The 44,703-nt window shown below is 43.3% G+C and carries 42 protein-coding genes, 1 pseudogene and 1 riboswitch (1 of these 44 only partly in view); of the genes and pseudogenes, 23 read left to right on the plus strand and 20 right to left on the minus strand.

The features are described from left to right. The 3 genes from F6K64_RS17105 to F6K64_RS17115 all read right to left on the minus strand — a co-directional run. On the minus strand, nt 1–106 hold the 5' end (the start) of the coding sequence (locus F6K64_RS17105; RefSeq protein ID WP_287265891.1) for an alpha-1,2-fucosyltransferase. It extends 809 nt beyond the left edge of the window; only the first 106 of its 915 coding nucleotides appear in the window; it begins with the start codon at nt 104–106; its stop codon lies beyond the left edge, outside the window. Nucleotides 107–345: 239 nt separating this feature from the next. Further along, nucleotides 346–2,217: a heterocyst formation ABC transporter subunit HepA gene (gene hepA, locus F6K64_RS17110; RefSeq protein ID WP_287265892.1), complete on the minus strand. Its 1,872-nt coding sequence runs from the start codon at nt 2,215–2,217 to the stop codon at nt 346–348. Nucleotides 2,218–2,271: 54 nt separating this feature from the next. Next, nucleotides 2,272–2,496 carry a GDP-mannose 4,6-dehydratase gene (locus tag F6K64_RS17115; protein ID WP_502708043.1) on the minus strand — a complete coding sequence of 75 codons (225 nt, stop codon included), beginning with the start codon at nt 2,494–2,496 and terminating at the stop codon, nt 2,272–2,274. A 388-nt stretch (nt 2,497–2,884) separates the two neighbouring features. Here F6K64_RS17115 and F6K64_RS17120 point away from each other — a divergent pair, with 388 nt between their 5' ends. Then, nucleotides 2,885–3,061 carry a hypothetical protein gene (locus F6K64_RS17120; protein WP_154659729.1) on the plus strand — a complete coding sequence of 59 codons (177 nt, stop codon included), beginning with the start codon at nt 2,885–2,887 and terminating at the stop codon, nt 3,059–3,061. Here F6K64_RS17120 and gmd read toward each other — a convergent pair. From gmd to F6K64_RS17160, 8 genes are all read right to left on the minus strand, one after another. Further along, nucleotides 3,042–4,115, minus strand: coding sequence for a GDP-mannose 4,6-dehydratase (gmd, locus tag F6K64_RS17125; protein WP_287265893.1), 1,074 nt, complete (start codon nt 4,113–4,115; stop codon nt 3,042–3,044). The genes F6K64_RS17120 and gmd overlap by 20 nt on opposite strands. 35 nt (nt 4,116–4,150) lie before the next feature. Next, a complete protein-coding gene (locus F6K64_RS17130; protein ID WP_154659730.1) occupies nt 4,151–4,321 on the minus strand; it encodes a hypothetical protein in 171 nt (56 codons plus the stop codon). 20 nt (nt 4,322–4,341) lie between these two features. After that, complete coding sequence (gene hepC, locus F6K64_RS17135; protein WP_008181834.1) at nt 4,342–5,142, minus strand: heterocyst development glycosyltransferase HepC; 801 nt, start codon at nt 5,140–5,142, stop codon at nt 4,342–4,344. 374 nt (nt 5,143–5,516) lie between these two features. Further along, nucleotides 5,517–7,778, minus strand: coding sequence for a GumC family protein (locus F6K64_RS17140; protein ID WP_008181835.1), 2,262 nt, complete (start codon nt 7,776–7,778; stop codon nt 5,517–5,519). Between the two features lie 568 nt (nt 7,779–8,346). After that, nucleotides 8,347–9,492, minus strand: a complete 1,146-nt coding sequence (locus F6K64_RS17145) for a glycosyltransferase (protein WP_008181838.1) — start codon at nt 9,490–9,492, stop codon at nt 8,347–8,349. Nucleotides 9,493–9,588: 96 nt separating this feature from the next. Beyond that, nucleotides 9,589–10,587 carry a sugar transferase gene (locus tag F6K64_RS17150; protein WP_044492547.1) on the minus strand — a complete coding sequence of 333 codons (999 nt, stop codon included), beginning with the start codon at nt 10,585–10,587 and terminating at the stop codon, nt 9,589–9,591. A gap of 918 nt (nt 10,588–11,505) precedes the next feature. Further along, the gene (locus F6K64_RS17155; RefSeq protein ID WP_287265894.1) at nt 11,506–12,573 is read right to left on the minus strand and encodes a T3SS effector HopA1 family protein; all 1,068 of its coding nucleotides are present in this window, start codon (nt 12,571–12,573) and stop codon (nt 11,506–11,508) included. Between the two features lie 79 nt (nt 12,574–12,652). Continuing rightward, nucleotides 12,653–13,828: a phosphotransferase family protein gene (locus F6K64_RS17160; protein WP_353814418.1), complete on the minus strand. Its 1,176-nt coding sequence runs from the start codon at nt 13,826–13,828 to the stop codon at nt 12,653–12,655. A gap of 528 nt (nt 13,829–14,356) precedes the next feature. Here F6K64_RS17160 and F6K64_RS17165 point away from each other — a divergent pair. From F6K64_RS17165 to psbA, 4 genes are all read left to right on the plus strand, one after another. Further along, nucleotides 14,357–14,680 carry a hypothetical protein gene (locus F6K64_RS17165; protein ID WP_287250877.1) on the plus strand — a complete coding sequence of 108 codons (324 nt, stop codon included), beginning with the start codon at nt 14,357–14,359 and terminating at the stop codon, nt 14,678–14,680. A gap of 235 nt (nt 14,681–14,915) precedes the next feature. Continuing rightward, nucleotides 14,916–15,257, plus strand: coding sequence for a histidine triad nucleotide-binding protein (locus tag F6K64_RS17170; protein WP_131827409.1), 342 nt, complete (start codon nt 14,916–14,918; stop codon nt 15,255–15,257). Nucleotides 15,258–15,373: 116 nt separating this feature from the next. Further along, nucleotides 15,374–15,505 (plus strand): hypothetical protein, encoded by a 132-nt coding sequence (locus tag F6K64_RS17175; RefSeq protein WP_287250879.1) that lies wholly within the window; start codon nt 15,374–15,376, stop codon nt 15,503–15,505. Between the two features lie 159 nt (nt 15,506–15,664). After that, nucleotides 15,665–16,744: a photosystem II q(b) protein gene (psbA, locus tag F6K64_RS17180; protein ID WP_271968296.1), complete on the plus strand. Its 1,080-nt coding sequence runs from the start codon at nt 15,665–15,667 to the stop codon at nt 16,742–16,744. A gap of 588 nt (nt 16,745–17,332) precedes the next feature. Here the strand turns inward: psbA and F6K64_RS17185 are convergent. The 4 genes from F6K64_RS17185 to F6K64_RS17200 all read right to left on the minus strand — a co-directional run bounded on the left by F6K64_RS17185 (nt 17,333) and on the right by F6K64_RS17200 (nt 22,972). After that, complete coding sequence (locus F6K64_RS17185) at nt 17,333–18,439, minus strand: TRAP transporter substrate-binding protein (RefSeq protein ID WP_287265895.1); 1,107 nt, start codon at nt 18,437–18,439, stop codon at nt 17,333–17,335. Nucleotides 18,440–18,828: 389 nt separating this feature from the next. Further along, a complete protein-coding gene (gene bchD / locus F6K64_RS17190) occupies nt 18,829–20,838 on the minus strand; it encodes a magnesium chelatase ATPase subunit D (RefSeq protein ID WP_287265897.1) in 2,010 nt (669 codons plus the stop codon). A 556-nt stretch (nt 20,839–21,394) separates the two neighbouring features. Continuing rightward, the gene (locus F6K64_RS17195) at nt 21,395–22,555 is read right to left on the minus strand and encodes an SAM-dependent methyltransferase (protein ID WP_287265898.1); all 1,161 of its coding nucleotides are present in this window, start codon (nt 22,553–22,555) and stop codon (nt 21,395–21,397) included. Nucleotides 22,556–22,789: 234 nt separating this feature from the next. Beyond that, nucleotides 22,790–22,972 (minus strand): hypothetical protein, encoded by a 183-nt coding sequence (locus F6K64_RS17200; protein WP_158026642.1) that lies wholly within the window; start codon nt 22,970–22,972, stop codon nt 22,790–22,792. A 99-nt stretch (nt 22,973–23,071) separates the two neighbouring features. On the opposite strand from F6K64_RS17200, the gene F6K64_RS17205 reads away from it, so the two are divergent. Next, the gene (locus F6K64_RS17205) at nt 23,072–24,022 is read left to right on the plus strand and encodes a YihY/virulence factor BrkB family protein (RefSeq protein ID WP_044493451.1); all 951 of its coding nucleotides are present in this window, start codon (nt 23,072–23,074) and stop codon (nt 24,020–24,022) included. 210 nt (nt 24,023–24,232) lie between these two features. Continuing rightward, nucleotides 24,233–24,376, plus strand: a riboswitch (cobalamin riboswitch). A gap of 189 nt (nt 24,377–24,565) precedes the next feature. On the opposite strand, the gene F6K64_RS17210 is transcribed toward F6K64_RS17205, so the two are convergent. Next, on the minus strand, nt 24,566–24,778 hold the full coding sequence (locus tag F6K64_RS17210) for a hypothetical protein (protein ID WP_154659813.1): 213 nt from the start codon (nt 24,776–24,778) through the stop codon (nt 24,566–24,568). Between the two features lie 150 nt (nt 24,779–24,928). On the opposite strand from F6K64_RS17210, the gene F6K64_RS17215 reads away from it, so the two are divergent. The 6 genes from F6K64_RS17215 to cobW all read left to right on the plus strand — a co-directional run bounded on the left by F6K64_RS17215 (nt 24,929) and on the right by cobW (nt 30,201). Next, the gene (locus F6K64_RS17215; protein ID WP_008185172.1) at nt 24,929–25,615 is read left to right on the plus strand and encodes a HupE/UreJ family protein; all 687 of its coding nucleotides are present in this window, start codon (nt 24,929–24,931) and stop codon (nt 25,613–25,615) included. A 351-nt stretch (nt 25,616–25,966) separates the two neighbouring features. Next, entirely contained in the window at nt 25,967–26,680 is a 714-nt protein-coding gene (locus tag F6K64_RS17220) for a hypothetical protein (protein ID WP_008185175.1), read from the plus strand. Between the two features lie 162 nt (nt 26,681–26,842). Continuing rightward, nucleotides 26,843–27,253, plus strand: coding sequence for a hypothetical protein (locus F6K64_RS17225; protein ID WP_008185177.1), 411 nt, complete (start codon nt 26,843–26,845; stop codon nt 27,251–27,253). Between the two features lie 153 nt (nt 27,254–27,406). Continuing rightward, the gene (locus F6K64_RS17230) at nt 27,407–28,291 is read left to right on the plus strand and encodes an RNA-guided endonuclease InsQ/TnpB family protein (protein WP_008185179.1); all 885 of its coding nucleotides are present in this window, start codon (nt 27,407–27,409) and stop codon (nt 28,289–28,291) included. A 43-nt stretch (nt 28,292–28,334) separates the two neighbouring features. After that, entirely contained in the window at nt 28,335–28,667 is a 333-nt protein-coding gene (locus F6K64_RS17235) for an RNA-guided endonuclease InsQ/TnpB family protein (protein WP_008185181.1), read from the plus strand. 499 nt (nt 28,668–29,166) lie between these two features. Continuing rightward, nucleotides 29,167–30,201, plus strand: a complete 1,035-nt coding sequence (cobW, locus tag F6K64_RS17240) for a cobalamin biosynthesis protein CobW (protein WP_008185182.1) — start codon at nt 29,167–29,169, stop codon at nt 30,199–30,201. Here the strand turns inward: cobW and F6K64_RS17245 are convergent. After that, complete coding sequence (locus F6K64_RS17245; RefSeq protein ID WP_131827161.1) at nt 30,175–30,435, minus strand: hypothetical protein; 261 nt, start codon at nt 30,433–30,435, stop codon at nt 30,175–30,177. The two genes, cobW and F6K64_RS17245, sit on opposite strands and share 27 nt — an antisense overlap. A gap of 101 nt (nt 30,436–30,536) precedes the next feature. Between F6K64_RS17245 and F6K64_RS17250 the strand changes: the two genes are divergently transcribed. From F6K64_RS17250 to lepB, 3 genes are all read left to right on the plus strand, one after another. After that, complete coding sequence (locus F6K64_RS17250; protein WP_044493454.1) at nt 30,537–30,821, plus strand: type II toxin-antitoxin system Phd/YefM family antitoxin; 285 nt, start codon at nt 30,537–30,539, stop codon at nt 30,819–30,821. A gap of 171 nt (nt 30,822–30,992) precedes the next feature. After that, complete coding sequence (locus tag F6K64_RS17255; RefSeq protein ID WP_008185185.1) at nt 30,993–31,391, plus strand: hypothetical protein; 399 nt, start codon at nt 30,993–30,995, stop codon at nt 31,389–31,391. 193 nt (nt 31,392–31,584) lie between these two features. Then, the gene (gene lepB, locus F6K64_RS38930) at nt 31,585–33,969 is read left to right on the plus strand and encodes a signal peptidase I (protein WP_008185187.1); all 2,385 of its coding nucleotides are present in this window, start codon (nt 31,585–31,587) and stop codon (nt 33,967–33,969) included. A 90-nt stretch (nt 33,970–34,059) separates the two neighbouring features. Here lepB and F6K64_RS17265 read toward each other — a convergent pair whose 3' ends face one another. Beyond that, nucleotides 34,060–34,431, minus strand: a complete 372-nt coding sequence (locus F6K64_RS17265) for a WD40 repeat domain-containing protein (protein WP_008185188.1) — start codon at nt 34,429–34,431, stop codon at nt 34,060–34,062. 37 nt (nt 34,432–34,468) lie between these two features. After that, the gene (locus F6K64_RS17270) at nt 34,469–35,848 is read right to left on the minus strand and encodes an RNA-guided endonuclease InsQ/TnpB family protein (RefSeq protein WP_044493431.1); all 1,380 of its coding nucleotides are present in this window, start codon (nt 35,846–35,848) and stop codon (nt 34,469–34,471) included. A gap of 55 nt (nt 35,849–35,903) precedes the next feature. On the opposite strand from F6K64_RS17270, the gene F6K64_RS17275 reads away from it, so the two are divergent. Then, nucleotides 35,904–36,056 (plus strand): plasmid mobilization protein, encoded by a 153-nt coding sequence (locus F6K64_RS17275; protein WP_008185190.1) that lies wholly within the window; start codon nt 35,904–35,906, stop codon nt 36,054–36,056. A gap of 290 nt (nt 36,057–36,346) precedes the next feature. Here F6K64_RS17275 and F6K64_RS17280 read toward each other — a convergent pair whose 3' ends face one another. Then, entirely contained in the window at nt 36,347–38,101 is a 1,755-nt protein-coding gene (locus F6K64_RS17280; protein WP_008185192.1) for an AAA-like domain-containing protein, read from the minus strand. Nucleotides 38,102–38,355: 254 nt separating this feature from the next. On the opposite strand from F6K64_RS17280, the gene F6K64_RS17285 reads away from it, so the two are divergent. From F6K64_RS17285 to F6K64_RS17315, 7 genes and pseudogenes are all read left to right on the plus strand, one after another. Then, nucleotides 38,356–38,706 carry a hypothetical protein gene (locus F6K64_RS17285; RefSeq protein WP_008185193.1) on the plus strand — a complete coding sequence of 117 codons (351 nt, stop codon included), beginning with the start codon at nt 38,356–38,358 and terminating at the stop codon, nt 38,704–38,706. Between the two features lie 80 nt (nt 38,707–38,786). Beyond that, entirely contained in the window at nt 38,787–39,536 is a 750-nt protein-coding gene (locus F6K64_RS17290; protein WP_044493435.1) for a hypothetical protein, read from the plus strand. Between the two features lie 373 nt (nt 39,537–39,909). After that, the gene (locus F6K64_RS17295) at nt 39,910–40,833 is read left to right on the plus strand and encodes a hypothetical protein (RefSeq protein ID WP_008185195.1); all 924 of its coding nucleotides are present in this window, start codon (nt 39,910–39,912) and stop codon (nt 40,831–40,833) included. Nucleotides 40,834–41,223: 390 nt separating this feature from the next. After that, a pseudogene (locus F6K64_RS17300) lies at nt 41,224–42,363 on the plus strand (ISKra4 family transposase). 78 nt (nt 42,364–42,441) lie between these two features. Beyond that, nucleotides 42,442–42,843 (plus strand): hypothetical protein, encoded by a 402-nt coding sequence (locus F6K64_RS17305; protein WP_008185199.1) that lies wholly within the window; start codon nt 42,442–42,444, stop codon nt 42,841–42,843. 419 nt (nt 42,844–43,262) lie between these two features. Beyond that, complete coding sequence (locus tag F6K64_RS17310) at nt 43,263–44,009, plus strand: helix-turn-helix domain-containing protein (protein ID WP_052308447.1); 747 nt, start codon at nt 43,263–43,265, stop codon at nt 44,007–44,009. An 11-nt stretch (nt 44,010–44,020) separates the two neighbouring features. Continuing rightward, nucleotides 44,021–44,581, plus strand: coding sequence for an AAA-like domain-containing protein (locus F6K64_RS17315; protein WP_008185201.1), 561 nt, complete (start codon nt 44,021–44,023; stop codon nt 44,579–44,581). Nucleotides 44,582–44,703: the final 122 nt, after the last annotated feature.

Raw genomic sequence — 44,703 nt, forward strand, 5'->3', positions numbered from 1 at the left:
CAGGATTTATGACTTTGAGGTTGTATTCCATTGCAAAAGCCATAAAGTTGGCAAATAGCATCATTCTATTGCCTAATTGACCTGTTTTTCTAACAATTATGAACATGTTAATCCTCCGAGAATATTGACAAGCAATCAACTATAGTATTTTGATTTGAGATGTAAACCTATGATTGATAGAAAAAGGGAACAGGGAACAGGGAACAGGGAACAGTAGGAAAGAACGATGCAGCGCGGTCTTGGTGGTCTCGTCCATGAGGGACTGCATCAAGAGGATGCGAATATTTTTTGGTGTTATAATAAATCAACATTTGGTTTCATGATCTATTTGGAAATGCTATAGTCTTAATTTGTTTGACCAACTTCATGCTGCATCTTGTGATATTTCCAAAGTTTACCGCGCTTTTCGAGTAACTCTTGATACTTTCCTTGCTCCACAATTCGCCCCTGTTCAAGTACGACTACCTTATCAGCTTTGGAAATGGTCGATAAGCGATGGGCAATGGTAATTACTGTCCGTCCTACAGCAAGTTTTTCTAAGGATTCTTGAATCAGGCGCTCAGACACAGAATCTAAGGCACTAGTTGCCTCATCTAAGATCAGAATCTCTGGTGCTCGCAGTAAAGCACGAGCAATTGCCAGCCGTTGACGTTGACCTCCAGATAATCGAACTCCGCGATCACCCAGTTGCGTGTCAAAACCGTCAGGCAAATCTAGGATGAAGTCTAATGCATTGGCAAGTTTTGCAGCTTCTCGAATTGCCAGCTCATCTGCCTGTTCTGAACCATAAGCAATGTTATTGCGAACAGAGGTGTTGAAAATAAATGTATCCTGACTAACAATAGCTAGTTTACGACGCACAGAGTTGATTTCAAACTCTTGTATGTCAATGCCATCAATGATAATTTTACCTGCGGTTGGGTCATAAAATCGGGGAATTAAGTCAGCAAGGGTTGTTTTACCTGAACCAGAAGCACCGACCAGGGCTGTTGTTTCTCCCTTGTTGATAGTTAAGGTAATATCGTGCAGCACTAGGTTAGAGGGATCGTAACCAAAATCCACCGAAGCAAACTCAATGGCTCGCTGCAATCCTGAAAATTGCACGTTACCATTCTGCAAGTATGGTTTGTTGTCCGTTCTCAGCAGCTCTTTAATGTTATTCATTGGTCCGGTGAATTCCCCAAGACGCCCTCTGGCATTATTAATCAGACGTATAATCGGGATCAGACGAAACAAAACAAACAAGAAGGTCAATAATGAAGCTGCCTGCATCTGTCCATTAGGAACGAAGATGGTAAATGCTACAATAATCATGCCGATCAGAATTGTGGTGGCTACGCTTTCCCCAATCGGTTCTATGGCATACGCAAATGAGGCAGATTTGATAGTGATGTTTGCAACGTTTTCGCTAGCGTTATAGAATCGTCTACGCTCAAAGTCCTGACTAGCAAATGCCTTAACTGTGCGAATGCCATTGATAAACTCTACAGCAACTGAGGTAAAGTTACTGCCTGCCTTTGAAACATCAAAACTTGTCTCTCGCACCCTTTTAACCAAGTTAGAAAGACCAACACTCATCAGGCTAAAGAGCATTAATGATGCAATGGAAAGTTGCCAAGAAAGCAAGAACATTGATGTCACATATACAACTAAAAGAGAAACTCTAGTAAACAGAAAAGCTGTCACATCAAAAGCTTGATTAATTTTTTCTAATTCGGTAGTTAGACTGTAAACTAGCTCTCCAGAACGGCTATGAGAAAAGTAACTTAAACTCAGCCGTTGAAGTTGTTCAAATAGCTTCTTGCGCAGCCTATCTAACAAATTCATCTGAGTAATTTTGCTGTACCTGCGCCCACCAAACATAAAGGCTGAACGCAACCAGGTTGTGAGCATAATTATAGCAGATATCCGGTAAATTCTCTCATTAACCGGTCTATTTACTCCAAGAAACCAGATATCGAACCAGTTAATACCTGTCTGGATTGGGGTAGCATTAGGGTCGGTTATATTTTGTAAAAAGTTGAGGATAAACCCTAATCCAAACCCTTCAAATAGTGAGGCAATTATCGTTAAAGCAATAGCAAAAAAAGCAGCTTGTTTGAGGTATTTAAACTCTCTTAATATGAAGTGTTTGTCTTGCCACAATTTCGTGGATTTAGTAAACCTAATGACAGAATCAATAAGCTTGAATTCAGCAATCTTATATAGAATACTCACTGGCTTTATTTAGACCTATTATGATTGTTATTTAATGCTGATTTTAAACAATATTTAGCTAAAAAAACTAAGATCACTCTCCACCATTTCCGCGACAATATCAGGAAATTTTTTTTTACTCTTCCAATTCAGCTCATCCCGAATTTTCCAGCTATCCCCACAAAGGGGCACTGCTTCTGTCGGACGATAAAACCTCTGATCAACTTCCACAAAATCTTGATAATCAAGACCGACGTGACTAAACGCACAATCTACTAATTCACGAACGGAGTGATTCACTCCGGAAGCAATCACATAATTCTCTGGAGCTTTGATTTATAGCGAGAAACCAGGTTTTAAGGGTCTTGGTGCGTAAGTCCTGGTTCTAAGACAGTGCGTTCGCGTAGCGTATCCGTAGGATAATCGCTTATTTTATTCAACGCTAATCCATCAACAACGTCTTATACGAGTCTGTGTAAGCATTCAGCGGTCAGCGGTCAGTGGTCAGTTTATTTTATTCAAAAGAACCGATTGCGCTACTTGAGGTGCTGCGCGAACAGTAGGCTGGCCACAGGCTCAAAGCTAATAGCTGATAGCTGATAGCTGATAGCTGATAGCTGATAGCTGATAGCTGATAGCTGATAGCTGATAGCTAAATGCTTATGAGTCTGTTAATAGGTAATAGATAATGGGTAATTGCGCTCTCCTCGTGGTGTTTCACAGCAGCAATAGTCTTTTCCTCAATTCCCAATTCCCAATTACCCGTTACCCATTACCCATTACCCAAAGCGCGACTATCTATCTCTCTCATCCATTACTAAAAACGGGATTAGAGCATATCATTACTAGGGATTACCAGCGGTAACAACCTGACGAATAAAGGCAGTATCAGCGGATTGACTACAAGAGGTTACAGGCATCATACCTAGTGCCTGAAGGTCAGCATTAACCATGATTTCAACCAGTTGTTTAAAGCTCACTGAAGGTTGCCAACCTAGTATGGTATTAGCCTTGGTCCCATCACCCAACAACAGGTCTACTTCAGCAGGTCGAAAGTAGCGTGGATCGATTTCAACGTACTGCTCCCAATCCAAATTCACTAAGCCAAAGGCAATATCGAGAAACTCCCGAATTGAGTGAGTTTGACCGGTAGCAACAACATAGTCATCGGGCTCGTCTTGTTGTAGCATTAGCCACATAGCGCGGACATAATCTTTGGCATAACCCCAGTCCCGTCTGGCATCGAGATTGCCCAGGTAAAGCTTCTTCTGCTGACCAGCTACAATGCGCGCCAAAGCACGGGTAATTTTGCGAGTGACAAAGGTTTCGCCGCGCCGGGGACTTTCGTGGTTAAACAAAATACCATTACAGGCGAATAGCCCATAGGATTCGCGATAGTTGATAGTTTGCCAGTGGGCGTAGACTTTTGCACAGGCATAAGGACTACGGGGATAAAACGGTGTAGTTTCAGACTGAGGAACAGCCTGCACTAGCCCAAACATTTCAGAAGAGCCAGCCTGGTAAAAGCGTACCTCAGAGCCAATCCGCTGTTGATAGTGCCGTACCGCTTCCAACAAACGTAAGGTTCCCATACCTGTGGCATCCACTGTGTATTCTGGTGAATCAAAGCTGACCCGCACATGGGACTGAGCTCCGAGGTTGTACACCTCTATCGGCTGCACGTTTTCTAGAATGCGTTGTAGTGTCAAGCCATCAGTCAGGTCTCCGTAATGGAGAAATAACCGTGTCTGTGGATTGTGGGGGTCTTGGTAGATGTGGTCGATGCGATCTGTGTTGAAGGTAGACGTGCGTCGGATAATGCCATGGACTTCGTACCCTTTTTCCAGCAGCAGTTCTGCTAGATAAGACCCATCTTGACCGGTAATGCCAGTGATTAATGCTCGTTTAATGTCTGTCACGATTCCTCACGACTCTGATTAGAGTAATTAGTTTGCTAATGTACGGGATGAAGGCAAAGGCAAATCAAAATTGAAAATTGAAAATTGCAATTAATAACTTCAGAAGTTAGGAAGTTATTAACTTTACCAAAGGGAGTAGGGAGTAGGGAGTAGGGAGTAGGGAGTAGGGAGTAGGGAGTAGGGAATATGGCATCAAAAATTCTCACAATTCCTACAGGGATTGCTATTACAGCACTGGAGTACTTTGAGAACCGAACACATGCGATCGCATATCTTCCTGGTGAAGCTTGATCATTCCTGGCAACAACCTCAGCTGTCGCCGCTCCTCCTGGGTCATCCGAATCACCTCATCCAGTTTCCAAGGACGTGGTCCGACTAAACTCATCTCACCCCTTAGTACATTCACTAACTGCGGTAGTCCATCCAGACAATATTGACGCAGCCACTTTCCAAAATGTGTCATCTTAGACGTGACTTGGCCTTTGTGTATAGCTTCAGTGCGAAATTTAATCACTTGGAACAACTTACCCCTTTCTCCAGCCCGCAATTGCCGAGAAAAGACTGGTCCTGGTGAAACAATCGCTATCAGCAACATCAATCCCAGGAGCACTGGACTCAGAATCAGTAGCAATAGAGCAGCTAAACTCGAATCCATCACCCGCCTCAGTCGAGATCGGAATAGTTTTTCCCTACTAGACAATTCTGAGTTGAACGGTACTCTTAGAACAGCTTTCTTCTTCGCTTGCTCACAGGCATTGGTCCAAACTCTTAACCCTGTTTCACCCACATTGGGGTCGATACAAACCAGCCCTACCGACGAGCGTTGCAAGCAATTACTTAACCAAGACTGACTTTGCAACGGAGGTAGATAATGCTGTTCATTTTTTTGGAGAGGGAGTACCCACAACTGTTTCTGTCGCCACTTGAGCTTGCAGGGAGGCAAAGAACTAACTGCTGACTCTGCCTCATCATCGATATCTAGGATTGAGATTTTGGAGGTTGTTAGTATGATTCTGGAAGTCGTCATAAATAGTTACTCCATTTCACGAAAATCAAAACTTAAACTTTAGATCCTGTCAGGTTTAATACGTATCATTCTCAGGTTTTCGTTAATTGAAACTTTAAACGTAAGCGATCAGCTATCAGCTATTAGCTATCAGTTTATGCGCTACAGATGGTGCTATAAGCGTGTCGCGTATCAGCTAATGCGCTACAGATGGTGCTACTTGAGGTGCTTTTGAATCAAACAGGTAAGCATTGGAATAATGCTGAGTTACGTCAGCTGTTCGCGTAGCGTGAGCTTTTAGCTCACGGCTGACGGCTGACGGCTGACGGCTGACGGCTGATGGCTGAATGCTTACTTAACAATTAACAAGTTTCAATTTTCAATTAACAAAAAAATCAACGAGACTTGACATGATTGCTGAACTGACGCTCTAGTTGTGGAGACTCTTGAAGATCAGATACAGGCTGCTGTGGTTCAATAGCAGCATGGTTGTTTCGCGAACCATAGTAAGCGTAGTTCTGATTAGAACTCTTCACCCCGTTAGCAATGATTCCCATCAGGTTTAAATTCCTGAGTATAGCAGTAGCCTGGCTGAGTTGAGATTGAGTAACTCGCTCTAGGCGTCCCACCATCACCACACCTTGGCACAAAGATGCTGCTTGGAGTGCATCCACCATACCTAACACTGGGGGAGTATCCAGCAACACCAGATCATAGGTCTGCTGAAACTCTGCCATTAAGTTCTTCATCCGTTTAGAACCCAGCAGCTTAACTGGGTCAATTGGGGTTGGTCCAGCAGTCAAAACATCAATGGTTGACCCCAAAGGTGAGATACTAACTGGGCTGGGTGTAGCAGTATCATCTTCCAATAAAGTAGAAAGTCCTTCCTGATGGGAGAGGCCAAGTTGTTGGTGCAACCTCGGACGGCGCATATCTACATCAATTAGCAGTACTCGTCGATGTAAACGAGCAGCACTCAAGGCTAAACCCAACGCCAGAGTTGACTTCCCCTCACCAGACAGCGCTGACGTAACCATCAGGGATTTCAGCTCAGAACCAGAATTGAGCAACTGGATATTCACATAAATCATGTCCAGTGCTTCCTGAAATGGTCGCCATCCCAACAGTTCCATCATCGGAAGTGTTCTCTCGGACTGGCTCAAACCTAGATTCAGAACAGGTTTACTGATTTTACCTTCCGGCAACTGTGGAATCATACCTAGCAAGGGTAGAGCCACTTGATTTTTCAAATCATCAGAGGTATGAATTCCATCATCCATGGCTTCCCGCACAAAGGCAGCCACACCACCGAGAAATAACCCAACCACTGCACCCAATAATAGGTCTTGGGTCATATTAGGACCGGTCTTCGAGCCCGGTAAAGGTGCTTCTACAACTTGCCAGTTAAATCCCCCCCGAGCCAATTCGATGCTTAACTCCTGCCGTGCTTGTAGTAGCTGCTGCAGAGTATTTTGTTGAATTGCTACTTGGGGTTGTAGACGATTGTACTGAGCAATCAGGGCTGGGAATTCCCTGAGTTGGATACGGATTTCCTGCTCTGTTTTGGCCAGGGCTTGATCACGAGTCTGTAGACTGACTAGATTAATTTGCGAGGTGATTAGTTCGTTGACCAGATTGAGATCCACACCACCGAGCTGTCCTTCTGTCAGGAGGTTATTGCCAGTGGTAACCAGTTTAGTCGGAACTTGCCCTAAAACCCGTCTAGTCTCTTCCTGCAAGAGCGCAAACACACTCTGACGCTGTTCAATTAATTTTTGAATTCTAGGATGAGCTTCAGTATAAATCCGACTTTGCTCCACCAAAGCCAGTTCTATTCTTTGGATTTCATTGAGCAAATTTTGATAGCGCCCAGATTGACTCAAGCGGGACGAGGTCAAGGCATTTTGCGGTGAACGAGCCAGTTTTTGCTGAACAGCCTGGTAGCGAGTTTGAGTTTCCATGTACTGAGCGCGGATGGCTCGGCGCTCCTGTTCAATCCCATTCAGAGTTTGACTGACAGCTAGAGCTTGTTGTGAGGGATCAATCAGGTTTTTGCTCTTGCGAAACTGCTCTAGCCGTTGCTCAGCTTGCTCAAGATTATTACGAGCTGTTGGCAACTGCTGATTGATAAAAGCAAGACCTTTATTCAACCGCATTTCCTGCTGCTCTAGGTTGTAATCTTGATAAACCTTTTGAATAGCTTGCAGTACTTTTTGAGTTTTAATCCGGTCATTGCTGGTGTAGACCGCTTGAAATACCTTAGTTTCGGTTTTACCCTGCAGTACTTGAGCTAATCTTAAGGAGCCTCTAATATCACCGACTGTGATATCTGGGTAGTCATCACGAAGCAAATCCACTGCTCGTTGAATCAATTCAGAACTACGCATCAGCTGTAACTGAGTAGCATAGTCGATATCAACAGTGGACTCAGTAAACTGACTCTCTATTCCTCGTGTTTTATCTATATAATTAGGCTCCACCAACAGCTGTAGAGAGCTGATATAATTCGGCTCTTTCTTGAGAGTGATATAGAAGGCAATCGGCAAGCTTGTCAACAGTACACTTATAATCCACAAGCGTCTGCGCCACAAAACTGCCAACAGTTGGCCATACCCTGCATCTGTTTCACCTGCTGCGTTTAAATCAAGTTCCTTCATGGGATTTTAGATTAATGATTGACAAGTTTGGATTGGATTTTAAATTGACATCAATTCCAGTGAATCAAGTCTAAAATATTCCCGGGATGATTAGTAATTGGTTTAGATAAAATCCGGTTAATCACTTTGTTCATATTCGATAGGATTTTTGATTTTTTTTGGAAAGTTAATTTTAAATTAACCATTAACCATTGAAAATTTGCCCTTGAAATATGTTCAATCTCTGGTAAGCAAAATTATCATGGATACCTGCAACAAATTTTCCCTACCTTTTGGGAATAGGGAATTAGGAATTGGAGTATGATTACCCATTACCCATTACCCATTACCAATGAACCGACAATCATAGGTTGCATCCCTTTTAGAGAAAGGGTATAAGAAGAAGTAGTCAACCGGACCTGATATTATCTATTACCCATCACCAGTCACCCGAGCAGGACTATATTGATTAGTCCACCAGATTGGATCTGATGATTTTGGAGTATAGACCCGTATAAATCCCAAGAAATCAACGAAAAAATCCAAAATCCAAAATCTAAAATCTAAAATCAGCCCAGCCACTATCCTGTCACCTAGCTAAAGTGGGAACCTTGGTTGAATGGCGTAACGAATGGCTGAAATTAACAGGCTGTCCCCTGACCGTTTTATCAATAATTTGCCCAACTGTATTAAAGAAAACGTCTTCAGTGAAATGACTCAGGGCATGGTCTCGGATTTTGGCATAATTCCAGGGAATTTCCCTAGCCTCAAGTAGTGCAGCTTGGAGTGCTTCCGGTGTTTGCCGTTTAAAAAACACCCCTGTCGTCCCTGGTATCTGAGTATCCAAAACACCACCTGCACCGTAGGCAATTACTGGAGTCCCACTGGCGTTGGCTTCGATTGGCACTAAACCGTAATCTTCTAAAGCCGCCACGATCACCCCACGAGCTTTTGCCATCAAATGACAACGCTGTTTATCGCTGACGTATCCCAAGAATCGAATATTGTCCAAAGCTTTAGATTCTAGACGCTCTCGCTCTGGACCATCACCAGATATTAATAAGGGCCAGCCTAGCCAATTAAACGCCTCGATAATCAGATCGATACGCTTGTAACCCAGTAAACGAGATGATACTAGGTAAAAGTCTTCCTTTTGGTCGGAAAACACAAATTTATGGCTATTAATTGGATAGTTGACCGTCATGGCTGGCTTACCATAGATATTCTGGATACGCCGAGCGACAGTGGTCGAGTTAGCAATGTAAATGTCCGGCTCCTGGGCATAGTCCAGGTCTACTTTTCTGATCAACTGGAAGACTTTATCAATGACAGGAGAAAACGCTCTATATTCTCCATACTCCTTGAGGTAAGTTTGCGTATCCCACAAAAAACGGGTGACATTGTGGCAAAAGCAAACATGCTTGGCTCCTAATTTTTTCTTGACCGCCTTTGCGAAGCTTGAACAACTACTGATAATCAAATCGTAATTTTCTAAATCCAAGGCTCGAAAAGCTGGATAGTAAAACGGAGCCAAGAGTCTGAAGTATTTCGTTGACCCTGGAATGTTCTGAAGTCCGGTGGTATGCACTAGGCGCTCACCTAGGTCAATGGTGTTCTGGGAATCATACAAGGATGTGAACACATCAGCACTAGGGAAGCGCTTACAAAGCAGTTCAAATACCCGTTCTGCTCCACCTTTTTGCGTTAGATAATCATGAACTAGGGCAACTTTCATGCTTGTTTATTGGAAAACCTATTCCTAGAGAATACTCTAATCTATTTACCATTAGATTTAATTTGTATCCGGAATTTTGCCGAGATATTTTTGAGCCTAAACGGCTCCATTATTTTTCGACAACAAGATAAAAATTGTTTTTATAATGAGCTTAAGGTCATACATTAAGCTCCAGTTTCGTTGGTAGCGTAAATCCAGTTTAATTATATCTGCAAAATCCCGAACTTGCGATCGCCCATGCACCTGCCACTCTCCAGTCATTCCCGGTTTAACATTCAACCGTTGCCACTCTGGAACCTCATAGATTTCCACTTCCTTAGGTACCGGTGGTCTAGTACCTACCAAACTCATTTCACCTTTAATGACATTCCAGAACTGAGGTAGTTCATCCAAACTAGTTTTCCGCAAAAACCGACCGACCCTGGTGATTCTAGGGTCATTTTCGTTTTTGAATATCTTGCCATCCTTAGCTTGATTTTGAACGCTATCTTTCTGGGTTTCCGCATCAGTATACATTGAGCGGAATTTCCAGATCCGAAATTCCTTACCCATCCAACCACAGCGAATTTGACTAAACAAGATGGGGCCAGGACTGTCGAGTTTAATCGCGATCGCAATGGGAATAAATAATATGGCCGTAATTCCTAAACCTACTATTCCCCCCACTATGTCTAAGCATCGCTTAGCCCAAGAGCGTGTAGATGGGTGAGTTGTTGGTAACTGAGCCTTTGACCAATTGACAGCTATTGTTGTCAGGTTATATGAAGCGTCTAGAATTAATTTTTTGTCTAGCCCAGTCATGACTAAGACAGCCATAACTGGAGAAGTTATACCCCTTAGTATTAGTGATCCCCCGTTTTCCTGAGTGATTTTGTGATTCCTTACTAAGGCACCAATGCCGCTACTATCGATAAACTCTGTCTGACTTAAGTCTGCAATAATCAGCTTAGGACAATAAGGTTTTTGGAGAAGCTGATCACAAGTTTCTTTAAATTCTATTGCTTCGAGTCTGCTCAAGCGGATCGGTAACTGCACTACAGCAGCTTCATTTATGAAGCCTGCCTGGCCAGAAGTCTTTAACGTTGACTGCATCATGATGAAATATAAATTATAATGTCGATTAAATCGTGACTTTTTAGAGAGTAGATTTAAACTATGTAGGAATTGTGTAGAAAGTTTAGCAATCCTATTAACACCCTAGGTTTTAACCGTACATATACCTACGGCTCCTCCGCCCTTGATTCAGGCAATGGTAGAATTTATATTACTCTTTCAATTTCGGGTTGAGGGTTAGAGCAAGGTTAATGGTTAATGGTTAATGGTTTTAATTATTGATACCTAATGCCTTTTGTTACCTTACCTAGTAGGGAAAATCCTAGTTTACCTCTCACTTATTTTTCGACTGATTAATAGGTATAATTCATCGGGTAAATTAACCGGTGGTAAAAATAAAAAATGGATACAAATTCCCCATTTTTTATTTTCTATCGTTACCATATAAGTAAGCATTTAGCATTACTCATTTGTCAGCAGTGACGTTGGTCAATAAGTGTTCTGTATAATCCCGGATGAATGACTAATATAACTTTCATGAGTTTTTCATAAAATCCTGACAGAGCTAAAAATTTTTGATGAATTTTTCTTAAAGACGCTAAATATACCTGAGGTCAATTGCCACTTCCGTCTTGAGACTGATGACTTGGATGGTGGCAGCGAGGATCACTCAGTCTAATGGCCTAAGGCTAAAGCTTTCGGCTACACCAACCAAGTCCATCTAGGTGGACTTGGTTGGTGTAGCGCTATAGTTTTTTATGACTTACCCAGGGACTATACCTGTAAGGTCTCCCTCCGGATCCTACTAAGCTGTCACACATTGAAATTGTATTGAAATTGTGAAGAGGCGCGCTTTGGGGAGATGGGGATATCGGCAGATGGGGAGCTCACAAGGGTAGGTTTTTGACATCATGGTCAAACGGGGAGTGTGGGAATTGTCGGGCGGGGGTGCGGAAGATGTCACTCACCATTGAGGTAAGGACGTTCCCATTCAATTCCTAACTGAGAAAATTGTTGGCGGATAGCGTTGAGGCGCTCCTCTGGAGTGTTATTACCGTTTTGCCAAGCCTGCATTAAACCATTGGCTACAATTTGGCAGCGGTTCATGCCAAAACTTTCTTGAGAGGTAAATTTTTGGGTTGGTTCTTCGGCAAAACTCAGTCCCGGTGCCAAAAACTTGGTGAATAAAGGTACTTCTGGGCGAAAATGGCAGCGGTTTGCTAGATATATGGTTTGCATCACCCCAAAGACAACTTCAGAATCACAGCGCTCAAAGTAGAGTACTCCGCAGTCATGGCGTTTGTATTCCGATGGATTGTATAGAACTTTAAATGTGAAAGGAATTGCTGCTGCATTCAAATATTTTGTCATGCTATCCATGACAGCCAGGGCTCCATCTGGTGTCAGATTAAAATAGATTCGCGCTGTTTTAGAATCGATATCACCATTGCCCTGTCGCTCTTGACCAACATTACCCACTGCTACATAAAAGCCGTTTTGCCTCAAATTCTTGGGCATCCGGATGGCAACGATGCTACCGATGGTAGCAGATTTTTCCTCACGTTTGAGATGAATCTCCCGTTCAATATGCATAGTCAAACTCCCTTTGGTGACGGCTATTGAACCATCGGTTTCTTCTGAGATTACCTGCCAATTGGGATCAAAGTAGCCTGTGCCTTGATTGTTGGCGTGGAGTCGTTGGTAAAAATCTAGGTCTATTCCCAGCAGGGTATTGTTCTCTAAGTTTTGATGGGGTGCTATATCCGCGCGACTTGTGTTGAGTGCCAGGGGAGTGCGCAGATAGCCATTGTAATAAATGCCGTAGAGGAAATTTCTCAGCAGTAGGCTGAGATACTTATGCTGTATGTCTTGAGGAAGTTGCTGAAAGCGGGCTACTGTTTGATCAGGTATGGTGAAGGGTTGATAGTTGGGATGGTTGATACAAAAATTGGACTGGATTTCAATGTTGTTAACAATATCTTCCAGAGCTGCTTGCTGTTGATTGGGAAAAGGGTTGTCAAATAGCATCGTAATTTAAAGTAAAATTAGATGAGGTCTATATAGCGGTTTTCAATTGACAATTCACAGGTATCCTCAAAACCCTTTTCTAGGGGATTACCGGATTTGATATCAGTTCTGATTCTGAGATCCCAAAAACTGTTGGCACAGATTGTTTTGGTCGGCAGAGTAGACTTTTGGCAACCTGGAGCATACAGATTCCAGTATTGTCGAAGGATTTCTGATAGTAAATCATTGCCTGAATTTGGTGAATCAGTGCCAAACCGGTAAACTGAACCACTCGTTTAAGCCAGTTGGGACGAGCTGACTCAATCCCGGGAAAAGCGGTAAGATCGGCTTGGGTTAGAGCAGCGATGGACGGTTGAAGCACCTGCAAAGGAGTCACTGCTAGACGCAAGGATTCTTCTAATTTAATCGTGGGGTCTACTACTAAGCTACTTAACCAGATTCCCAGGTAGCTGGCGATTATGGTTCCAAGGTCAAAGGCTGGATCTCCCCAGGCACAACGTTCCCAATCAATCAGTCGCACCATGCTCTGATCGGGTGGTGAAGATGTTGAGAATTGCTCCCACTCTCTATGAACCAAAATGTTGTTCAATTTTAAGTCATTGTGGGTTAGGCAACTCGGATGCCAGTCAGTTTCCAAATCTGCGATCGCATTTCCCAGACTGGGGTAACGTTGATAGAGAACAAAGAACTTTAAGGCATTGTTAGGGATTGAGCCAAACATTTCTGGGCTCAGCCGTCCGATTCCTTTAGCTGGATTGCCAAACCGATAGGGAGATTTCCCGTTTGGTACCTGGTCTAGAAAATTCCGACATTCTGGTTGATTGAAGGTAACACGATGGAGGTTGGCTAAAACTGTTCCGATATCAGTTGCGATCGCTTCAGGGAAAATTTGGTTTTGATAGTAGAAACTAAACAGGTCGAGATAGTTATTTAGATAGTTGTAGACCAGGATGCAATGATCGGGATCAAAATGAAGGATCTGGGAAACTGATGAAGCTAGACAGTCCTGGTCTGGCAACTGCTGCAGCCAGCGATGAAATTGCCACTCATTGAAAAATTCATGATTTATAATACCACCATGATGGGGTCTTTCCTGCTTAACCAGTAGCTGACGATGATCTGAAAAGCTCACCAGTAAATTGAAATTCTTAGCAGGGGGAGCCGATTCTACCTGGATAGATTCTAGGTCTGACGGGGTACACAGTCCTATATCCAATAGATATGAGGAAATCGTTTCAGATGATAGTGGTTCCAAAATATCAGTAGATGATCAGTAGATGCACAACTTAAAGAGAAAATGTTTGTTGTTTACCCTTGAGACATTAACCGATAGTAGGGGAAAGTCTTGTGCCTAACCGTACAACAATCAACACTCAACAGTGAACAATCAATAATGAGACTGTTATAGTTTCAGGAGTTATGTAAGCATTCAGCAGTCAGCACTCAGCGGTCAGCTTATTTTATTCAAAAGCACCGATTAGTAGCGTGGCACAGGCTTCGATGCTGGCACTTTCCCCATAAACACCTCAATTAGTGTGGGCAAACGCGCATTAGCTGATAGCACCTCAAGTAGCACCATCTGTAGCGCATTAGCTGATAGCTGAATGCTTACGGAGTTATCCCATTTCTCTTTATCTATTGATCTATTGATACTCTAGTTTTCCACTAAAAACTCGCCAAAATGGCGAGACGAAACTGAGATTTTTCTCTAAAACAGAATTTGTAGACTTACAGAAATCTTGAAGAAAGTCATCCGTCATACTCCTATGGAGGAAAACTAATAATGGAAATTTCTGAGTTACCCATCGGTTTTGAGTTGTTATCCGATGAGGAAACCTTTCTCAATGATCTAGATCAGCAAGATACTATGGTTCAGGGTGGATGTGGTCCGACTCCCCAAACACCATACATTCTGTGTCAAGCACCTACGGCAGTTCCCATGCCCGAACACCCAGAACCTTTTCCCAAATGTCCACGCCCAATACCCCAACCAACACCTCCTGTTTTTGAAGATCCACGGCCCAGACCTTTTCCTAAAACCGGGCCCATACCTTTTCCTAGAACAGGACCGATTATGATGACTCCACCCATACGAATGGAACATTAGATTGAGGGCATTAGCCCCTCGCTATAAGTGTAGGGGCTGATGGTAAGGATTAAGCTAAAACGTATTTTCAATGTGTTTTAACAAGGCAAAAGGCAATAGGCAAGAGGCATGCTAGCATGCCTCTTGCCTTTCCCAAGCGCGACTATGTTCACAACTCAAATAACAATGCTATAGCTACCTGACATTTTGTGTCACAATTGCATCTGATCTAGTAAACATAGTATTGGCAGCTGCTATGAGCGAAACCATCTTTAGCAAGATTATCCGCCGAGAAATCCCAGCGGATATTGTTTATGAAGACGATTTAGCCCTTGCTTTCAAGGATATTAACCCTCAGGCACCAGTTCATATTCTGGTAATTCCCAAGAAGCCCATTCCTCAACTGGCAGCAGCTGAGTCGGAAGATCAAGCCCTGATGGGACACCTGCTGTTAACTGCTAAGCAAGTTGCTGACCAAGTCGGTTTGACCAATGGCTATCGACTGGTGATTAATAATGGTGCTGATGGTGGTCAAACGGTTGATCACCTTCATTTGCACATCTTGGGTCAACGCCAAATGAAGTGGCCTCCTGGTTGATGTTTTTTAAGTGCTAAGTGTTGAGTGCTGAGTCGTAAGTAGCTTTCTAAGTTACGACTTAGGGCAAGAACCAGGCTCAGGCTCTATATCTCAGGCTCTATATATAGAGGCGTTCAATGGAGCGCCTTTACTTTTATGCGATTGACCTTTGGTCACGCTTCGCGATCGCTATTTTGTATGCGATCGCTATTTTGGTTTACCTATTCTTCCTTTATAACATTAATCTTTATTTGTCAAGCTTTACTTAATATAACTTTTACTTATTTACATTATTTAATAACCTGAGGGGAAATTACTCCGAAAACCCTTTACAAAACTTAGTATATTGCTTAATATAAATACATGAAGGCGCAAACAAGCCGGACGAACCTCGATAACTTCATATTCATACCCGCAATCATAAGAACATGACTACTGTATTACAGCAGAGCAACACCTCTGTGTGGTCTCAGTTCTGCAATTGGGTCACCTCCACCAACAACCGCCTCTATGTAGGTTGGTTTGGTGTATTAATGATCCCAACTTTGCTAGCTGCTACCACCTGCTTCATCATTGCTTTCATCGCTGCTCCTCCTGTGGACATCGATGGTATCCGCGAGCCCGTTGCTGGCTCCCTGATGTACGGAAACAACATCATCTCTGGTGCTGTTGTTCCTTCTTCTAACGCCATTGGCTTACACTTCTACCCAATCTGGGAAGCTGCTTCTCTCGATGAGTGGCTTTACAACGGTGGTCCTTACCAGTTGGTAGTGTTCCACTTCCTAATTGGTGTATTCGCCTACATGGGTCGTGAGTGGGAACTAAGCTACCGCTTAGGTATGCGTCCTTGGATCTGCGTCGCTTACAGCGCACCCGTTGCAGCTGCTAGCGCCGTATTCTTGATCTACCCAATTGGACAAGGTTCTTTCTCCGATGGAATGCCTCTAGGTATCAGCGGAACCTTCAACTTCATGTTCGTGTTCCAAGCTGAGCACAACATCCTAATGCACCCGTTCCACATGCTAGGTGTAGCTGGTGTATTCGGTGGTTCTTTGTTCTCTGCAATGCACGGTTCTTTGGTAACCTCCTCCTTAGTACGTGAGACCACCGAAACTGAGTCTCAGAACTATGGTTACAAGTTCGGTCAAGAGGAAGAAACTTACAACATCGTGGCAGCTCACGGCTACTTCGGTCGTTTAATCTTCCAATACGCTTCCTTCAACAACAGCCGTTCCTTGCACTTCTTCTTAGGTGCATGGCCTGTAATCGGCATCTGGTTTACTGCACTGGGCATCAGCACCATGGCATTTAACCTGAATGGCTTCAACTTCAACCAGAGCATCATTGACTCACAAGGTCACGTGATCAACACCTGGGCTGACGTACTCAACCGTGCCAACCTAGGTTTCGAGGTCATGCACGAGCGTAACGCTCACAACTTCCCTCTAGACCTAGCTGCGGCTGAAGCTACTCCCGTAGCTTTGACTGCTCCAGTTATCAACGGCTAATAAGAGTTTAATCTCATCACCCCTAGGGGAGTACACAAGTACCCCCTATCAGCGCTCTCCAAAAAGGGAGCGCTTTTTTATTTGGTGGCAAAGCACCAATCGCTTTTCCAAAAAAAATAAGAGAGCCGTCAAAAAGACTCTCTAGGTCATCAGGGTGCATCTATCTACTGATCTCAATATAACAGATTTAGTGAGGGGTGTCACCCCTCATTTAAGAATTTTCCAAGCAGCTGACCCTAGGTATAGCGCTACGCGCAAGTCAGCAAGGTTCGAAGTCAGAAGTCAAAAGTAAGCTATGACTAAGTTTTGGAATTTAGGAATGTCCTAATCTAAATGGGTAGTGCTATATGTTCACGTATCAATTTTCCCAAAAAAAAAAATAAGAGAGCCGTCAAAAAGACTCTCTGGATCATCAGGGTGCATCTATCTACTGATCTCAATATAACAAATTTAGCGAGGGGTGTCACCCCTCATAGATAAAATTTGGTAAAAATTCCCTAATCGACAGTATTGTTCAGCTTAACTGGCTGCTTCCCAATCAAAGCTAAGATTGGCAGTTATTCAGTAATTTAAGATTACGATAGTGCTCTAGTTCCGAGAAAAGGCGAAATTAGCAAAACTCAATTCATTTGTGCCATGCCACTTGTAAATTTGCTTGCGAAACCCCTTCCACTGTTCATAAACCTTCTTAAACTTGGGATCTTTGCTAGCATCTTCCTCAAATAAATCGAATGATGCTTTCTCAGCCGCCTGCAAAATGTCTTGAGAGTAAGGAGTCAACTTAGCACCCGCTTTAATCAAGCGTTCCAATGCCGCTCCATTCAAAGCATCATACTTAGCCCCCATGTTGATATTGGCGTACCTGGCGGCATCTTTAAAGATTTCCTGATAGTCCTTAGGCAACTTATCCCAAGCTTTTTTATTAACCTGTACCTCTAGAGTTGGTCCGGGTTCCCACCAGCCGGGATAATAATAGAACTTAGCTGCTTTGTACAAGCCCAGCTTCTCATCATCATAGGGACCAACCCATTCAGCAGCATCAATGGCTCCCCGGTCTAGGGCAAGGAAAATGTCACCCCCAGGTAATACTTGGACATTCACCCCCAAGCGCTCCATCACTTTACCTCCTAATCCAGGGATACGCATTTTTAATCCCTTCAGGTCAGCTACAGAATTAATTTGTTTCTTGAACCAACCTCCCATCTGAGCACTGGTGTTACCCGCTGGAAAATTAATCACGCCAAAGTCAGCATAGAGTTCCTGAAGTAATTCCAAGCCACCACCGTGGTACAACCAGGCATTTTGTTGTGGAGCGGTTAGACCAAAGGGTACACTAGTGCCGAATGCTAAGGCTGGATTTTTGCCAACGTAGTAGTAACTAGCGGTATGACCACACTCAACGGTTCCCTGTTGCACGGCATCGAGAACCGCTAATCCTGGTACAATTTCACCAGCAGCAGAGGGGGTAATCTGGAAACGCCCATTGGTCATTGCACTGACCCGCTTACAGACAGTATCAGCTCCCCCATAGATAGTATCAAGGGATTTTGGCCAGCTGGTGACCATTTTCCATCGAACTATAGGCTGACTGCCGGATTGAGCAACGGGTCCTGTACTAGTTTGATTACAGGAGGCTAAGGCAGCTGTACTGGCTGCACCAATCGCAGCGTTACTAAAAAATTTTCGGCGTTTCATGGTTGTTGATTCAATAGTGGGTCATCTTTTGGGCAAATTCTATCAACTTTATTAACTAGACACCCTTTCGCCAAAGGAATATCGCAGGTAAGCATTCAGTTATCAGCCGTCAGCCGTCAGCTAATGAATGGACTGAATTGTGATCTCATTTCTGGTTGAATACTTACACTTTTGCGAATCGAAGGCATTTGGCACCCACCCCTAACCCCTCCCAGGAGGGGAATGGCAGCTATGCTGAAGTAAAGGAGTAAGGTTTCAAGGGAGAAAGTTTTTTATCACTAATTCTCCGGACATGATATGAGAATTTTGTTCCCAGATCCGCTGTTCCCAGATCCGCTGTTCCCAGATCCGCTGTTCCCTATTCCCAGATCCGCTGTTCCCTTTGCTATTTACCGAGATGTGATATCAGCGATCGCATTCTTAGTCATAGCTGCGATCGCTTTATCTGTAGCTTTCGGTAAATGATAATACTTCCCACCTGCTTGTTTGGCCAATTCCTTAGCAAAACCAGTAGAAACAAACTTACTCTCGGTATCAATCACTAATAATTGAACCCCATTAGCTCGAATGCGAGCGGCAATTTCCAACAATTCCCCTTTAATATCTGGCTTTTCGCCTTCTGGTAGAGGTTCTCCCAAGGAACGAGCTAAGGGAATATTGCCCCGACCATCAGTAATTGCCACAATTACCACTTGACCAATATCCCCAGACAATTGAGCATTCATACCCACATGCACTGCCTGAGTCAATCCATGAGCTAAAGGGGAACCACCACCACAAGGTAATCGCTCTAAACGCCGCTTTGCTAAAGCAATAGAACGGGTAGGGGGTAACAGCACATCTGCTTGTTCTCCCCGGAAGGGAATCAGGGAGACTTGGTCACGGTTTTCATAAGCTTCCGTCAGAAGCTGCATCACTGCTCCTTTAGCAGATTGCATCCGGTTTAGAGCCATAGACCCTGACGCATCTACCACAAAAACTACCAAGGAGCCAGCTTTTCGGGCTAACCGCTTGGATCGTAAATCCCCTTGTTCGATAATAACCCGACGGTTAGGATGACGTTGCCTACGAGCTTTTTGATAGGGTGCAGCAGCTCTGAGGGTGGCATCTACAGCAATCCGCCTTACTTTACCCTTCGGTAGTATCGGTTTGACATACCGACCCCGGTCTTCTGAAAAGATAATGCTACGGTTTCCGGACTTACCTTGCCGTTGTGCCATCTGGGCAAAGTAGAGCACACTCGGGTCAAGGATCACCCCTTCTGGGTCAAAGAGAAACTCTTCCGGGATATTCGGAGCTTCCTGTTCTTGCTCCTCTGAGTCATTGTCGTCCTCTTTGTCTTCCTCTTGGTCTTGCTCTTCCTGAGATTGATCTTGTGGGGGTGGGGGAGGAGGAGGTTGTGGTGCTTCTTCTGGTGGTGTTTCTACCATAGTGGCACGGGGGACAATTACCAATTCCACCGCCCGACGCAAATCCTCGGAATTAACTGTCTGACGACCCTCTAAGGCTGCTGCAGCTTTTGCAACTCGAACGGCAAACAGTTCTGCCCGATGACCTTGGACACCACCTCGGATGGCTTCATTGACGAGATAGGTAATTTGGTCATGGGTAATCTCAACATCCTTGAGCCACTCTCGCGCTAGAATAATATCCGTCTTGAGGGTATCAAGATCCTCCTGATATTCCTCCAGAAACTGCTGGGGAGAGTTAGCGTATGCGATCGCTTGTTCTACTGCCTCCACCCGTTGCTCTAATGCCAAAACACCGTCAGCAGAGAGGGTAATGGCAATTCTGTCCAATAAATGTTCCCGTAATGGTCCCTCGTCGGGATTGTAAGTGGCAATTAAAATTGGTTTGCAGGGATGTTGGAAACTAATGCCTTCTCGCTCAATTAGGTTCCGCCCTTCGGTTAAAACACTCAGTAGCTGATTAGCAATTTGGTCATCAAGGAGGTTAATGTCATCCACATACAACACACCCCGATGAGCTTGGGCAAGTAATCCTGGTTGAAAGACAGGTTCCCCTTGTTTGACAGACTGTTCCACATCCACTGAACCCAGGAGTCGGTCTTCAGTAACTCCTAGAGGAATTTGGATGAAGGGAGCTGGGATGATTTCGGTATCTGGAGAACCGTCAACCTTCAACTGGTCAACCTGTAACTCTTCTTCTTCTGGAGTACAGTTACTCAAGGAACCCTTAACCACTTCAATTGGGGGGAGCAGAGTGTGGATTGCCCGTGCCATCACTGATTTAGCTGTGCCACGGCGTCCTGCGATCGCAACGCCTCCTAATCCAGGGTCAATGGCCGCGAGGAGGAGGGCGAGTTTAATAGCTTCTTGACCCACCACGGCGGTGAGGGGAAAGGTAGGGTTGGCAGGTTTTGTGGTCAGTGCGGGCATAGAGCAACTATTGTCAAACTTCCCTGAGTCAAATCATAGTAGTCTAATAGTACTCTTTAACGACTCCCTATGGTTGATCTAGCCCCATGGGAAATTCTTGAGGGCGACTTTTTCAATAGGTAAGCATTCAGCCATCAGCTATCAGCTATCAGCTATTAGCGATTCGGCGCTTTAACTGCACTGGTTCGGATCAGTAAAACGAGCAGGGATTGTCAACCAGCCATACTCGTTCGTAAGCTTATTTACTACCTCCTAGCTGACGGCTGACGGCTGATAGCTGAATGCTTACTCCAATAGTAATCTGATTTGGAAGCAGACATATAAGCACCTACACAGAATTAATTACCTACTCCCAATCTCTGTAACCCTTACATTGTAATACTTTGAGTTTTGTAAAATGTGTAATTAATTTTGTTTACCTGCTTAGCCTTTCTCCTAGTGAGGGGAGAGGGAAAAAAACCTGTGTAGCTAATTACTATGAGAAACGCTATAAGTCTAGAAGCTAAACGATTACCATCAATTCAAAATTGCTCTAGGAATCTAGGTCTGACCACACTTATTGTAAAGACTTATGATCCTCGGGTAATTCTAAAACCACCCGATAGGCCGTCGCATAGTATGATGATTGGATCATGGTACCCGCTGTCGCCGCAAAAAGTATCCGGAACGTGCGCCAGATTTGTTCATTTGACTTGTCGATAATATCTGCTTTTTTTTCCATCCAGCGCTCATACATACCCTTAGCCCAAAGATAATAGTTGCGACGGTCATTATAGATGGCTTGGATCTCAAATGGTGATTCTCTAACAGCATCGATAAATTCCGTCATATACACCATCCGAAAGGTCCCCGGCCAGATATACTTGGTAATAAAACTGTGCGTAACAAATGACTCTTTGTCTGAGGCAAAGTCGAGATATACTCGTCCGCCAGGTTTAAGATAGTTCAAGAGACGCTCCATCACGCGAGGATAATCTGACAAATCTTCGATTACCCCCATCATGACTATGCCATCATATTTCTGGCTGGGTTGGAAAGAGAAAAAGTCTTGATACTTGACCTCTGCATCAAAGTTATTTTTTTCAATTAAATCTTCTACATACTGTTTTTGGTGCTTAGATAAGGTAATTCCAGTCACACGGATATTTCGGCGTGCGGCAAAACGCAGGAAACCGCCCCAGCCAGAGCCAATATCGAGTACCGAATCATTCGGTTTGAGATTAAGAGATTGAAAGGCAAAGTCTAACTTGCGTTCAGCTCCAACCTCTAGGCTATCCTCATCTTTATCATATATCCCAGGAGTATAAGTATTGTAATCGGTATCCATGGCGAACAATTGGATATTATTGGAGTCATAATGCTTTGATATCCAATCTGGATTGCATTTTTCCCGCCCAAGTAAGATGGGTTTGAGTCGGCGACCTATCTTTAGCAAAATATGCTGATCGGATAACAGCTCCTGGAACGACATGGCGTTGATTAAGTTCCCTTCGAGATCAATATCACCCTTGATGTAAGCTTCCAGTATCAGTAATTCGTCTAAAGACATGAAAGCTTTTCGACCAGCTGGATTTTTGATGTATATATCCAAGATCGGTTTCTCTTCTCCCATAGTGGTGCTTGACCCATCTTCCCAATGAAGTACAAAGCTAATTGGTAGTTTGCCACGTTTGGATAAGGAGGAGACGAAGTTGGTTACAAATTGGTTTTCAATCATGGGTAACTTAAGATGTTATTGGTTTTTATGCAATTAGCTTACCCCACTAGCTGTCAGCTATCATGCTTACAGCGGTTTGCAATTCAGTCAGGTACAAATTCTTGGGTTTTAGGGAGCAGGGACTTCGGAGCAGGGACTGAGGCCGTAGGCCACGCGGGGCGCGTTCGGAAGAGGGAAGAAAGAGAAAATCCTGTGTACTTGATAGTTATGCAAACCGCCGTAAAATAAATCTTGTTAGCGTAGTGTGCGCCTATGGGCAATGCGCAATACGCAAACGGGAGAATTTAATAGTTCGAGATTAATCAGAATGGAAAGTCTGGGTAAAAGCCCTTGGCCTTTGGCTGATAGCTGACGGCTGATAGCTGAATGCTTAGGATTAACTGACTTATGAAACCATAGTTGGTTAACCGGGATCAATTGTCAATCTAGAATATTCTCAGGCATTGTCAGGTATTTCCAACTGGAACGATGCCGATATAACTAAGCCCAGGAGTTATGAGACCAGGAGTGATGGTGATGAATCCCAAGGCTATTTTAGGACTGCTTAAAGAAACGTTTAAAGAATGGAAGGAGGATAACGCATCTCGACTAGCAGCAGCATTATCCTATTACATGATTTTTTCCCTAGCGCCAGTGCTAATAATTGCGATCGCAATTGTGGGGTCTATTTTTGGGGAAGAGGCGGCTAAGGGCGAGATTGTAGAACAAATCCAAGGATTGGTTGGGGAACAGGGGGCACAGTTTATTCAGACAGCAATTACTAATGCCAATCGGCCTGATGCTAGTGGGGGGTTGGCTTCCTTGATTAGTATTGTGGTGCTGTTGTTCGGTGCATCTGGGGTATTTGGCGAACTCCAAGATGCCTTGAATACGATTTGGGATGTGAAGCTGAAACCAGGACGGGGCATCTGGGGTATTTTGAAAAAACGGATTCTTTCGTTTCTGACCGTGCTGGGTGTAGGACTTTTTCTGCTATTATCCGCTGTGATCAGTACTGCCTTATCCGCTGTGAGGTCTTATAAGAGCGAATTTCTCCAGGAACTGGGTTTACTGTGGCTCTACCAACTTGACTTTGTCTGGACAATTCTGGACTTGCTGGTGTCCTTTGGTATTCTTAGCCTGATGTTTGCTCTGGTTTACAAGTACTTGCCAGATGTGAAAATTGCCTGGAAGGATGTCTGGGTTGGAGCAATTATCACTACCTTACTGTTTAACTTGGGTAAATGGCTATTGTCATGGTATCTCGGCAGAAGCAGTTTTTCTTCAAGTTACGGTGCTGCTGGTTCTTTGGTGGTTTTATTGGCTTGGGTATACTATTCCTCTCAAATTATCTTTTTAGGAGCTGAATTTACCCAAGTTTACGCTAAAATATTTGGTTCAAAAATCGTTCCCGATGACCATGCTACCCCTCTCCCGGCAGTAGGTCAGTTGCCCAGTATCGAGGAAAGGGATAACCCAAGATCGTAGGAACAGTGAACAGTGAACAGGGAACAGGGAACAGGGAACAGGGAACAGGGAATAGGGAATAGGGAATAGGGAATAGGGAATAGGGAAAAAATCCTATGTACCTCATTAAACTAAAAACCGCTTTAATTAATTACGATTAATTAAGATTAATTAATCGTAATTAATATCTTAATTAATATTTAACAAATAATATAGGTCAGATTGTGCTAAACTACCTGAAGTTCCATCGGTTCTGGTGAAGAGCACTCACCAGAGGTAACGGGGAAAGTCCGGTGCAAGTCCGGCGCTGTCCCGCAGCTGTGATGAGGTCTGTCACCTCTTAGTCAGAATGCCCGCCAATGGTGTCAGTTGTTGTTAAATGCATCTGCGAGGTACAGATGATGTCTGATGTAGCATTTCCATAAAAATTAGTCAGTAGGCAACCACATTTCCCAGTAACGTTTGTGATGCCCTTTTTGAGAACTAGTGGTTGAGTAAAAAGTATTTAATAGGTTTGATCTGTAAGCTATCAGCTATCAGCTATCAGCTATCAGCTATCAGCTATCAGCGAACAGCGATTAGCGCTACGCGCACGCTACTTGAGGTGCCAAAGGCCAACGGCTGACCACTGAGCACTGACCACTGATTGCTGACGGCTGACGGCTGACGGCTGACGGCTGACGGCTGACTGCTTACAAAGTAACTAACCCCTAAGAAAGCGCTGACAGTAACTAAGTAAGAAGAAAGTGATAAGAGACTAAAAATTAATAAATTCAACGCTTTATCACTTTCTATTTTATCAGTTTAAATGTGCTACAAGACTACTTTATACTTTTTCAAGCTAGTCTTATAAAGCCTAGTCTGTCAAGGTAATTAGCACTAAACTGTTGCAAGTATTTTTATCAGTCATTGACCAGCATTTACCAGATGTCAAAAAGCAAATTTTCCCCAAGCAATCGGTCTTCTATCTCCCGTTACCAAAACCAGAAACTTGGCTTTAATGCTATGGCTCTGTTGGTATGGATGGGGATTTTAAGTACAGCACAACAAGCTATGGCTCACCATCCCTTTGGTGGCGAGAGACCCGATAATTTCATCACAGGATTTTTGTCTGGATTAGGTCATCCCGTGATTGGTTTCGATCATCTCGCCTTTGTGATTGCTGTTGGCTTAATTGCAGCTGGATTTACCAGTGGTTTCCTGATTCCCGGTGCTTTTGTCCTCACCACCCTAGTCGGCACAGGTATTCACTTGCTGGGAATGGACTTACCAATACCAGAGATTGCGATCGCTACTTCAGTGGTGCTGTTTGGCGGACTACTGTTGAGTGCCAAAATTCCCAATATATCCGTAGTGCTAGGGTTAGCGAGCTTAGCTGGTATTTTTCATGGCTATGCCTATGGTGAAGCAATTGTAGGTGCTGAAATCAGTCCACTCTTGGCTTACCTGATTGGCTTCAGTGTGATTCAGTATGGTATCGCCATCCTAGCACTATACCTGAGTAAGAGCTTGATCAAACAATGGAGAGATCAACCCTTCCCACTGATGCGAATTTTAGGCTTTGGTATCTGCTCAGTAGGAGTAGTTTTCTTATCTTCTGCAATTTTTGGATAAGAGGTTTTAATAATGAAGAATGAAGAATTAAGAATGTATAATTAAGAATGTATAATTAAGAATTGATGAGAATTTATAATTCTGCTTTATGTATTCTGCTTTCAGCATTCACCATTCTTCATTTTGCCTTCCGCCTTAGAGGATATCTAAAAAGTTTTTTGATACTGAATTTTGCCCCCTAGCCCCCCAATTATGCGGTGCGCACCGGTGGGGAAGAATCAATTTGCTGCTAAAAGTCCCCCAAGCGAGGGATTGCTCGCTTGGGGGACCAACGGGGGCTTGGATGTAGCAAATGAGACTTATCAGACAACCTCTTAGGTAGCTAGTCCTTTAATTCTGTGTCAAAAACCGATGAAAGCTAACCAAGTTAAACAACTTAACTTTTCCGGTGCCTACATAGATGGGAAGTACGTTGAAAATGTGGAAAATTATCCCATTAACAGTCGTACTATCACCGTTAATCCTGAAGAGACAGATGCTTACCTGAGCGAAACGAACACCAGCATTATTCCGGCTTTTTCATCGACCATCCTCAAAGATACTACTGTCCAAAAAGCCAAATCCTTACTTTTGCTGGAGGTAGTAGAGAGCAAAAACATCGGCAAGATTGTCTTTGAGCCAGGGTGGAATCTATTAGGTAATTTGATCGACTTCCCCAAAGATGTACCGCTGTGGAAGTCTCCTCAAGATGAGGCTGGAATTATAGAAGTCGATCCCTATTTTATGGCAAGGCAATCGAGTACACCCCATCAACAAGAAAAGTTCTCTGTTAAAGTTAACCTTTGGTATGCCCCTTCTCGTACCAATTGTGCCATCCATAACCAACATGACTTTCTTGAAATTCACACCCAAGTCTTGGGACAGGGACGAATGCAGAAGTTCAAAGAAGAGGATTTTGGGACTCTCTATGAAGATCTCTTGATGACTGAGGGATACACCCAGATCGTTCCTTTTTGTGAAGTACACGAAAACCAGCAATATACCTATCCGTGGCATCAGTATTATTCAGATACGGATTGTATCTGGATGGCGATCGAATATCATCCGATTAAAATTTCTAACTGAACCGTTAGATATTGATGTCTTCTCTTATTGGTTTTACTTTCCCGGAAGATTCCAAAGTTGCCAATTGCTCATTGAGCAGCTATAAATACCTCAGCCAAAAAGCTGAGAGGTCACAACTAAAAAGTATTGTTAGCTTATTGAAGAGTTATAAAAAGATAGTCTATGATTTATATAAGTATTTTGGGACGTTTGAAGTGGTTAAAAGCCGGGATATTAACTGCGATCGCAATCGGGCTTTGCTGGGCGTGTTTTTCCGCTCCAGTACTTGCAGATGCTTCTGTTGGGAACGCGGAACCGAGCTTGAACACCAATTTGGTAGCCTATTATAACTGGCGTGCCGATGAAACAACAGAGGAAACGAGAAAGGTATGGGAACACCACATTAATGCATGGGCAAACTCCGACCTAGAGGACATTATCTCTGACTATTCCGAAGACTCCATCTTGATTCTCAACAACACAGTTTACAAGGGTATTGACCAAGTAGCCTGCGTTTTTGACAGTCTTTTTGAAATATTTGCAGATGGCAATAATATAATCGTTCCTGAAACGATCGAAGGTGAAGTTATTTAGCCGGGGACGTACAAGTCGAAAGCCCCGCATTTTTAAACCGGGGATGAAGACTCACAGCGGCTTTAGCCGCCTTGAGAAAATATTCTAAAAATGTTCCGTAATTTTACTATAGATGTTGTAGAATAAATTAAGAGCGGTAGAGGTCGATAACCGATGATTATTATGGAATTCAAAGTCAAAGTAAAAAAGAGTCAATACTCAGCAATTGATGAGGCTATCAGGACAGTAAAATTCATCCGTAATAGCTGTATAAGGTTATGGATGGATAATAAAGGAACCAACAAATTTGATCTCAGCAAGTACAGTAAAGTATTGGCTCATCAATTTCCATTTGCTAATGAGTTAAACTCAACGGCTCGCCAGGCTGCCTCAGAAAGAGCATGGTCATCGATCGCCCGTTTCTATGACAACTGCAAAAAGAAAGTACCTGGAAAGAAAGGATTTCCCCGATTCCAAAAACACTGCCGTTCAGTCGAATATAAGCAGTCAGGATGGAAACTTTACCCTGATAAAAAGTCAATAACATTCAGCGACAATAAAGGGATTGGAAAACTTAAGCTCAAGGGTACATGGGACTTGTGGCGCTTCGACAAGAAGCAAATTAAGCGAGTCAGGATCGTAAAAAGGGCTGATGGCTACTATGTCCAATTTTGCGTGTCAGTTGATAACAACGAGGAAATAGAGCCATCAAAAAAGACTATCGGGTTAGACGTAGGGCTAAAAGAGTTCTATACCAATTCTGATGGCAAGACAGAACCCAATCCCCGTTTTTACAGGACTGGGGAAAAGAGATTAAAGTTTTATCAACGCCGAGTTTCTCGGAAAAATAAAGGCAAGGCCGTAGGCCACGCTTCGCGAACAGCCAATCGTAAAAAAGCAATTAATAGACTAGCTAGGCATCACCTTAGTATAAGTAGGCGACGTGAAGAGCATGCCAAGAGACTGGTTAGAAGTTACCGCAAGAAGAGTGCAGCCTTTATAGTTGGTAGGCTATGCATCAAAGGTGGCAGGTTTTGTTGTAAGGCTGCACTCTTCTAAGGTTTCGTCTCCGGCACGCTGCGTAGTCCGGTCTAACGACCTGGTGGCCTATGAAGATCTAAGAGTTAAAAATCTAGTAAAAAATCATTGTCTGGCTAAGTCTATTAATGACGCAGGTTGGTATCAGTTCAGGAAGTGGTTGGAGCATTTTGGTAAAAAGTTTGGCAGAGTAACTGTTGCAGTCAACCCCGCCTATACCAGCCAAAACTGCTCTGAATGCGGTGAGGTTGTCAAGAAGTCGCTATCAACTAGAACTCACGTCTGTAGGTGTGGTTGCAAACTAGATCGCGATCATAATGCCGCAATCAACATCCTTAATAGAGCCTTGGGTACGGCGGGGCACGTCGGAACCTGGGTCACAGACCCGTTCGCGTAGCGTCGGGTTCCCCGAAACGCTTCAGGAGATTTGGCCTCTACTGTTCTTGGCTCCGGCCAGGTTCAGCAAGTCGAATCGTTGAATGAAGAATCCCCGCGTCTTTAGACCGGGGAGTGTCAAATTACTTGGAACTACACGCCCTTAAATGACCATGCCTACGATGGAACAGACAGTTTTGTAGTCCGAAACAGCATCATTGAATACCAAACAATTGCTTCTCGACTGTATGAAAAATACCCAGTATGTACGTTTAGGTAATATAGCGAGTCTTGGATCGTGCAATACCTGACAAAGAGTTTCAACGGCAGACGGCACGGCAAAGGCTAACAAAAAAATAACCTTGGCCAAAAGGCCACGCGTTCGCGTTCAACCTTCAACCAACCAACCTTGGCCAAAAGGCCACGCTACGCGAACAACAAAATAACCTTCAACCTTCAACAAAATAACCTTCAACCAACCTTCAACCTTCAACCTTATTAGACTCCTTAACTTACTTAAAATGGCTGCAAAAATTCCTGTTACAGTTGTTACCGGATTCCTCGGTAGTGGCAAAACTACTCTCGTGCGTCACCTGCTACAAAATAATCAGGGCAGGCGCATTGCTGTAATTGTTAATGAATTTGGTGAAGTAGGGATTGATGGGGAACTATTGCGTTCCTGTCAGATTTGTGATGAAGAAGATGACGCCAATAATAATATTTTAGAACTAGCGAATGGTTGTCTGTGTTGCACGGTTCAAGAAGAATTTTTACCGACAATCCAAGAATTGCTGAAGCGTCGTGACAAAATTGATAATATCCTGATTGAAACCTCAGGATTAGCTTTACCTAAACCTCTAGTTCAAGCCTTTCGTTGGCCAGAAATTCGCACGGGCGCTACCGTGGATGGAGTAGTTACTGTCGTAGACTGCGATGCCTTAGCAGCTGGTACTTTAGTCAGCGATATCAATGCTTTAGAAGCCCAACGTCAGGCTGACCCAACCTTGGAACATGAAACTCCCATCGAGGAATTGTTTGAAGACCAGCTAGCTTGTGCTGATATGGTGCTGTTGACTAAAGTGGATTTAGTGGATAGTCCTACTCAAACCAAAGTAAACAATTGGTTGCAACAGCAGTTACCAAGTAGTGTGAAAGTTGTTCCTTGTCACGAGGGAGACATTAGTCCTGATTTACTGCTAGGATTTAATGCCGGAGTAGAAGATAATTTAGACTCCCGTCCTAGCCATCATGACCATGAAGAAGACCATGACCATGATGATGATATTAATTCAGTTAATATCATTTTAGATCAGGCATTTGATCCACAGGTAATCAAGACAAAATTACGACAATTGGTGCAACAGCAAGAGATTTATCGCATTAAGGGATTTGTGAATGTTGCTAATAAACCGATGCGGATGGTGATCCAAGGAGTAGGCGATCGCATTGAGAGTTTCTTTGACCGTCCTTGGCAAGCTGATGAAAAGCGTCAGACTCTCTTGGTCTTGATTGGGCGAGGGTTGGAGCAGTTACGAATTCAGGAGGTATTTGGGTAATAAAGGGAATCGGGAATCGGGAATCGGGAATCGGGAATCGGGAATAACCAATTTGGTAGAGTGGGCATCTTGCCCGCTCGGGAATAACCAATTTCGTAGAGTGGGCATCTTGCCCGCTCGAATAGATCGCCGAACAGGCAAGATGCCTATTCCACCAAGATGCTCATTCCACCAAGATGCCGGAACATGAAACAGGCAAGATGCCTGTTCTACCAAGATTCCCATTCTAACCATCGGGTCAAACAGCTTTTAGGAGCTGCACCGGATCAGATTACCGTGCAGTTCCAATTTCAATGATGCACAATATTATTGTGCAACTCAGCCTCAATGAAACGATGTCAAGTCGGGAAACTACCTATTCTCAAGCAAAAGCTAACCTAGCTAGCATCCTAGATCAAGTTTACGATCAGCGCGAAATTATCGTCATCAAGCGTAGTAACCAGAAAAATGTGGCGTTAATTGCTGAAGATGAATTGTCCGGTATCTTAGAAACTATTTATTTGTTGCGATCGCCAGAAAATGCCAAGCGTCTGTTTAGGGCCTTGGAATGGGCAGAGTCAGAAGAAGCTACTCCTCAAAGTTTGGAAGAATTGAAAGAGGAATTAGGGATTGAGTCGTGAGAAGGGTAAGAAAGACGGCATTGCTGAATTAACAGAGTTGAGATTCAGTCAATTTATCCAAATCTAGCTACAATACAGCCAATACTCCCATTTTTAGTGCATTGAGGGTGCTCATGGCTGAAAAGGGATATAGGATTGGCTTTACCGTGAGGGGCTAAGGAGAAATTAGTTATGAGTGGCGATCGCAATATTCAAGCTGGTAGGGATTACCGTGAAACAGTAGGTAGAAACTACCGTGACAGCAACTTCAGGGACCAAGGTGCTTACGTCGAGGGCGATTATTACAATAATAACCCAGAGCAAAAACAAAACCTCGCTAAAGCTGCAGCAGAGATTCAACAATTACTAGAGACCTTAGACAAAACTTACCCTACCGATACTACCACTGGAAAGATGAAGGTGGCAGCAGCAGCAGTTGAGCAGATTGACACTAACCCTGCTTTGAGTAATAGAGTACTCAGTGCCTTGAAAGCTGGTGGTGTCAGTGCTTTTGAGCAACTGCTGAACCATCCGGCTGCTAGTTTTGTTATCGGTGCCCTGCAAGATTTGCAGGAAACTAGGCGTTGCTGATTCTGAGTATGGTTTCGCCCCCCTAACCCCCCAATTCTGGGGGGAAAAAACTCTAAAAGTCCCCCAAATTTGGGGGATTTAGGGGGCTTTAGCAAAACCAAACGATTGCGCATTCATACTTCAATTCAGCAACGCAAACTCAGCAGTATTAACAGCAGACTAGACCTCGATCACCCTAGCTTGATTTACAGTCGTGACTGAAGAACCAAAGCAGCCAGAGCGTGAAATTAAGACAGGACGTAATTACCGCGAGACTGATTTTGCTGACCACGGTGTGTATGTTGAGGGTAATTACATTAATCATCGGGAGCAGCCAAGAAATTTGCCAGCTCCCCTTTGGAGAGAATTACAACGCAAGCTAATTGGCTGGCTTGAGCGTGATCAGTATGCTGCTAGTTGCAATCGCAAAGACTTACTGAAAGCAGTTAATTGGGAGGTAACAACTCGACTCCAGGATTCTCTGCACCAAGACCAGTTAGAGATTAATCTGTATCTGGAATTACCAATGGAGCAGAGCAAGGGGGCGGTAGAACGTGACCAGCGACAGAAAGTAATTCCCCTAGCGCCTCAAACCTCAGCAATGGAGGTATTTGAACGGCCAGATGTGCAAGGTCGGTTACTCATTTTAGGGGAACCGGGGTCTGGGAAAACCACCACTTTACTAAGACTAGCAGAGGATTTAGTTAAGCAAGCAGAACAGAATCATGCTGCACCGGTCCCGATCATCTTCGAGCTTTCTGCCTGGAAAAATGATCAGCAACCGATTGATCAATGGTTAGTGGCTCAACTAAAACACAATTACAGCATTGACGAAAAAATTAGTCAACAATGGCTCAAAAACCATCAACTACTGCCCCTTCTCGATGGTTTAGATGAGTTAGGCATACCCCGTCAAAGGCTGTGCGTCACCAAAATTAATCAGTTTTTCAAGCAAAACATCCAACGCCGTGGGGTGGTTTGCTGTCGCCTGGAAGAATATCAGCAGGGAATAGTCAAACTACGTAAACTTAATGGGGCTTATTGCTTGCAGTCCCCCAATGATGTCCAAATCCAAAATTATCTCCAGCGCCTGGGTAAAACCAAGCTTTGGCAACTGCTATCCAGTGATGCTCAGATGAGAGAAATGGCAGATAAACCCCTGTTTTTAAACGTGATGGTGACAGCATACCAGGGGCAGCCGATTACCAATGAGGCACAACTGTGGTCAGCCTATGTGGAGGAGCGCTTAAAGTTACCCCTTAATCCGAAAAACTATCCCAAGGGAGTTCCTTATGGGGATGAGGAGACTAGACATTGGTTGACTTATCTAGCTCGGCAATTAGTAGCCGATTCAACCACTGAATTTCTCATTGAAAATATGCAGTCATATTGGTTAAAAAAAGGTCGGGAAAGAATTGCGTTTAGATTAATTTTTGGGCTGATTTTTGGGCTGATTTTTGGGCTGATTTTTGGGCTGATTTTTGGGCTGTTTTTTGAGGAATTTAAATACTACGAACTAAATGCTGAAGCTTTTGCTATAACTACTTGTTATTGCGTGAAATCTGGGCTGATTTTTGGGCTGATTTTTGGGCTGATTTTTGGGCTGATTTTTGGGCTGTTTTTTGGGCTGATTTGTGGGCTGATTTGTGGGCTGATTTTTGGGCTAAAAACAGAGATTAAAGTTTTAGAAAAACCTAATCAAAGTATAAAAGAATCGTTTAAAAGCACGTTTATTATTGCCCTGTTTGCTTTTCAGGCTGGGGCATTAATTGATCCCCTTATCTCCATCGTTACAGAAGCTAACGTTGATTTGACTAGCTCTTTAAGAATGGGTTTACTTGTAGGCTTGAGTTTGGCACTAGGAACTGGGGGTCAAGACTTGATACGGCACTTGACCCTGAGGCTGATTTTATGGCAAAGGGGAGCAATTCCTTGGAACTATGCCAAGTTCCTCAGTTATGCCGCAGAACGGCGGTTGATTCAGCAAGTGGGAGGGCGTTATCGTTTTATTCATGATGCCCTGCGTCAGTATTTTGTGGGCAATCAACCTGTTCGAGCCCCCCTGATTGAACGTTCTAAAAACCCTGGTCTGGGCTATATTCTGTTGGGATTTTCTCTGTTTGTTGTTCTAATTCTCACTATCAGCATCTATAGGGTTGACAGTGGGCTAAAATCAACGGTAGTACCAGTAGTCCAGAGCGGTGATGTGGTTCTCACGGATATGGTCACCCGTCATTGGCGCAAATTCCACCACGGAGATGTAATTGACTTTTGGGTTAACAAGGATTTGGCTAAGCAAGGCTTTAATGGTAACAACTACATGATGCGGATTGTGGCGTTACCTGGGGAAACGTTTGCCATTAAGCAAGGAGAGGTTTATGTCAATGGTCATCTGCTGCAAACTGACTACATTCAAGGAATTCCCATCCAAGATTACCAAGAACTAGAGATAGACATCCCCTCTTGTTGCTACTTAGTTTTGGGTAAAAATCCAGATGATCAGGATAAGTTGTTGGTGGGCTTGGTGGATAGGGAGCAAATTTTTGGTAAAGTCTTATTCCGTCTGTTTCCCCTTGGGCGATTTGGCCGGGTGGATTAATATCATGTCCGGTTGAATACTTATACTAAGGGCAAAAGCAAGGCAGAAGGCAGAAGGCAGAAGGCAGAAGTAAAGAAGTAAGGTTTGTCCTCACTCGTGATGAGAATGGCTATATCTCTTTTCAAGAGCACTTTGGCAAGCAGACTCTAATTCTTCCATCTCAGGATGTGTAGCTAGGTAATCATCAAGCCAGTTGCAACCTAGCCTCATCAAATTATCAAGATCTAGCTCCAAATTCCACAACTTTACCGTGTTATCAGACCCAGCAGAAGCGAGCAATTTACCATCAGGGCTAAAACTCACACTGTTAACCCAATGACGGTGACCAATTAAGGTTTGCAGTTCCTTTCCTGTGGTCACATCCCATAGCTTTATCCTACTGTCAAGACTAGCAGAAGCTAAGAGCTTGCCATCAGGGCTAAATTTGATACTGGTAAGCTGGTTGTTGTGACCACTTGACATCTCCCCTGGTTAAAACACAGGGGATTCTACAAGGTTGTTACGAAGTGGGTTGAAACCGCACTTCTTCACATCTTGTCCTGTATGATCTATTCATTGAGGTGAAAAGGTCATACCGGTGTGGGAGTGCCAAAACTCCCCTACCCACCTTAGCTAGGTCGATTTTTAGCTGTGTGGCTACTTTTCGGGCTATGTTAGCGGCTCCGTTACAATCCGCATTTACTAGCCACCCAAAAGAGGTTTTATATAATCCGCGCCTAACTCGTTTACCCGACGGTTTCCATCCTTTGGGTTTTTCGCCAATTTTTGGGAGGCTGTCGTCGTCAAGAAAGGACGCTTTACTGGTGTACGATTCTTCAGTGATTGTGAGTTTTATTCCATACTCTGGACAAAGTTGTTTTAACCGTTCGATTAGCCTTTTAGTGGGGATTACAACGAAGTTCTGATTACCCCGTTTGCCCATGTTAGAACGGTCTTTCTGCCTCTCGTTCCAACCAACGATCAAGTTTCCGATTCGATCATTTAGGCACCTATTGATGATGAACCTAGCAGCCTTGTTGATCCCATCTCTCATCTGGTTATTTCTCTTTCGCTGAACCCGATCCAAGTTAGCGTCCCAGTAAAAATCAGACTTACCTGCTTTGTATTTGGCTACTAACCGGCAGTATGCCTGATTCAGTGACTTTAGCTTACGACCGTCGATAATTAGGCTTTTACCGTGAGTCGAAACACCTGTTAGCCAATTATCCCCGCCGTGATCGAAACTCCAAGCCTGGGAGTAGTCAAGATTGGGGTTGTCAGAGACTGGTTGCTTTCCGTCGTCAATAACCCAATCAATCCACAATTCTCCTAAATATGGGCGAACAGTAACCTCTTTTACCCAGTCTGGATCTATGAAATCTGGCGGTTCTAGGGCTATTTCAGTGATCAACTCAGGCTTTGTCTCTTTGCTGATGGATGGGTAAAACAAACCTGACTTGTAATTGAGAGCTTGCCTGGGAAAAGTCACAGCTGCCAATCCGCCTTTCTTTCTGTATCTTAGTAGCTTTGGTCGATCAACATTCCCTTTGTAATAATGGCCAACTAAGTGATTATAACTATTGATTGATTCGGCTACAGTCTTGAGGGTTTGCTGAGCTGATTGAGCCGCCATCGCCCTGTAATGATGATTTTCCTTTAAATTCTTGCAGAGTTCGGCATGCTTAATGCTGCATTTATAGGTCTTCCACCCATATCTAAGATCATCCCCTCGCCAATAGGTTGTAAAAGCTTCTTCTTTTTGCTCTAACCAACTGTAGTGTTTCTGTTTGGTGTAATAGATAGCACAATTTAATAAGCTATTAGCTTGCTGGCATTGAAAAACCCAAAAGGCTCGCTCTTCGTCCGTGAAGTTTGCTTTTACTGGAATCGTCTTGTACATCTTATCACCTCCCACTATAATCGTAACAAATGTACGCGCAAATGGTAACTCACAAATGAAAGACGAAAGATTGATGATCCGAATTACCAAATTTGAAAAAATGCAGTTAAAGCAGGAAGCAGAACGGCGTGGTATGACTCCATCTGAGCTGATCAGAAGCCTAATAGCCAGATTTCCTGAACCTAAGCAGAGGGACACGGCGGGTTAAAACCCGTCGCGTCCGGAGACGAAACCTTAGATAATGGAGCCTTAATCAATAAGTTTTAACCTTTTTTGCATAACCAATCAACCATAAAGGCTCCATTATCTTACGGTAACTTCTAACCGTTTCATCCTCCCCTTGAAACCAGGGTAAGCGCAAGAAAAAATTGCCCATAATGTGCATTGGCTGGATATCGGTTGATCGTGGCTCGAAACCCCTATAATCTCGTAGAACTTGATTCTCAATAGAGTTTAATAGTTGAGAATGAACCCAGTTTTTTCTCAATAAGCTACAGCTTATTGATTCTTGCGCTTACCCTGCCCTTGAAACAGGGAGGCTCTCACGTTCCCGGATATTTTGGTAGTAAGGTAAATTGCCTGACGGAGGGTATCAATTACCTGCTTACGTGTCTCTGGTTCCACTGGCTGCCACTTTTCCATGCCTCGTAGTTTTTGTCCTGCTTGCAGGGCTTTCCACAGAGACTCAAAGGGACTGGAGTCCAACGCTTTTTGGGAGTTGACACTAAGCAGTGATAGCTTTAATTCTGCAAGCTCCCGTTTGGCTTGTCTAACTTGCAATCCGACGACGGTGGCAACTAACAACAAAATTGCCAGAATGCCAGAACCAATACCAACGATCATCTTGGCTGTTTGTTTCGCTTTGGTTAATTCGGCTTTAGCTTGCTGTTGCGCTTTGGTTAAAGTTTGATTGGCCTGGGCTAAGAGCCGACTTTCTCCTTGTTGAATAACTAGATTAATTTCAACTTTTCGCTTCTCAAAATCCTGACTCGCCCCTAAAAAACGATAATCAATGGGACTTAAACTTTTATCACTCGCCCATTGCAAGGCATCTTGCAATGCTTGACCGTGCAATAGACGGGATTCATCTTGATAATGGGAAGCAACCCAAGCCGTGAAATTTTCCGAGTAAGGACGCAGCTTTTCTAATTGCTTCTCTACCCATTGCTGATTGAAAACTTGCTGGTAAATTCGGTTATAGACCCTTAATTTACCCTGCTGTTGTACCACTAATCCTGCTAAACGCAACTCTGTTTGTTCAACAGAAGAGTCAGCAATGATTTCTCCTTGCAGTAGAATCTGTTGATAGATGCCGAGGAGCCTAGCAACACCTTGAGGATTACGGAAGATGCGATCGCGGATTGTCGGCAAATGTTCGGGTTCGTCTTGTGCTTCCCAATTCTCAATGATCTGCTTGCGTACTATCTCCTCAAGAGATTGGGAACTCACAATGCTATCTTTGTCTGCTTCTCGAACTACAAGCTGACATAGTTTTTGCGTCAGAAATGGCTGTCCTCCTGTCCAAGCGAGGATGTCTGCTAAAATCCCTTGCGGCTTGTCTACTTTTCCTGCTAAACCTTTAGCTAAGGGTTGGGATTCCTGTAGTTTAAATCCTTGTAGTTCTATGGCCTGACCAATATTAAAAGTAGTTTGGGTTTTATCTTTAATCAAATCGCTTGGGGTTGCCACTCCCAAAAGGGCAAAAGTCAGACGACGATAGGCAGGATTATCTACTCGCCGATTGTAAAAGAAGCGGATTAAGGCAAAAAAGTCATCTAACGATAAATTTAGACTTAAAACGCGGTCAATTTCATCAACAAAAACAACAATATTTTCTTGTGTTTCTGTTAAAAAAATATCCTCAATAAACGAATGCAAGCGCTGTATGGGCGAAAGTAAATCTCTGCGTTCCCGCCACCAAGAAAGCCAATTAAATTTTTCTTTGAGCGGGTGGCTACTAACAATAGAATAGATAATTCCGGCATACCATTTTTCGGGAGTAATACCCTCTTTGCCAATCCCGGTCAAATCAACAAAAGCACAAACGATCCCTTCTGCTTGTAGCTTTTGCATCACCCGCACGCGCAGGCTAGATTTACCCATTTGTCGGGAATTGAGAACATAGCAAAGTTGTCCGGCTTTTAAGTTGTGATAAAGTTCCCAGTCGGCTTGTCGCGTCACATAACTTGGTGCATCAGCCGGAAGACTACCACCAATATGATATTCGTAATCAGAGTTTGAATTGTCAGTCATGGTAGCACAGCACATCTACTGCGGGATATAGTTATCATCGCATAAATTTGCCAGCCCAGAGCAATCCACCTGACTTTTTCCTATTTTAATTTTGTTTGACCTGATTTAATCCTATTTTTATCGCTCAACTATCCTTGGAATTACCTGATTTTATTCCCATGGTTGCTTCCTAGATTTACCAAGATAATGATTGATATCAAGCTTATTTCAGCTTTGGGCTTGAGCAATGTACTAATTAATCAGAGGTAAAAATCATGGCTAGAATTTCAGACTATAGCATTATACGAGACAGCAAGTTCACTTTGCAAGTTGGCGGAGATATCGATCAAGATTTTTCATTTTCTCTTCCCAGTGATGCCCATTTAGGTTCAAGATCCATTCTTGCCTTCATGGTTTATCCCACTAGCGAGCGAGTTAGCTTCAATATTTCTGTCAATAATTCTAATCAGGTCAGTTTTACTTTAGGGAATTCTGGCTTAAACAGCATCCACGAAGTGATTAGTGCCAATTTACTCAAAAATGGCAACAATCGGATCAAATTTGTGGTTACCCAGGGTCGTATGACCTTTGCTGATGTGGTCCTGTGGTGGCAGCGTGATGTGTAGCAGGTAGTCTAGACATTGCCTACACTGAATCACCAAAAACTCATTACCACATTTACAACCTAAATCAATAGGAAATCTAAATGGTTTATCAATCTTCTGAATGTATGAAACAACAGTCATCTCCTGAAATATCCTGGATGCAGGAAACAGTGCAGATGCTTTGTAAAGAAGGGAGCAGAAACATTTTCCGCTCTCGTCGTCCTCAAAGAGTTCTCGCAAACTTTACTAATCGAGGTAACAGCAACTTTGAAGTAAAAATTGTCACCAAAAACTGTACTGAACCCCTGACAAGGAAAGTTCGTGCTGGAGCGCCTTTTGTTGAAGAATTTGAGCAGGTAACAAGCATTGAATTAATCCCTTCTCCTACAGATAACCAAGCAGAAACTGCTGTTTTAATTCTTGACTCTCTCTTCTTTTACGCAGAAGAACTAACTCAACCTTTTCCAACCCTTGTCTGGTTTTTACCAACCGCTTGCGTAGAAAATGAAGTATCTCGCCAACCGGATAGCTCTACTGATTGCCTTTGGGTACCCGACTTAATTTGGCAATCAGGAATTCGTCGCAATATTAGCCTAGAAATAGAAGCTACTGGCAACCACGATCTCAGGGTCGAACTTGAAGGCCCAGTGGGGATATTTCAAGTCTTTAATGTATCTGCTGCACCAGCTCTTCCTCAATTCCGAAAGTTAACAGGAGACTTTGAAGGCATTGTTTCTGTGCGCGTGCAATGTGAGAAATCACCTGTTAATTCTTGTTCGGCTTGTACATACAAATCTGGGGGGGTGACATGCAAGCTGAAATCCTTACTGGGTAGTAATTTCAGCCGATAATTAACAAAAATATACATTCTGTTTTGGGCTGACTTTGGACGTAGTTATAAGGGTTTGGGCTTCCAGGAAATGAATTGAGGGTTAATTTCCGACTGTATCTTCCATGAGCCCATTGGCATCAAAGCCTTATAGAGTAAGCTTTTTGGGGCTCATGTCACCCCCTCAGCATACAAATACAAGATTTGCTACCCCAGACAGCTTGGTTTTGTTTCTTCTAACTGAGAATTTTAGTGGGAACTTAATGACTCGATTTTCGTCAACTCAAATCTAGAGTGCATCTACCATTAACCCCAACTAGCACGCAAAAGAGAGCAAATTGGCTAGTTGGACATTCACTCCACATTACATCTATGCATTCAGGTGAACAAAGATTATGAAACGAAATGCGATCGCATTCTTCCTAACACTCGGATTCACTTTACCACTCTTGAGTTTAAATGCTAATGCATCGAGTCCAGTTTTCCCCGAATCTACTCGTCAATTGCAGCCTCTTTCCTCAGAAGCTAATCAACTAGAAACCACTGCCAATACACAGATTGCTCTGACGGAAACATCAGACACTACTCCTACTCAGTTTTGGTGGTTGCAAGGTGTGTCTGTTAACCAAATCAAAGCCAAGCTTAAGGAAGGTTATCGAATTATTGACCTGGAAGTAGAATCTACCTCTCCCTATCGCTTTAGCGCCGCAATGGTAAAAAACCAAGGTGCATATGCTAAGAAATGGTGGTGGTACTACGGTATAACTTCTCAGACGCTCAAAGAAAAACTCTCGCAAAATCGGGCTCGGATTATCGACTTGCAAGTTTATCGGGTCAATGGCAAAAAACGCTATGCAGTCGTTCTCGTCTCCAATACAGGTTCTGAAGCTAAAGCTTGGTGGTACTATACTGACCTTTCCTTTAATGACATCATGGCAAAAGCCAGGGATAATAAAGCACGCATTGTTGACCTCGATACCTATGTTGTCGGTGGTCAGCGCCGGTTTAGTGCTGTAATGATTAAAAATACAGGTGCAGACCACAAGGCGTGGTGGGTTTATTCCAACAAATCAGCCAACTTTATTAGCTCGAAACTCAAAGAAAACAAAGCCAGATTAATCGATATCGAAAGACGTGGCAACAATACTTTTACTGTCGTCATGGAACGCTCTCAAGGTCAACGCTGGTGGTGGTACTACGGTAAAACCGCAGCGCAAGTTAATCAACTGTGGCAACAAAATGGGGCGAGAATTTTTGATGTTGAGCCTTACACCGTCAATGGCAACAAACGCTTTGCAGTGCTGATGCTAGACAACTAAAGGGCGCTCACAGGTCGGATGCCGAAACTACTGGCAACTAACCGGAAGGCTGGGGCATAGGGTCTTTATCTCAAGCGAGCGAACGGTAACATTCTGGCATCGTTACAACGTGATTGTACTGATTATCCATCCACAGGATAAGTGACTGTGAAAAGGATGCATCTACCTCCACCACAGTAATAATCACAAGGAATTCAGACATGAAATCTAAAAATCCTCAATTTGAGCTAGGCACGAATGTATGGAATTTGGGAGCATCCCATTTTGGAAAATACAAGGAGAGGGGGAGAATTTAATTCGCGATTATATCTCGCGAATTAAATTCCAAATGTAGAGTTGGAGGTTTAGGAGCTGGCATAATAGAGACGTAGATGTTCATACGCTTTGCTAATGACTCCATCCGAACGGGAAGAGCTGGAAGCTTGTTTAATACGAGCCAGTGAGATTCTGTACAACAATACTGACACTGATAGCTTAGAAAGCCTAGCAGATATCGAAATTACAGTCAGACAGCAGGTTTGAGAACATGTCAGTCCCAAAATTGCCCTTTTTTGATCGGAAAAAAGACCCAAATCCAACGAGGAAAAACCAGAACCATTAAAAGCTGTCTGGGAAAACTGAAGATTACCAAAAAACAAGCAGATGCTTTGGGAATACAACCTTATACGCGCCATAGCCCTCTGTTGGAAAAATGCTGTCTCCTCTTGAGTGCCAATGAATCTTATCAAGATGCAGAGCAGGACTTATATCTGTTAACTGGACTCCAAGTTGGTCACTCCACTCATCATTGGCCAAAGGCCACGCTACGCGAACGAAAGGTTAACCAAATTGAGTTGACACTTCCTGATCTAAAACAAGGGTTATCCGAGGTAAGTGTTGATGGAGGGAAAATCCGCTTGAGGACGGAAACTTTAGGAGAACCTAGTTCTTGGAAAGAATACAAAACAGCTCGTTTACAAGCGATGCAGCGCGGTCTTGGGGGTTCCCCCCATGAGCGACTGCATCAAGACAGGTATTTATTACGGAGCATTTTTTCAAGATAATCTATCTTTAACGGATTGGATAAATAGTCAATTATTAACCTCGCCCTTCTACTGCTTAGGAGATGGACATGATGGAATCTGGAATATATCTGAAATTGGAGATAATAAGGATAGGATTGAAATCTTGGACTGGTATCACCTAATCGAAAATCTGCCTAAAATAGAAACGACAAAATCCCTCAAAAAACAGTTAGAGGCTTACCTGTGGATGGGACAGGTATCCGAGGCAATGAAGTTGTTAAAGTCAGTTCAGCCAGTGGGAGGAACTCAATTTATTTGCTATCTCAAAAAACATCGTAAAAGGTTAATAAATTATCACTCTTTTCAAAGGGAACAAATTTGTTCAATTGGAAGCGGAGCGGTGGAATCGGCTGTCAAACAAATCAGCCACCGAGTTAAACTAAACGGAGCCCAGTGGCACCGGGATAATGTCGCTAATATCTTACAACTGCGTTGTGCCTATCTCAACGGTCAACTAGCTATTTAAGCCCTTAAAAATCCTGCTACACTAGACAATATTCGCGATTTATACTCGCGAATAGATGTCCCATGGAGATTTTCCTCAATGGGCAGAAGAGTTTCCCGTAAGTCACAACAAGATACACTAGAGAGAATAACTCGTTTACAGACAGCGATTGCTAGTCTCGAAACCTATCAAAAGTTCTTCGAGGGTCAAGGGGAACTTGCTCCGGAAGATGCTTGGGTAGCGCGTTATCAAGTTCGACAGCTCCAAAAAGCCTACTGGTATTACAAATTACAAGCCAGTTCACCCACCTTTAAGACCACAGGTTCACGGCCCAAGTTAAGTAAATATAAGCATTTGGGGAAGGCTGGGAGTGAAGCCCATGTCACTGGGGTGATGGGTGTAGCCAGAAGAACCATAGTTTCTGAATTACAAAAAACTATTGATTCTCTTAAAAAGAGCTTACTAGATATTTCTTTTGACTCCGAACAAGAAAATATCTAAGTTGGGATATTATTCGCGATTAACACTCGCGAATAAATTTTATTTTTTTTCCAAAATGGGATGCTCCCTGGAATTTGGGATACTGACGAATATGACATTACCCTTAATAAAAATTTCCCCCATCTCCCTATCTCCCTATCTCCGTATCTCCCCCTCTCCCCACACTTCCCAAACTTCCGACACTCCCCCTTCTTTTTTACAAATATGAGATACACCCGGTTAACTCTCTAACTGTGATGTCTCCCAGATTACCCTGTTGTGGCTCCTTGATTCACCCTTAACTTGCCAAGTCGTGTAATATAGAAAATAGAATCCAGACTGGTATCTGTGTCAGGGTAAACGCAAGAATCAATAAGGCGGCATTCTTATCAACAATATTGATATAAATATGCAATAGTGCTGAGCAATCTTGGCTTAATATGGTCATAATTCTTGCCCTATATCGCATTTTGGCTCAATTTGTCTTGCGCTTACCCTGGTATCTGTGTCTTCATCCGAAACGACTCAGAATGAGTAACTTAGAATCAGGATTGACTTGGCAGCAGGCAAAAGAAATAGCAGAACAACTGCTTTTCCAAAAGACCCAAAAGCACCTTAATGATATAGAAATACTTGTACTAGAAGGTTCTTGGGAAGGACTAACCTATGAAGAAATTGGCAAACGCTCTGGCTATAGTACAGAGTACCTTAACAAAGATATTGGCAATCAATTATGGAAAAAGCTGTCTGAAGCTTTAGGGGAAAAGTTAACTAAAAAGAATTTTAAAGTCGCCTTAGAGAGAGGTAAAACAAAACTACAAGATAGGATAAAATTGCCATCATCGCTCCGTGTTTCAGCAACAGAATTACCGTTTCCAGAAGGTGCCGTGGCACCGTCTTCTCCCTTTTACATTGAACGAGATGGTATTGAATCTCTTGGCTATAAAACAGTAGTTAAACCGGCGGCGTTAATTCGGATTAAAGCCCCAAATTTAATGGGTAAGACCTCTTTGATCATGAAGCTGTTAGACCATGCTGCTTCGGAAAATTATCAAACAGTGTATCTGGGTTTGAATAGCGTCAATAAGTCCGTTTTGACTAATTTGGAGCTGTTTCTACGGGGAGCATCCCATTTTGGAAACAATATTACCCAAAGCAACGATATTTCAAGGGTTTCAGCCCCCTAAAAAGAGCTAACGTGCCAAATTGGGATGCTCCCTTTCTACGTTGGCTTTGCCTACAGGTTAGTCGGGAGTTAAAGTTAGCTAATCAGCTAGAGAATTATTGGTATACAGAAATTTTCGGTAGCAACGATAACTGTACACTGTACTTTGAAGAGTATTTATTGCCCCAAATTAATTGTCCTTTGGTATTAGGATTAGATGATATAGATCGTCTATTTTCCTATAGGGAGGTCATTGAAGATTTTTTGGGTATGCTACGCAGCTGGCATGAAAAAGGAAAAATTGCTGATGTCTGGAGACAACTGCGATTAGTCGTCGCCCATTCAACGGAAGTTTATATACCCTTAGATATCAATCAATCTCCTTTCAATGCGGGAGTACCATTAGAACTAACAGAATTTGACCCGATTCAAGTAAAAAGTTTAGCTTGTTTCCATGGGCTTAATTGGAACAATAGTGAGGTTGAAAAGCTCATGAAAATGGTATGCGGACATCCTTATCTAATACGTTTAGGAATATATGAAATTGCATGTGGAAAGATAACATTAAGCTGTTCGGCATTTAAATTGGTATAATAAAAATTAATAAATAACCCAATAATAGGAAATATGCCAGCAAAAAATTATCTGACAGCAAAAAACAATACTTCAAAAAGCCTTAAAAATAGAAGAAAATGGAAATATTAGAGAACGTATTT

Source organism: Moorena sp. SIO3A2, from assembly GCF_010672265.1.
Lineage (GTDB): Bacteria > Cyanobacteriota > Cyanobacteriia > Cyanobacteriales > Coleofasciculaceae > Moorena > Moorena producens.

Coding starts and splice junctions, on each gene's coding strand:
- psbA (WP_271968296.1), top strand. CDS start 15,665: ATGACTACTGTATTACAGCAGAGCAACACCTCTGTGTGGTCTCAGTTC.
- F6K64_RS17170 (WP_131827409.1), top strand. CDS start 14,916: ATGAGCGAAACCATCTTTAGCAAGATTATCCGCCGAGAAATCCCAGCG.
- F6K64_RS17220 (WP_008185175.1), top strand. CDS start 25,967: ATGAAAGCTAACCAAGTTAAACAACTTAACTTTTCCGGTGCCTACATA.
- F6K64_RS17175 (WP_287250879.1), top strand. CDS start 15,374: ATGGAGCGCCTTTACTTTTATGCGATTGACCTTTGGTCACGCTTCGCG.
- F6K64_RS17275 (WP_008185190.1), top strand. CDS start 35,904: ATGAAAGACGAAAGATTGATGATCCGAATTACCAAATTTGAAAAAATG.
- F6K64_RS17245 (WP_131827161.1), bottom strand. CDS start 30,435: ATGGTTAGAATGGGAATCTTGGTAGAACAGGCATCTTGCCTGTTTCAT.
- hepC (WP_008181834.1), bottom strand. CDS start 5,142: ATGACGACTTCCAGAATCATACTAACAACCTCCAAAATCTCAATCCTA.
- F6K64_RS17205 (WP_044493451.1), top strand. CDS start 23,072: ATGAATCCCAAGGCTATTTTAGGACTGCTTAAAGAAACGTTTAAAGAA.
- F6K64_RS17310 (WP_052308447.1), top strand. CDS start 43,263: ATGGTCATAATTCTTGCCCTATATCGCATTTTGGCTCAATTTGTCTTG.
- F6K64_RS17195 (WP_287265898.1), bottom strand. CDS start 22,555: ATGATTGAAAACCAATTTGTAACCAACTTCGTCTCCTCCTTATCCAAA.
- F6K64_RS17145 (WP_008181838.1), bottom strand. CDS start 9,492: ATGAAAGTTGCCCTAGTTCATGATTATCTAACGCAAAAAGGTGGAGCA.
- F6K64_RS17215 (WP_008185172.1), top strand. CDS start 24,929: ATGTCAAAAAGCAAATTTTCCCCAAGCAATCGGTCTTCTATCTCCCGT.
- F6K64_RS17270 (WP_044493431.1), bottom strand. CDS start 35,848: ATGTACAAGACGATTCCAGTAAAAGCAAACTTCACGGACGAAGAGCGA.
- F6K64_RS17120 (WP_154659729.1), top strand. CDS start 2,885: ATGGGTAATTGCGCTCTCCTCGTGGTGTTTCACAGCAGCAATAGTCTT.
- F6K64_RS17230 (WP_008185179.1), top strand. CDS start 27,407: ATGATTATTATGGAATTCAAAGTCAAAGTAAAAAAGAGTCAATACTCA.
- F6K64_RS17250 (WP_044493454.1), top strand. CDS start 30,537: ATGTCAAGTCGGGAAACTACCTATTCTCAAGCAAAAGCTAACCTAGCT.
- bchD (WP_287265897.1), bottom strand. CDS start 20,838: ATGCCCGCACTGACCACAAAACCTGCCAACCCTACCTTTCCCCTCACC.
- F6K64_RS17290 (WP_044493435.1), top strand. CDS start 38,787: ATGGTTTATCAATCTTCTGAATGTATGAAACAACAGTCATCTCCTGAA.
- cobW (WP_008185182.1), top strand. CDS start 29,167: ATGGCTGCAAAAATTCCTGTTACAGTTGTTACCGGATTCCTCGGTAGT.
- F6K64_RS17280 (WP_008185192.1), bottom strand. CDS start 38,101: ATGACTGACAATTCAAACTCTGATTACGAATATCATATTGGTGGTAGT.
- F6K64_RS17265 (WP_008185188.1), bottom strand. CDS start 34,431: ATGTCAAGTGGTCACAACAACCAGCTTACCAGTATCAAATTTAGCCCT.
- F6K64_RS17285 (WP_008185193.1), top strand. CDS start 38,356: ATGGCTAGAATTTCAGACTATAGCATTATACGAGACAGCAAGTTCACT.
- F6K64_RS17185 (WP_287265895.1), bottom strand. CDS start 18,439: ATGAAACGCCGAAAATTTTTTAGTAACGCTGCGATTGGTGCAGCCAGT.
- F6K64_RS17255 (WP_008185185.1), top strand. CDS start 30,993: ATGAGTGGCGATCGCAATATTCAAGCTGGTAGGGATTACCGTGAAACA.
- F6K64_RS17295 (WP_008185195.1), top strand. CDS start 39,910: ATGAAACGAAATGCGATCGCATTCTTCCTAACACTCGGATTCACTTTA.
- F6K64_RS17305 (WP_008185199.1), top strand. CDS start 42,442: ATGGGCAGAAGAGTTTCCCGTAAGTCACAACAAGATACACTAGAGAGA.
- F6K64_RS17150 (WP_044492547.1), bottom strand. CDS start 10,587: ATGATGCAGTCAACGTTAAAGACTTCTGGCCAGGCAGGCTTCATAAAT.
- F6K64_RS17225 (WP_008185177.1), top strand. CDS start 26,843: ATGATTTATATAAGTATTTTGGGACGTTTGAAGTGGTTAAAAGCCGGG.
- F6K64_RS17155 (WP_287265894.1), bottom strand. CDS start 12,573: ATGCTATTTGACAACCCTTTTCCCAATCAACAGCAAGCAGCTCTGGAA.
- F6K64_RS17165 (WP_287250877.1), top strand. CDS start 14,357: ATGGAAATTTCTGAGTTACCCATCGGTTTTGAGTTGTTATCCGATGAG.
- F6K64_RS17140 (WP_008181835.1), bottom strand. CDS start 7,778: ATGAAGGAACTTGATTTAAACGCAGCAGGTGAAACAGATGCAGGGTAT.